The sequence below is a fragment of the Streptomyces sp. NPDC043876 genome (assembly GCF_056435825.1).
In genome coordinates, this window is the sequence record NZ_JBWKDV010000016.1 from 1 (window position 1) to 57,671 (window position 57,671).

General features: G+C 70.6%; 44 protein-coding genes and 3 pseudogenes. 24 read left to right on the forward strand and 23 right to left on the reverse strand.

Annotated features, from left to right (window positions below; translation table 11 throughout):
• On the forward strand, positions 1–3,867 hold a 3,867-nt coding region (locus AC0693_RS34925; RefSeq protein ID WP_478804070.1), incomplete at its 5' end, for a type I polyketide synthase.
• A gap of 77 nt (positions 3,868–3,944) precedes the next feature.
• On the opposite strand, the gene AC0693_RS34930 is transcribed toward AC0693_RS34925, so the two are convergent.
• The 3 genes from AC0693_RS34930 to AC0693_RS34940 all read right to left on the reverse strand — a co-directional run bounded on the left by AC0693_RS34930 (position 3,945) and on the right by AC0693_RS34940 (position 6,884).
• Positions 3,945–4,940: an ACP S-malonyltransferase gene (locus AC0693_RS34930; protein ID WP_469320928.1), complete on the reverse strand. Its 996-nt coding sequence runs from the start codon at positions 4,938–4,940 to the stop codon at positions 3,945–3,947.
• Positions 4,941–5,052: 112 nt separating this feature from the next.
• Positions 5,053–5,907: an ABC transporter permease gene (locus tag AC0693_RS34935; protein WP_478804071.1), complete on the reverse strand. Its 855-nt coding sequence runs from the start codon at positions 5,905–5,907 to the stop codon at positions 5,053–5,055.
• Positions 5,904–6,884: an ABC transporter ATP-binding protein gene (locus AC0693_RS34940; RefSeq protein WP_356416575.1), complete on the reverse strand. Its 981-nt coding sequence runs from the start codon at positions 6,882–6,884 to the stop codon at positions 5,904–5,906. Before AC0693_RS34940 ends, AC0693_RS34935 begins: the two co-directional genes overlap by 4 nt.
• A 249-nt stretch (positions 6,885–7,133) precedes the next feature.
• On the opposite strand from AC0693_RS34940, the gene AC0693_RS34945 reads away from it, so the two are divergent.
• From AC0693_RS34945 to AC0693_RS34955, 3 genes are all read left to right on the forward strand, one after another.
• The gene (locus AC0693_RS34945; RefSeq protein WP_469320931.1) at positions 7,134–7,658 is read left to right on the forward strand and encodes a sugar phosphate nucleotidyltransferase; all 525 of its coding nucleotides are present in this window, start codon (positions 7,134–7,136) and stop codon (positions 7,656–7,658) included.
• Between the two features lie 80 nt (positions 7,659–7,738).
• The gene (locus AC0693_RS34950) at positions 7,739–8,383 is read left to right on the forward strand and encodes a thioesterase II family protein (RefSeq protein ID WP_468472334.1); all 645 of its coding nucleotides are present in this window, start codon (positions 7,739–7,741) and stop codon (positions 8,381–8,383) included.
• Between the two features lie 280 nt (positions 8,384–8,663).
• Positions 8,664–10,076: a class I adenylate-forming enzyme family protein gene (locus tag AC0693_RS34955; RefSeq protein ID WP_478804072.1), complete on the forward strand. Its 1,413-nt coding sequence runs from the start codon at positions 8,664–8,666 to the stop codon at positions 10,074–10,076.
• 105 nt (positions 10,077–10,181) lie between these two features.
• Here AC0693_RS34955 and AC0693_RS34960 read toward each other — a convergent pair whose 3' ends face one another.
• From AC0693_RS34960 to AC0693_RS34975, 4 genes are all read right to left on the reverse strand, one after another.
• The gene (locus AC0693_RS34960; protein ID WP_478804073.1) at positions 10,182–11,843 is read right to left on the reverse strand and encodes a flavin monoamine oxidase family protein; all 1,662 of its coding nucleotides are present in this window, start codon (positions 11,841–11,843) and stop codon (positions 10,182–10,184) included.
• A 181-nt stretch (positions 11,844–12,024) separates the two neighbouring features.
• Positions 12,025–12,723, reverse strand: coding sequence for a 4'-phosphopantetheinyl transferase family protein (locus tag AC0693_RS34965; RefSeq protein ID WP_478804074.1), 699 nt, complete (start codon positions 12,721–12,723; stop codon positions 12,025–12,027).
• Positions 12,720–13,616: a metallophosphoesterase family protein gene (locus AC0693_RS34970; RefSeq protein ID WP_478804075.1), complete on the reverse strand. Its 897-nt coding sequence runs from the start codon at positions 13,614–13,616 to the stop codon at positions 12,720–12,722. The genes AC0693_RS34965 and AC0693_RS34970 overlap by 4 nt, the downstream gene beginning before the upstream one ends.
• Entirely contained in the window at positions 13,597–16,473 is a 2,877-nt protein-coding gene (locus AC0693_RS34975) for a helix-turn-helix transcriptional regulator (RefSeq protein WP_478804076.1), read from the reverse strand. The genes AC0693_RS34970 and AC0693_RS34975 overlap by 20 nt, the downstream gene beginning before the upstream one ends.
• Before the next feature lie 413 nt (positions 16,474–16,886).
• Between AC0693_RS34975 and AC0693_RS34980 the strand changes: the two genes are divergently transcribed.
• Together AC0693_RS34980 and speB are read left to right on the forward strand one after the other, a co-directional pair.
• A complete protein-coding gene (locus AC0693_RS34980; protein WP_478804077.1) occupies positions 16,887–18,443 on the forward strand; it encodes an acyl-CoA carboxylase subunit beta in 1,557 nt (518 codons plus the stop codon).
• Positions 18,444–18,475: 32 nt separating this feature from the next.
• Positions 18,476–19,510 (forward strand): agmatinase, encoded by a 1,035-nt coding sequence (speB, locus tag AC0693_RS34985; protein WP_469320938.1) that lies wholly within the window; start codon positions 18,476–18,478, stop codon positions 19,508–19,510.
• A gap of 119 nt (positions 19,511–19,629) precedes the next feature.
• Here the strand turns inward: speB and AC0693_RS34990 are convergent, their stop codons facing one another.
• The 5 genes and pseudogenes from AC0693_RS34990 to AC0693_RS35010 all read right to left on the reverse strand — a co-directional run bounded on the left by AC0693_RS34990 (position 19,630) and on the right by AC0693_RS35010 (position 23,106).
• Positions 19,630–19,791 (reverse strand): hypothetical protein, encoded by a 162-nt coding sequence (locus tag AC0693_RS34990; RefSeq protein ID WP_478804078.1) that lies wholly within the window; start codon positions 19,789–19,791, stop codon positions 19,630–19,632.
• A gap of 155 nt (positions 19,792–19,946) precedes the next feature.
• Positions 19,947–20,203 (reverse strand): annotated as a pseudogene (locus AC0693_RS34995) (transposase); the annotation flags it as partial.
• Positions 20,204–20,871: 668 nt separating this feature from the next.
• Positions 20,872–21,831: a MerR family transcriptional regulator gene (locus AC0693_RS35000; RefSeq protein ID WP_478804079.1), complete on the reverse strand. Its 960-nt coding sequence runs from the start codon at positions 21,829–21,831 to the stop codon at positions 20,872–20,874.
• A 127-nt stretch (positions 21,832–21,958) separates the two neighbouring features.
• Positions 21,959–22,210 carry a hypothetical protein gene (locus AC0693_RS35005; RefSeq protein WP_478804080.1) on the reverse strand — a complete coding sequence of 84 codons (252 nt, stop codon included), beginning with the start codon at positions 22,208–22,210 and terminating at the stop codon, positions 21,959–21,961.
• Positions 22,211–22,917: 707 nt separating this feature from the next.
• Positions 22,918–23,106, reverse strand: coding sequence for a hypothetical protein (locus AC0693_RS35010; RefSeq protein ID WP_478804081.1), 189 nt, complete (start codon positions 23,104–23,106; stop codon positions 22,918–22,920).
• 32 nt (positions 23,107–23,138) lie between these two features.
• On the opposite strand from AC0693_RS35010, the gene AC0693_RS35015 reads away from it, so the two are divergent.
• Positions 23,139–23,987: a hypothetical protein gene (locus AC0693_RS35015; protein ID WP_478804082.1), complete on the forward strand. Its 849-nt coding sequence runs from the start codon at positions 23,139–23,141 to the stop codon at positions 23,985–23,987.
• A gap of 237 nt (positions 23,988–24,224) precedes the next feature.
• Here AC0693_RS35015 and AC0693_RS35020 read toward each other — a convergent pair whose 3' ends face one another.
• On the reverse strand, positions 24,225–24,455 hold the full coding sequence (locus AC0693_RS35020; protein WP_356416902.1) for a hypothetical protein: 231 nt from the start codon (positions 24,453–24,455) through the stop codon (positions 24,225–24,227).
• A gap of 629 nt (positions 24,456–25,084) precedes the next feature.
• On the opposite strand from AC0693_RS35020, the gene AC0693_RS35025 reads away from it, so the two are divergent.
• Both AC0693_RS35025 and AC0693_RS35030 read left to right on the forward strand, forming a co-directional pair.
• Positions 25,085–25,300: a hypothetical protein gene (locus AC0693_RS35025; RefSeq protein ID WP_478804083.1), complete on the forward strand. Its 216-nt coding sequence runs from the start codon at positions 25,085–25,087 to the stop codon at positions 25,298–25,300.
• Positions 25,301–25,500: 200 nt separating this feature from the next.
• On the forward strand, positions 25,501–25,710 hold the full coding sequence (locus AC0693_RS35030; RefSeq protein WP_478804084.1) for a hypothetical protein: 210 nt from the start codon (positions 25,501–25,503) through the stop codon (positions 25,708–25,710).
• Between the two features lie 21 nt (positions 25,711–25,731).
• Here AC0693_RS35030 and AC0693_RS35035 read toward each other — a convergent pair whose 3' ends face one another.
• From AC0693_RS35035 to AC0693_RS35055, 5 genes and pseudogenes are all read right to left on the reverse strand, one after another.
• Positions 25,732–26,874 (reverse strand): methyltransferase domain-containing protein, encoded by a 1,143-nt coding sequence (locus tag AC0693_RS35035; RefSeq protein WP_478804085.1) that lies wholly within the window; start codon positions 26,872–26,874, stop codon positions 25,732–25,734.
• A gap of 573 nt (positions 26,875–27,447) precedes the next feature.
• Positions 27,448–28,122: a response regulator transcription factor gene (locus AC0693_RS35040; RefSeq protein WP_356413555.1), complete on the reverse strand. Its 675-nt coding sequence runs from the start codon at positions 28,120–28,122 to the stop codon at positions 27,448–27,450.
• Positions 28,119–29,315 (reverse strand): sensor histidine kinase, encoded by a 1,197-nt coding sequence (locus tag AC0693_RS35045; RefSeq protein WP_478804086.1) that lies wholly within the window; start codon positions 29,313–29,315, stop codon positions 28,119–28,121. The genes AC0693_RS35040 and AC0693_RS35045 overlap by 4 nt, the downstream gene beginning before the upstream one ends.
• 20 nt (positions 29,316–29,335) lie before the next feature.
• The gene (locus tag AC0693_RS35050; protein WP_478804087.1) at positions 29,336–29,857 is read right to left on the reverse strand and encodes a hypothetical protein; all 522 of its coding nucleotides are present in this window, start codon (positions 29,855–29,857) and stop codon (positions 29,336–29,338) included.
• 121 nt (positions 29,858–29,978) lie between these two features.
• Positions 29,979–30,251, reverse strand: a pseudogene (locus AC0693_RS35055) (cytidine deaminase); the annotation flags it as partial.
• A gap of 26 nt (positions 30,252–30,277) precedes the next feature.
• Between AC0693_RS35055 and AC0693_RS35060 the strand changes: the two are divergent.
• The 8 genes and pseudogenes from AC0693_RS35060 to AC0693_RS35095 form a co-directional block, all read left to right on the forward strand.
• Positions 30,278–30,445: pseudogene (locus AC0693_RS35060) on the forward strand (NucA/NucB deoxyribonuclease domain-containing protein); the annotation flags it as partial.
• 17 nt (positions 30,446–30,462) lie between these two features.
• Positions 30,463–30,987, forward strand: a complete 525-nt coding sequence (locus AC0693_RS35065) for a hypothetical protein (protein WP_478804088.1) — start codon at positions 30,463–30,465, stop codon at positions 30,985–30,987.
• Positions 30,988–32,528: 1,541 nt separating this feature from the next.
• Positions 32,529–39,209, forward strand: coding sequence for an SDR family NAD(P)-dependent oxidoreductase (locus AC0693_RS35070; RefSeq protein ID WP_478804089.1), 6,681 nt, complete (start codon positions 32,529–32,531; stop codon positions 39,207–39,209).
• Positions 39,206–41,464, forward strand: a complete 2,259-nt coding sequence (locus AC0693_RS35075; RefSeq protein ID WP_478804090.1) for a TIGR03617 family F420-dependent LLM class oxidoreductase — start codon at positions 39,206–39,208, stop codon at positions 41,462–41,464. Before AC0693_RS35070 ends, AC0693_RS35075 begins: the two co-directional genes overlap by 4 nt.
• A gap of 161 nt (positions 41,465–41,625) precedes the next feature.
• Complete coding sequence (locus AC0693_RS35080) at positions 41,626–43,125, forward strand: hypothetical protein (RefSeq protein WP_478804091.1); 1,500 nt, start codon at positions 41,626–41,628, stop codon at positions 43,123–43,125.
• Between the two features lie 878 nt (positions 43,126–44,003).
• The gene (locus tag AC0693_RS35085) at positions 44,004–45,161 is read left to right on the forward strand and encodes a chymotrypsin family serine protease (RefSeq protein WP_478804092.1); all 1,158 of its coding nucleotides are present in this window, start codon (positions 44,004–44,006) and stop codon (positions 45,159–45,161) included.
• A gap of 49 nt (positions 45,162–45,210) precedes the next feature.
• Entirely contained in the window at positions 45,211–45,666 is a 456-nt protein-coding gene (locus tag AC0693_RS35090) for a hypothetical protein (protein WP_478804093.1), read from the forward strand.
• A 99-nt stretch (positions 45,667–45,765) separates the two neighbouring features.
• On the forward strand, positions 45,766–46,200 hold the full coding sequence (locus AC0693_RS35095; RefSeq protein WP_478804094.1) for a hypothetical protein: 435 nt from the start codon (positions 45,766–45,768) through the stop codon (positions 46,198–46,200).
• A 117-nt stretch (positions 46,201–46,317) separates the two neighbouring features.
• Here the strand turns inward: AC0693_RS35095 and AC0693_RS35100 are convergent, their stop codons facing one another.
• Positions 46,318–46,689, reverse strand: a complete 372-nt coding sequence (locus tag AC0693_RS35100) for a helicase associated domain-containing protein (RefSeq protein ID WP_478804095.1) — start codon at positions 46,687–46,689, stop codon at positions 46,318–46,320.
• A gap of 117 nt (positions 46,690–46,806) precedes the next feature.
• Here AC0693_RS35100 and AC0693_RS35105 point away from each other — a divergent pair, with 117 nt between their 5' ends.
• Entirely contained in the window at positions 46,807–46,977 is a 171-nt protein-coding gene (locus AC0693_RS35105) for a hypothetical protein (RefSeq protein WP_478804096.1), read from the forward strand.
• Positions 46,978–47,181: 204 nt separating this feature from the next.
• On the opposite strand, the gene AC0693_RS35110 is transcribed toward AC0693_RS35105, so the two are convergent.
• Entirely contained in the window at positions 47,182–48,756 is a 1,575-nt protein-coding gene (locus tag AC0693_RS35110) for an IPT/TIG domain-containing protein (protein ID WP_478804097.1), read from the reverse strand.
• A gap of 678 nt (positions 48,757–49,434) precedes the next feature.
• Between AC0693_RS35110 and AC0693_RS35115 the strand changes: the two genes are divergently transcribed.
• Positions 49,435–49,932 carry an RICIN domain-containing protein gene (locus AC0693_RS35115; RefSeq protein ID WP_478804098.1) on the forward strand — a complete coding sequence of 166 codons (498 nt, stop codon included), beginning with the start codon at positions 49,435–49,437 and terminating at the stop codon, positions 49,930–49,932.
• A 925-nt stretch (positions 49,933–50,857) separates the two neighbouring features.
• On the opposite strand, the gene AC0693_RS35120 is transcribed toward AC0693_RS35115, so the two are convergent.
• Both AC0693_RS35120 and AC0693_RS35125 read right to left on the reverse strand, forming a co-directional pair.
• Positions 50,858–51,253, reverse strand: coding sequence for a hypothetical protein (locus AC0693_RS35120; protein WP_478804099.1), 396 nt, complete (start codon positions 51,251–51,253; stop codon positions 50,858–50,860).
• A 337-nt stretch (positions 51,254–51,590) separates the two neighbouring features.
• Positions 51,591–51,743: a hypothetical protein gene (locus AC0693_RS35125; RefSeq protein ID WP_478740836.1), complete on the reverse strand. Its 153-nt coding sequence runs from the start codon at positions 51,741–51,743 to the stop codon at positions 51,591–51,593.
• A 739-nt stretch (positions 51,744–52,482) separates the two neighbouring features.
• Here AC0693_RS35125 and AC0693_RS35130 point away from each other — a divergent pair.
• The 4 genes from AC0693_RS35130 to AC0693_RS35145 all read left to right on the forward strand — a co-directional run bounded on the left by AC0693_RS35130 (position 52,483) and on the right by AC0693_RS35145 (position 56,115).
• Positions 52,483–52,668: a hypothetical protein gene (locus tag AC0693_RS35130; RefSeq protein ID WP_478804153.1), complete on the forward strand. Its 186-nt coding sequence runs from the start codon at positions 52,483–52,485 to the stop codon at positions 52,666–52,668.
• Positions 52,669–52,767: 99 nt separating this feature from the next.
• Entirely contained in the window at positions 52,768–54,207 is a 1,440-nt protein-coding gene (locus tag AC0693_RS35135) for a serine/threonine-protein kinase (RefSeq protein ID WP_478804100.1), read from the forward strand.
• Positions 54,208–55,194: 987 nt separating this feature from the next.
• On the forward strand, positions 55,195–55,395 hold the full coding sequence (locus AC0693_RS35140) for a hypothetical protein (protein WP_478804101.1): 201 nt from the start codon (positions 55,195–55,197) through the stop codon (positions 55,393–55,395).
• Between the two features lie 117 nt (positions 55,396–55,512).
• The gene (locus tag AC0693_RS35145; RefSeq protein WP_478804102.1) at positions 55,513–56,115 is read left to right on the forward strand and encodes a DUF932 domain-containing protein; all 603 of its coding nucleotides are present in this window, start codon (positions 55,513–55,515) and stop codon (positions 56,113–56,115) included.
• 139 nt (positions 56,116–56,254) lie between these two features.
• Here the strand turns inward: AC0693_RS35145 and AC0693_RS35150 are convergent, their stop codons facing one another.
• Complete coding sequence (locus AC0693_RS35150; RefSeq protein WP_478804103.1) at positions 56,255–56,437, reverse strand: hypothetical protein; 183 nt, start codon at positions 56,435–56,437, stop codon at positions 56,255–56,257.
• Positions 56,438–56,543: 106 nt separating this feature from the next.
• Between AC0693_RS35150 and AC0693_RS35155 the strand changes: the two genes are divergently transcribed.
• Entirely contained in the window at positions 56,544–56,852 is a 309-nt protein-coding gene (locus tag AC0693_RS35155; RefSeq protein ID WP_478804104.1) for a hypothetical protein, read from the forward strand.
• Positions 56,853–57,671: the final 819 nt, after the last annotated feature.

Sequence of the window (57,671 nt, forward strand, 5' to 3'; positions counted from 1 at the left end):
CGTGAGGCGGCCGTACTCGGGTCGCTGCGCCGTAACGAGGGTGGTCTGGAGCGGTTCTGGCTCTCACTCGGTGAAGCGTATGTGCGTGGTGTCGCGGTGGATTGGGAGGCGGTCTTTGCCGGGACGGGTGCCCGTCGGGTCGACCTGCCCACCTACGCCTTCCAGCGCGACCGCTACTGGATCGACGTACCCGTATCCCGGGTCGGCGACGTCGCCTCCGCCGGGCTCGGCTCCGCCGAGCACCCGCTGCTCGGTGCCGCCGTCGAGCTGCCCGACTCCGACGGATTCCTCTTCACCGGACGCCTCTCCCTCCAGAGCCACCCCTGGTTGGCCGACCACCGTGCCGCGGGTGCCGTGCTCCTGCCCGGCACCGCCTTCGTCGAGCTCGCCCTGCACGCGGGCCGACGGGTCGGTACCGCCTTCGTCGAGGAACTGAACCTGGAGGCCCCGCTGGTGCTGCCCGAGAAGGGCGCCCTCCAGCTCCGGCTCTCCGTGGCCGGGCCCGACGAAGCGGGACGGCGCGTGATCCACTTCCACTCGCGTGCCGAGGCCCCCGCCGGGGACGCCCCGGGCCTCGGGCAGGACCTGCCGTGGACGCGCCACGCCAGTGGTGTCCTCGGCGCACCCGAGGTGGTGACCGCGCCACAGGCCGCGCCCGGCCCGGAGGTCTGGCCGCCCGCCGGGGCCGAACCGCTCGACGTATCCGACCTGTACGAACTGTTCGCGGCCGGCGGGTACGCGTACGGCCCGGCCTTCCGCAACCTGCGGGCGGCCTGGCGCCTCGGCGACGAACTCCTCGCCGAACTCGTCCTGTCGGAGGGCCCTGGGGCCGAAGCCGCCGACTTCGGCGTGCACCCGGCGCTGCTGGACGCGGGCCTGCACGGCCTCGCGCTCGGCTCCTTCCTCGGCGGCGACGAAGCCGAGGACGGCAGCGGCCGGATGCGGCTGCCGTTCTCCTTCACGGGGGTGCACCTGCACGCCGTCGGTCCCGGAGCCCTGCGGGTGCGCCTCACCCCGGCAGGGTCCGGCGCGGTGTCCCTCGCGGCGTTCGACGAGAGCGGCGAGCCGGTCGTGTCGGTGGAGTCGCTGCTGCTGCGCGAGCTCGACCCGGCCCGGCTGAGCGCGTCCGCCCCCGCCTTCCACGAGTCGCTGTTCCGGCTGGAATGGCCCGCGATCGGCGGCAACAAGGCGCCCGCTGAAGGCCGGTGGGCCGTGATCGGCCCGGACCCGCTCGGCCTCGAAGACGCGCTGGCCGCGGCGGGCGCCACCGTCGACAGTTACACCGACCTGGAGGTCCTCGCGGGCGTGGTGCTCGCCGGGAAACCGCTGCCGGACACGGTCCTGGTGTCGTACGCCGACCCGGCCGGGCCCGGTACGGGTGGCGGTACCGCGGACGCCGCCCGCAGCGCCGCCCACGGCGCGCTGGAGCTCGTACAGACCTGGCTGGCCGAGGAGCATCTCTCCGGGGCCCGCCTCGCGGTCGTCACGCGGGGCGCCGTCGAGGTACGGCCCGGCGACGGCGTCCCGGACCCGGCGCACGCGACCGTGTGGGGGCTGCTGCGCTCCGCCCAGTCGGAGAACCCGGGCCGGTTCGTCGTCCTCGACCTCGACCCCGGCGCCGCCAGCGGCGTCGAGGAGGTCACCACGGAGGGTCCCGCCCTCGGCGAGCTGCTCGCGGCCGCCGCGGCGAGCGGGGAGCCCCAGCTCGCGCTCCGTGCCGGATCCCTGCACGCGGCCCGATTGGCCCGGGTTCCCGCGGCCCGCCCGGAGCCGCAGGAGACCGGTGTCGACGCCGACACCCCGGACGGCGCCCCGTCCGAGGCTCCCGCACCAGCCCGCGGGCTCGACCCGGAGGGCACCGTCCTCATCACCGGCGGCACCGGTGTCCTGGGCAGCCTCCTGGCCCGGCACCTGGTGACCGAGCACGGTGTGCGGCATCTGCTGCTGACCAGCCGCCGCGGACCCGCGGCCGTCGGCGCCGCGGAGCTGGTCGCGGACCTCGCGGCGCTGGGCGCCGAGGCGCAGGTCGTCGCCTGCGACGCCGCCGACCGGGAGGACCTGGCCGCACTGCTGGCACGGATCCCGCAGGCGCACCCGTTGACCGCGGTCGTCCACACCGCGGGCCACCTCGACGACGGGCTCCTGCCGTCGCTGACCCCCGAGCGGATCGACGCGGTGCTGCGGCCGAAGGTCTACGGGGCCCTGCACCTGCACGAGCTGACCCGGGAGGCGGACCTGGCGGCCTTCGTGCTGTTCTCCTCCGCGGCCGGCACGCTCGGCACCCCCGGGCAGGCCAACTACGCGGCGGCCAACGCGTTCCTCGACGCCCTGGCCCAGCAGCGGCGCGCGGCGGGCCTGCCCGCGGTGTCGCTGGCCTGGGGTCTGTGGGAGCAGCGCAGCGAGATGACCGGCGACCTCACGGACGCCGACGTCCAGCGGATGGCACGGGCCGGACTCACCGCGCTCTCCTCCGCGGAGGGCCTGGCCCTGTTCGACACGGCCTGCTCCGTGGCCGGGACCGGCTCGGGCGTCGGCGCCGAGGTGCCCGGCAGCGGGGTCTTCGTCGCGATGCGGCTGGACACCGGGCCGCTGAAGGCCCAGGCGGACGCGGGCGGCCTCCCGCCGCTCTTCCGGGGCCTGGTCCGCGGCGGGCTGCGCCGGGCCGCCGCAGGCACCGCCGACGCGGCGGCGTCCGCGTCCGCGCGACGGCTCGCGGGGCTGGCCGGGCTGCCGGAGGAGGAGCAGGAGCGGCTGCTGCTGGACGTCGTGCGCGAGCAGACCGCCGCGGTCCTCGCCTACTCCGGCGCCGACGCGGTGGGGGAGTCCCAGCAGTTCCTGGAGCTGGGCCTGGACTCGCTGACCGCGGTGGAGCTGCGGAACCAGCTGAACGCGGTGACGGGGCTGCGGCTGCCCGCCACGCTGCTGTTCGACCACCCGACGCCGCTCCTCATCGCCGCGCGGCTCCGCGTCGAGCTGGCCGGGGCGCAGGGCGGTGCGGCCGGATCCGGCGGCACCGCGGCGGACGCCGCCGAGGCGGACACCGACGGGGTGTTCGGCGCGATGCTCCAGGCGGCCGGGGCACAGGGCGAGTCCGGTCCGTTCATGGAACTCCTCATGCAGGCGTCGCGGTTCCGTCCGTCGTTCTCCTCGGCGGCGGAGCTGCGCAAGGCGCCGGGCCTGGTGCGGCTCGCCCGCGGCGAGGACGGTCCGGGCCTGATCTGCTTCTCGTCGATCCTGTCGATCTCGGGCCCGCACCAGTACGCCCGCTTCGCCTCCGCCTTCCGCGGACGGCGGGATGTCCACGCGATGCCCGCACCCGGCTTCCTGCGGGGCGAGCAGTTGCCCACGACGACGGAGGCGGTCGTCGAGGCGCAGGCGCAGGCCGTCCTGCGGCATGCGGACGGTGCGCCGTTCGTCCTGCTAGGCCACTCGTCGGGCGGCATGCTGGCGCACGCGGTGGCGGCCCGGCTGGAGAGCGCCGGCCTCGTCCCGGAGGCCGTGGTCCTGGTCGACATCTACTCGCACGACGACGACGCCATCCTCGGCATCCAGCCGGGGCTGTCGCAGGGCGTGGACGAGCGGCAGGGCAGCCACGTCCCGGTCGACGACAGCCGGCTGCTGGCGATGGGCGCCTACTTCCGTCTCTTCGGCGGATGGCAGCCGGAGGCCGTGAAGGCGCCGACGCTGCTGGTCCGGGCGCAGGAGCAGTTCTTCGACTGGACCCGTGCGGAGAACGGTGACTGGCGTTCCTACTGGGACATGGAGCACACCGCGGTGGACGTGCCCGGCAACCACTTCACGATGATGGAGCAGTACGCGGGGAGCACCGCGGCCGCCGTCGAGCAGTGGCTGGGCCGCCGGATCTGAGGGCGGTGACACGAAAGGGGCCGGGCCCCACCCCCCAGGGGGTGGGGCCCGGCCCCTTTCCGCCGTCCGCGTGGTTCTCAGCCGGTGGCGCGCCGGGCGCGGTCCGCCCGGGAGCGCTCCAGGAACTGCTGTCGCTCGCGCTCGCGGGTGCGCTTCCTGGGCAGGCCCACCGGGACGACGTCGAAGCGGTCCTTCGTGACGTCGAGCCGGTGGAAGAGGTTGTCCGGGCCGGTGACGTACAGGGTGCCCACGCCGAGCCCTTGGAGGGACTCCACCATGGCGGGCCAGTGGATCGGCCGGTCGAAGGTGTCCAGCATCATCTCCCGCATCCCGGCGGCGTCCCGGACGACCGTGCCGTCGTGGTCGCAGACCACGGGGAGGGAGGGGTCGGCGATCTCGTAGGAGCCGAAGACCTCCTCCTCCGCCTTGCGGCGCAACGCGGAGAAGGCCGCGGCGTGGACGGGCGGCCGCATCGAGTACATGGAATAGCCGCCGGCCGCGCTGATGGCGGTGTTCAGGGCGTCGAGTTCCTTCTCCCGTACGGACAGCATGTGGAACCCGGCGTCGAGCCGGCCGGAGAGGTCGTACCAGGCGCCGCGGTCGTCGAACGCGGCGAGGATCTCGTCCAGGCGGTCCTGGGGGGTGCGGACGAAGCAGTGGGTGACCACGTCCGCGTAGGCGGTGGAGAAGTACTCGTCCTCGCAGCGGGCGAGTTCCGCGGTCAGGCGGACGACCTCGGAGAAGGGGAGGGAACCCACGAAGGCGGCGGTGGCCTTCTGGCCGAAGCTGGGGCCCGCGCAGACGGTGGGGGAGACGCCGAGCACGTCCACCGCCCGGTCGGCCAAGGCCATCGAGTTCACCAGGAAAGCGATCTGGAAATCGACCGAATAGTCCTCTTCGGAATTGCGGAAACGGTCGAACACCGAATATCCGAGCACCTCGTCGGCCTCTGCCAGACGGCGTCGCGCGTACGGGTCGAGGAGGAGGAATCGGCCGACCTCTGCGAAGGAGGCCGGGCCCATGCCGGGGAACACGATCGCGGATCCGGTCCGGGCATCGGAGGAATGGGTCATGATCGGTGCATACCTTTGCTTCCGGGATGGTGCGGGACGAGAAAGGACCCCGCACCCGGGCGGCGCTGTTGCGCCGGTCCGGGCACGGGGCCGGAGCTGGATACGTGGGGGATCAGTCCTGGGACCTGCGGTGGAAGCCCTTGATGCTGATCGCCCCGAAGATCAGGATCGAGACGGCCAGCGCCGCGAGGTCCACCCACAGCGGGATCGAACGGGGCCCGCCGGGGGGCAGCAGCAGGTCGCGGATGCCCTCGGTGACGTAGGTCAGGGGGTTGAGGGCGCACAGCACCTGGAACCACCGGATGTCGGCCAGGCCGTGCCAGGGGAACTGGGTGCAGCCCGTGAACATGAGCGGCGTCAGCACCACCGCGAAGACGACACCGATGTGCCGCGGCGGGGCCAGCGTACCGATGGTCAGGCCGACCGCGCTGCCGGCCAGGGCGCCCAGCAGCAGCACGCCCAGCGTGGCCGGGAACTGGTCCATGGGCCAGGAGGCGTGGTCGAGTACGAGGAAGCCCATGGGGATCATCAGCAGCGAGGCGACGATGCCGCGCAGCGTGCCGAAGACCAGCTTTTCGACGGCCACCAGCGTGATCGGGATCGGCGCGAGCAGCCGGTCCTCGATCTCCTTGCTGAAGGAGAAGTCGATGATCATGGGCAGTGCGGTGTTCTGCAAGCTGACCAGGAAGGCGTTGAGCGCCACGACACCGGGCAGCAGCACCGACTGGAAGGCGCCGCCGGTGTAACCGAGTTCGCCGAGGACCTTGCCGAAGACGAACAGGATGAAGAACGGCTCCACGAGGATCTGCGCGAGGAACGTGCCCAGTTCGCGGCCGGTGACGAAGAGGTCCCGCCACAGGATGAAGAAGAACGTACGGGTCACGGAGCGGATGCTGGTGGGCGCCGGGCGCAGCTCCTCGGGGAAGCCGGCCGCCGGGTCGGCCGCGGTCGCGGCGGCGGCGCTCACCGGAGCTCCCGACCGGTCAGGGAGATGAAGACGTCCTCCAGGGTCGCGGTGCCCACCTTGATGTCCTTGATGTCGCAGTTCGCCGCCGTCAGGATGCTGACGGCGACCGGAAGCACCGCGCCGGGCGGCGCGTCGCTGTACAGACGCAGGCGTACGGGTGCGTCCGCGGCGTCCTCGGCGGCCTGGTCGGTGCGCTCGACGCGGGTGACCGTGTCGGCCTTCTCCAGCAGGCGGATCACGTCCTGCGGCCCGGAACCGGCGGGCCGGACGGTGAGGGTCAGGGCGGTGCCGCTCAGGCTCTCCATGAGGGCCTGCGGGGTGTCCAGGGCCAGCAGCCGGCCTTGGTCGACGATGCCGACGCGGTCGCACAGCCGGGCGGCCTCGTCCATGTCGTGGGTGGTGAGCACGGTGGTGACGCCGCGCTCGCGCAGCTCGGCCACCCGCTCGTGGATGAAGAGCCGGGCCTGTGGATCGAGGCCGGTGGCCGGCTCGTCGAGGAAGAGCACGTCGGGCCGGTGCATCAGGGCGCGGGCGATCATCACGCGCTGGGCCTGGCCGCCGGAGAGCTTGTCGCCGCGGGAATCGCCGCGGTCGGCGAGGCCGATCCACTCCAGGCACTCGTCGGCGCGCCGGTTGCGTTCGGCGCGGCCCACGCCGTGGTACCCGGCGTGGAAGGTGAGGTTCTGGCGCAGCGTGAGCGACTGGTCGAGGTTGATGCGCTGGGGGACGACGGCGAAGGCGCGGCGTGCCTGGGCCGGGTGGGCGACGACGTCGACCCCCTGCACGAACGCGCGCCCCGCCGTGGGCGCCACCCGGGTCGTGAGGATGCCGATGGTGGTGGTCTTGCCGGCCCCGTTCGGACCGAGGAATCCGAAGACCTCGCCCCGGCGGACCGAGAAGCTCAAGCCGTCCACCGCGGGTTGGTCGCGGTCCTTGTACTTCTTGACCAGATTTTCGACCACGACAGCGGAATTCACGGATTGTTCAGATTTCATTTATGCCTGCGAGTCGATAGGGGATCCGGGCACAGAAGGGGTGCGCGCCATTTTTAGCATGCGGGATCGTGGCATGGTTCGCCGTGGCGAACGCTAGGGGGAAATGCGGAAAGCCTTAGGGGGGCTTAGGGGTGATCGTCCGTTGTGGTCCCGGGAAACATGGTCCTGGCATCCACGGTAATCGCCGCGGGCCGTCCCCGACCGTTCACCGCATTCTCGCGAGGAGACCCCGTGAAAGCACTCGTCCTGTCGGGGGGATCCCCCGAGGCCGACCGGTCCGTCTTCTTCCGGGTCCTGGAGCAGATCGCCGATGTGGGCATCACCGACGTCGGGATCGTCCTCGGGGAAGCCGCCGACGAGGTGCGGACGGCCGTCGGTGACGGCTCCCGCTTCGGCGTCGGAGTCACCTACCTCCCCCGGACCCGCAGACCCGGGCCGGGGGCGGCCGTGCGCACGGCGCGGGACTGGCTCGGCGACGACGACTTCGTCACGCATCCCGAGGACGTCCTGGTCCCGGGCGGGATCGGCGAGCAGGTGGAGGCGTTCCGCAGCCGCCGCCCGGCGGCGCAGGTCGTTCCGGGGACGGCCGGGGTGTACTTCTTCACGGACGCCGTGCACCGCGCCGTCGACGCCCTCCGGGCCGCCGCCCCCGACGGGCCGGAGATCACCGATGTACTGCGCTGGCTGGCCGACCAGGGCCTGGAGGTCGTCTCCGTCGCCCCGGCCGGGTCCGGCCCGGCACCGATCAATCCATGAGGGCCCTCCACCCCGGAGGTGCCCGGCCGCCTGCCCGACCACGTGTCAGAGGCACCACCCGAGGTGGAGTTCCAGGGAGCATGACCCATGCCGACAGCCGGCCCTCCGCGGGGGAGCCACTCCCAGACGAGGTCGGCCTGATCCAGATCCGGCAGCCCGGCATCCCGAGCAGCTACCGCATGATCTGCTTCCCGAGCGCGCGCAACTCCCCGCTCTGCTACCTCGCGATGGCGGAGCTGCTGCTTCCCACCGTGGAACTGGTCGTCGTGCAGTACCCGCCGATGCGCTCCGCGGAGCACCTCGACCCGGCCGGGTGCACCCTGCTCGCCGACCAGATCTTCGAGGCGCTCCGCGGCTGGGCCGACCGCCCCTTGGTGCTGTTCGGGCACCGCCTGGGCGCCGATCTGGCCTATGAGGTGGCCTGCCGGCTGGAGCGGGAGACCTACGGCGCGCTGCTGACCCTCTTCGTGTCCGGACGGACCGCGCCCGGCCATCGCGGCAGCCTCGGCCCGCCCGCCCTGAGCTGCCGGATCGTCGCCCTGACCGCACAGTACGACCCGCGCGCCACGCTCTCGGGGGTACGGGGCTGGCGGCGGTGCACCTGCGGCTGGTTCGACCTCGAGACCTTCCCCGGGGCGCAGGGGTACCTGAAGACCCACCGCCGGGAGGTGGTCAACATCGTCCACGACCAGCTGATCTCGCTCGGCGGAGCGGACCCGGGATGACCGCTCGCCGGACTGAGGGGATCCCAGGGGTCGTTCAGGGGTACCCGGCCCGACACCCCCTGCCTAGCGTGCGTCTGTGGAGACCCGTGTCCGGACCCGACGCGCACGGCCCGGCCGGCGCACGCCACGGCCACGATTCCCTCCCGCGCGGTACCCACGAATCCCGTGGACCCCGCGAATCCGCGATCCACCCCGTGAACGGACCCGACCCGCGGCCGGCCCGGCGCACCGCGCGCCGACCGGCCGTGGCACGGCCCAGAGGAAGGACATAGTGCGACCGATGACCGCGAAGATATTGGCAGCCGACTCGGTACGGACCGTCGAGGACTTCGAACAGGACGCCCTCCGGGTGGCCTCGGTGATCCGCGAACGCGGAGTCGGCCTCGGCGACCGGGTGATGCTCAAGGCCGGCAACTCGGCGGCCTACGTGTGCGTGCTGTACGCGCTCATGCACGTCGGCGCCTCGATCGTCCTCGTCGACCAGCAGGAGCACCCCGAGGAAACCCGGCGCATCGCCGTGCGCACCGGTGTCAAGATCACCTTCGTCGACGACGAGACCCCGATCTACGCCGACGCCGACCCCATCCACCTCTACGAACTCATGGTCGCCGTCACCGACCACGAACCCGCCGGCTCCACCCTGTCCTTCGAGGACTGGGGCGAACTCCCCGACGGCCTCATCATGTGGACCTCCGGCTCCACCGGCTCCCCCAAGGGCGTCGTGAAGTCCGGCGCCTCCTTCCTGCGCAACCTGCGGCGCAACGCCGACCAGGTGGGCCACCGCGCCGACGACGTACTGATGCCGCTCCTGCCCTTCGCCCACCAGTACGGCCTGTCGATGGTCCTCATCGCCCACCTGGTCCGCTGCTCCCTGGTGATCGCCCCTTACCGGCGACTGGACCGCGCCCTGCGCATGGGCCGCGACGCCGGGGTCACCGTCATCGACGCCACCCCCTCCAGCTACCGCAGCATCCTCGGCCTGATGACCCGCAAGCCGGCGCTGCGCACCCACCTGCAGGACGTGCGCATGCTCTGCGTCGGTGCGGCGCCCCTCGACGCGCCGCTGGTGGATAGATACGTCGCCGAGTTCGGGCTGCCGCTGCTCGACAGCTACGGCTCCACCGAGCTCGGCAACATCTCCTTCGCCACCCTCGACAACCCGGTCGCCTGCGGCCGGGCCATGGAGGGCATCCGGCTGCGGATCGTCGACGAGGACGGCCGCGAGCTGGCCGCGGGGGAGACCGGCGAGATCCAGGTCGACACCCCCGACGCCCTGCTGGGCCAGGTGTCCGAGGACGGTACCGTCGTCCCCGCCCATGCAACCGGCTGGCAGCCCACAGGCGACCTCGGCCACCTTGACGCGGACGGCAACCTCTACGTCCTGGGGCGCAAGTTCGCGGTCCACCGCATGGGCTACACCCTGTACCCCGAGTTGATCGAGCGGAAGGTCGCCGGTCACGGCTGCTCCACCCGGATCGTGCCGCTGCCCGACGAAATCCGGGGCTCCCAGCTGGTGTTCTTCGTCGAGGACGAGGAGCAGCGGGACGCCGCCCACTGGCGGGAGCGACTGTGCAGCCTGCTGCCCGCCTTCGAACAGCCCAACACGGTCGTGGTGCTGGAACGGTTCCCGCTCAACCGCAACGGCAAGCCCGACAAGAAGGCCCTCGCCGCACTGGCCGCCCCCCGGGCCTGAGGACCTGACGGCCCCGCCCCGCCGCCCCACCGCGGCGGGGGATCAGGGCCCCGGCACACGTGCCGAAGGGCGCCCCCGCCGACCGTGGGGGCGCCCTTCTCCGGTTCAGCTCTCGTAGGGCAGCTCGACGGGAGCGAGCGCTTCGAAGAGGTCACCGGGGCCGGGGTTGTCCGGGTGGGCCGATCCGCCCAGGTGGTCCACCACACCCCAGACGGCGTTCAGCGCCGTGGTGACGGCGCCCTCGGCGAAGCCGCCCGTCCAGGAGACGTCGTCGCCGCACAGGAAGAACCCGCGCTGCCCCTCGGGCATCCCGCGCTGCATGAACTGGGTGAACAGCCGCCGCTGGTAGCGGTACTGGCCCGGCAGGTTCGCCTTGAACGCGCCCATGAAGTGCGGTTCGGTCTCCCACGTGATGGTCAGCGGCTCACCGATCACGTGCGAGCGGACGTCCACCCCGGGATAGATCTCCGCGAGCTTGTCCAGCAGCACCTTGAGGCGCTCCTGCGGGCTCAGCGTCGCCATCTTCAGCGAGTCGTCGTTCCACGTGTACGACAGGCACAGCACGCCCGGCCGGTCCGGACCGTCGTCGAAGAGGTAGACCCCGCGCGGCATCCGGTCGGTGAGCGTCATGCTCATCACCGGAAGCCCGGTCTCGGGATCCAGGTCCTGCCAGAAGGGCCGGTCGGTCAGGACGAACACCTTCGACGAGCCCATGTAGTGGGTCCGCTCCACCGCCGTCCACACCGGCGTGCTGAGGAGCGCCGGGTCGGCCTCCACCCGGTTCAGCAGCGTCCACACGTGCGGGGTGTACACCACGGCCGGGTAGCGCTCCTCCCGCCCGTCGGCGTCGGTGACCGCGAAACCCGTCCCGGCCTGCCGCACGGCCCGCACGCCCGGCCGCGGCGCCCCGCCGTGCAGCGACGCCAGCGAGGTGCCCGCCGGCCAGTGCGCGCACTGGTCCGGCCGGTGCTCCCACAGCCCCCGCGGCACCTGCTGGGCCCCCCCGGGGATCGCCACCTGGCGCTCGTCGGCCTCGGTGTAGATCACACGGAGGATCTCCAGCAGCGAGTTCGGGAAGTCGGTGTCCCAGCCACCGGTGCCGAACCCGACCTGGCCGAAGACCTCACGATGCCGGAACGACCGGAACGCCGAACTGGTGGCGAGGAAACCGTGGAAGGACTGGTCGTCGAACTCCCGGACCAGCCGGTCCCACACGTGCTTGAGGGTGTGCGTGTCGCGCCGCCGGACCGCGTCGCGCATCGTGGACAGCTCCGCCCGCTCCTGCAGCGCCTTCTCCCAGGCGGCGGCCACCTCCTGGTACAGCTCGGGCAGGTCCTGCGTCCCGCGCGCGGTGTGGCGCACCCCGCCGAGGTCGATGAGCGTGCTCGGGGTGTGCTCGGACAGGGGGTTGGGGAAGGGGACGGTGGCCAGCCCCTGGAGGTCGATGTAGTGGAACAGGGCGCGGGCCGACAGCGGAAAGCGCATCGCGCCCATCTCCGCCACGTGCTCCGGCCGTCCCGGGAACGGGACCGACCGCATCCGGCCGCCGAGCTGTTCCGCTTCGTACACGACCGGGCGCAGACCCAGCCGCATCAGCTCGTAGGCCGCGGTCAGCCCGGCCATCCCGCCGCCGACGACGGCCACCGGGGTCCCGGCGCGCTCGGGCGGGAGGGAGCCCAGGCCCGCCGGATGGCTCAGCCAGGCGTCGTAGGAGAACGGGAAGTCCGGCACGAGCATGCTGGTGGGGTCCGGGGGTGCTGTTGTCATCTGGAGTACCTCTCGGGCCGGTTCGGCAGCGCTTCCAGGGGAGAACCGGAGCGAGCCGGGCGCGGAGCCGGGAACGCGGCGTCGCGGCGGGCCCGGACGGCGGGATGACCGCACGCCGTCCGCCGTGCGCAGTCGGTCCGGTCCTCGCACGCTACGCAGCGCCCCCGGAACCGGACAACCCCTACCGACCCGGGCTTGCGACCCCGACCCGCGCGGGTACCGCTATGGCGGTGACGATCAGTCCCCGGTCCGCGAGCCAGCGGCCCTCGAAACCCGTCACCGGCCGCCCGTCGGGACCGGCGCCCGGCCGCAGGACCTCGGCGCGGAAGGTGCCCCGCCGCGGGTTGTCGGCGTCGGTGCGGAAGGACAGCCGGGCGTCCTCGAAGTCCAGCTCGGTGCCGACCAGCGGGAACCAGGTCTTGTACACGGCCTCTTTGGCGCTGAACAGCAGTCGGTCCCGGCACAGCCGCCCGGCCGCCGGCACCGGGGTGCGCGCCCAGGTCAGTTCGCCGGGCAGGGCGATGAAGTCCAGGACCCCCCTGCGCAGCGGCAGGTCGGGCTCTGCGTCGATGCCGACCGCCACCAGATCGGTGTCCCGGGCCAGGACCACGGCCCGGTAGCCCGTGCAGTGGGTCATGCTGCCCACCACCCCTGCGGGCCACTGCGGAACGTTGCGCCGGCCGGGCAGGACCGGGGCCGGGGGCAGGCCGAGGTCCGCCATCGCCCTCCGGGCACAGCCCCTCACGGTGGTGAACTCCTCGCGCCGTTCCTCCGGCGCCGTGGCCACCAGGGCGGCCTCCTCGGGGTGGAGGACCGCCGAGCCGTCCGGCCCGAAGGCCTCGCGTGCGCGGGCCCCTTCGGGCAGCAGGGTCTCTATCACGTGCCGGCCTCTCCCTCGGGGTGGGGCAGGATCTGCCGCAGCAGGCCCTTGGGGTGGCCGCGGCGGCGCCATTCGCGCGGGTAGCCGATCGACACCTCCTCGAAGCGCACTCCGTCGTACCAGGTGGTCCGGGGTATGTGCAGGTGCCCGTAGACCACGGCGGCCGTGCGGAACCGGCGGTGCCAGTCGGCGGTGAGGACGGTGCCGCACCACTGGGCGAACTCCGGGTGCCACAGCACGTCCGTGGGCTCGCGGACCAGCGGGAAGTGGTTGACCAGCACCAGTGGGACCGCCGGGTCGTGGGCCTCGAGCCGTCTCAGGGTCAGTTCGACACGGGCCCGGCACCAGGCGTCCCGGCTCGGGTGCGGGTCGGGGTGCAGCAGGTACTCGTCCGTGCAGACGACGCCCGCCTCGTGCGCCCGCTCCAGTGACTCCTCCTTCGAGGCGACGCCCGGGACGCGGAAGGTGTAGTCGTACAGGAGGAACAGCGGGGCGACGGCGACCGGGCCGTCGGGCCCCCGCCACACCGGCCACGGGTCCTCGGGGGTGTGGACCCCGAGCCGGCGGCACATCTCCACGATGTGGCGGTAGCGTTCCTCGCCGCGAGCCTGGATCTGGTCCTCGCGCGGCGTCCACAGCTCGTGGTTGCCCGGTGCCCACACCACCGTGGCGAAGCGTCCGGCGAGCAGGCTCAGCGCCCACTCGATGTCCTCGGTCATCTCGCCGACGTCGCCCGCGACGATCAGCCAGTCGTCCGGGTGCTGCGGCCGCAGCGATTCGGTGATCGGCCGGTTGTCGGCCATCCCGATGTGCAGGTCGCTGACCGCGAGCAGCCGGGGTCCGGCCGCCGTGGTGGCGGGCCGGTTTGCGGGATCAGGCAGTGTATGCGACATCGTTGTCCCAACTCACGGGCAGGTCTTGACGGCGTGTTATATGGATCTTCCGGTAGACCCGGGTGAGGTGCTGTTCCACGGTACTGACGGTGATGAAGAGCCTGGCCCCGATCTCCCGGTTCGTGTACCCGTGGGCGGCGAGCGACGCCACCCGCCGCTCGGCGTCTGTCAGTGCGGACGCCGGCTCCGGAGCGGACCGGACGGGGAGCGGCTCCGGGGCGGCGGCCACGGCATGCGGCGGCGCGCTCGGCCGTGCCGCCTCCGCCGGTACGCCCTGGCCGGGTTCCCGGTGACCGCCGGCCTCGGCGATCCGCCAGGCCCGGCGGGTGCAGGCCTTGCCCTGGGCGGCGTCGCCGAGCCGCTCGTAGGCGGTGCCCAACTCGCTCAGGGCCCGGGCCAGCTCGCGCGCATCCCCCTCGTCCTGGAGCAGGGCCACGGCCCGTTCCAGCAGCGCGGGCCGTTCGCGCAGCGGTCGGGCGCCCGCCAGGACGCGCAGGGCCAGAGCCTGCACCCGTGGCCCGGTCTCCTCGGCGAGCTGCTCCCGGGCGAACCGCTCGGCCTGCTCCCGGTTGCCCAGGGCCAGCGAGGCCTCCGCGACCCCCACCCGCCAGGGCGCCAGCCCCGCCCGGTCCATGTCCCACTCCCGCATCAGTTTCCCGCAGGTCATGAAGTCCGTGAGCGCCGCGTGGTGGCGTCCGGTGGCGAGCTGGTGCCTTCCACGCGCGTAGACGTAGTGCAGGCCGTAGCGGGTCCGGAGCATGTGCTCCGGCACGGGGTGGTCCACCAGGGCCGCGGCCGTCTCGTGGTCGGCCATCGCCGTCCGGGCCTCGATGAGCGCGGAGAGGGGCAGGCCGATGCCCACGCCCCAGCCGTGCGGGGGGAGTTCCGTCAGCGCCTGCTCCGCCAGCCGGCAGGCCTGGGCCAGTTCACCTCGGCGCAGCGCCATGTGCGCGCGCATCGCCTGCATCACCGCGACCCAGCCGGGCGCACCACGCCGGGCCGCCTCCTCCAGGTGCCGGTCCGCCCACTGGGCGGCCGCGCCGAGCCGGTCCGCGTACATCAGGGCCAGGAGGCACGCCCGTACGGTGACGTGGCTCTCCTCCGTGAGGCGCGTCCCGGCCAGGATCCGTTCGGCCCGCCCGGCCAGAGCCTCGTCCGCCGCGGCCCGGTCGCGCGGCCCCCGGGTGGCGCCGAGGGCGTTCTGGAGCAGACCCATCGCCGTCATGACGCCGTCGTCCGAGGGGTCCGCGAGCGGCTGCGCGTGGTCCCAGTCCGGGCCGAGGGCGCTGTCCATCCCGCCGAGGAGGGTGGGGTAGGTGGTCACCAGCAGCAGCCGGACACCGCGCAGCTGGGCCGTGAGCGCGGCGTCCGGGCGGCCCTGTACGCCCTCCAGCGCGCGCCGGATGGCCATGGCGCCGTCGTCGATCCAGCCGTGCCACAGCAGGTCGCCCACCAGCCGCAGTGATTCGGTCACCGGAAGGATGCCCCGGTGCAGGGCGGCGTTCAGCGGCTGGAGCGCGCGCGCCCACGCGGACGGCTTGACCCGCCAGATGAACTTCGCCGTGTTCGCCTGGAGTTGCAGCCGCTCCCGCTCGTCCCGGGAGCACTGCTCGGCCAGCCGCAGGCAGCGCACCGCGAAGCCGACGCGCTGCCCGGCCAGCGCCGTGTGCGCGGCGTCGCTCAGCACCCCCGGTACCCACTCCTCGTCCAGGGAGTGCGGCCCGTGGCCCAGCAGGTGCGCGGCGACGGCTACCGGCGCCGCACCCGCCTCGTACAGCAGCTGCGCCGCGCGGCGGCGCAGCCGTGCCGCCGCATCGTCGGCCAGGCTCTCCAGCACCGCCGAGCAGACCGAGCCGTGTCGGAAGCGGGTGCCCTGGAGGATGCCCGCGTCGCGGAGCGCGGCGACCACGTCTTCCACCGTCCGTTCGGTGGTCCTCACCAGCCGGGCCAGCAGTGGCGGCGATCCGGCGTCGCCCAGCAGGGCGATGCCCTGGGCGACGCGCAGGCCGTCCACGCCCGTACGGTGCACGCATATCAGGGCGTTCTGGAGGAACTGCTCACCCGCGGGGAAGGCCCCCTCGGCTCCCTGCCAGGCGGCCTGGTCGTCCAGGAGGCTGTGTACGAGCAGGGGGTTGCCGCCGGTGGCCGCATGCAGGATCGAGAGGGTGCGGGCGTCGGCCGCAGCGGACCCCGCAGGGGTTGCTTCCAGGGCCCGCCGCGCCAGCAGGCCCTCCACGCCCCGAAGGCTGAGCGGGCCCAGTCGCAGCCGGGGGCCGGCGATCCGACGCAGCAGCTCCTCCAGCACGGCCGGGGGAGTCGCGCCCGCGTCGGGGCCCCGCGTCACGATGAGGGAGAGCCCACGGCCGGTGGACCGCGCCCGGCCCAGGGCGTACAGCAGGCAGTGCAGGGACTGCGGGTCGGCGTACTGCACGTCGTCGACGGCGATCAGGACGGGACGGCGCGCCGCGAGCCCCGCGAGCCGCGCGTGGACCGCCATCAGGGTCGGCGCGGGGACGAAGTCCCCGTCGTCGAGCGGCGCGTGGAGCGGAAGCGGTAATGGCGCGTCCGGGGTGTCGCGGAGCAGTTCCTCGACCACGCCGAAGGGGATGTCCTGTTCCGCCGCGGAGGTTGCGGCGCTCAGCAGCCGTACCCCCCAATCGGGGGTCCGCTCCTGCACGCGGTGGAGCAGGGCCGTCTTGCCCGCGGCGACCGGACCTGCGATCACGGCCAGGGGGCCCGATGCGGCGGGGCCGTCGAGTGCGCCGGCACCCTGCGCACCCGCGGATCCGGGGCCGCGGGCGGTGCCGGTCACCCAGGAGGTCAGTTTGGCGATCTGTTCATCCCGCTCCACCAACATGGCTTTGGACGCCTCCCCAATGAGCTGTGAACCGTCGCATGCCGCTTTCACAGCCGACATGGCTATTCATGATGAGTTCCCACGCGCGCAGGAAGGCGGGTGCCCGATGAGCGCATGGAAGTCAGCACTCGCCGCTGGTCAGGCGGCAGGCTTCCTGTCCGTCAGGTTGGATTGCACACTACCAACTCCCGAGAGGGCTTCCTGCTGCCCGCGTTTGGAATTGACGCGGTGCCAACACGCAGGCGGTTTAGTTGTGTCGGGGACGCAACCGGTTCGTCACGATGGGAAACCTCAAGGAAATCTCAAATACATGTGGGGGTCCGGATTCTGTTTCTCAACCTAGGGGTGTCCGGACGGAGGATAGGGGTCGGCGGCAGTGGAGAAGCGCCGACCGCGGCTCGTTCAATGGCAGCGTGACGACGAACCTGACCGGGAAAGTGGCCGAACTGCACTCCCTGCGCGAGCAGGCGCGGCGCGGCCCCAGTGACCGTGCGACCGAGGCGCAGCACGCCAAGGGCAAGCTGACCGCGCGCGAGCGCATCGCGCTGCTGCTCGACGGGGGTTCCTTCAAGGAGGTCGAGCAGCTGCGCCGCCACCGTGCGTCGGGGTTCGGTCTGGAGGCGAAGAAGCCGTACACCGACGGTGTGATCACCGGGTGGGGCACGGTGGAGGGCCGCACGGTCTTCGTCTACGCGCACGACTTCCGCATCTTCGGCGGTGCGCTGGGCGAGGCCCACGCGGCGAAGATCCACAAGATCATGGATATGGCCATCGCGGCCGGGGCCCCGCTGGTGTCGCTGAACGACGGTGCGGGCGCCCGTATCCAGGAGGGCGTCAGCGCGCTCGCCGGCTACGGCGGCATCTTCCAGCGAAACACCAGGGCCTCCGGCGTCATCCCGCAGATCAGCGTGATGCTCGGCCCGTGCGCGGGCGGCGCGGCCTACTCGCCCGCCCTCACCGACTTCGTGTTCATGGTCCGCGAGACCTCGCAGATGTTCATCACCGGCCCGGACGTGGTCCGCGCGGTCACCGGCGAGGAGATCACCCAGAACGGACTCGGCGGCGCGGACGTGCACGCCGAGACCTCCGGCGTCGCGCACTTCGCGTACGACGACGAGGAGACCTGCATCGCCGAGGTCCGCTACCTGATCTCGATGCTGCCCTCCAACAACCGGGAGAACCCTCCGTACTTCCCCGGATCAGACCGGGCCGACCGGCGGTGCGAGGAACTGCTCTCGCTCGTCCCCGTCGACGGCAACCGCCCGTACGACATGCTCAAGGTGATCGAGGAGCTCGTCGACGACGGCGACGTCCTGGAGGTCCACGAACGCTGGGCCCGCAACATCATCTGCGCCCTGGCCCGGCTCGACGGCCGGGTCGTCGGCATCGTCGCGAACCAGCCCGGTCACCTCGCCGGCGTCCTCGACATCGAGGCCTCCGAGAAGGCCGCGCGCTTCGTCCAGATGTGCGACGCCTTCAACATCCCGATCGTCACGCTGCTGGACGTCCCCGGCTTCCTGCCGGGCGTCGACCAGGAGCACGGCGGGATCATCCGCCACGGCGCGAAGCTCCTGTACGCGTACTGCAACGCCACGGTCCCGCGGATCTCGCTCATCCTGCGCAAGGCCTACGGCGGCGCGTACATCGTCATGGACTCCCAGTCGATCGGCGCCGACCTCACCTACGCCTGGCCCACCAACGAGATCGCCGTCATGGGCGCCGAGGGCGCCGCCAACGTCATCTTCCGCAAGCAGATCGCCGACGCCGAGGACCCCGAGGCGATGCGCGCCCGGATGGTCAAGGAGTACAAGGCCGAGCTGATGCACCCGTACTACGCGGCGGAGCGCGGTCTCGTGGACGACGTCATCGACCCCGCCGAGACCCGCGCGACGCTCATCAGCGCGCTGGCGATGCTCCGCAACAAGCACGCCGACCTGCCGTCCCGCAAGCACGGCAACCCCCCGCAGTGACACGAAGCCCCCGAAAGGCCGCTGAACACATCATGACCGCGCAACCGAACGGCGTGACCCCGCCCGTGCCGTCGTCCGTGACCCCGCCTGTGAGCCCGTCCGTGGCCCCGCCCGTGCCGCCGACGGAGACCGACCGGACCCTGCACTTCGCCGGTTTGGCCACCTTCGGCCGCATCCCCCGCCTCGACCAGGTGGACAAGGCGGACATCGCCGTGGTCGGAGTCCCCTTCGACGGGGGCGTCACCTATCGCCCGGGCGCCCGCTTCGGCAGCAACGCCATCCGCGAGGCCTCCCGCACCTTGCGCCCCTACAACCCGGCGCAGGACGTCTACCCCTTCCACTACAGCCAGGTCGCGGACGCGGGAGACATCAGCGCCAACCCCTTCAACGCGGCCGAGGCGGTGGAGACCATCGAGGCCGCCGCCGACGAACTGCTCTCCGGCGGGGCCCGGCTGATGACGCTCGGCGGCGACCACACCATCGCGCTGCCGCTGCTGCGCTCGGTCGCCAAGAAGCACGGCCCGGTCGCGGTCCTGCACTTCGACGCGCACCTGGACACCTGGGACGACTACTTCGGCCAGCAGTACACGCACGGGATGCCCTTCCGCCGGGCCGTGGAGGAGGGTGTCATCGACACCTCGGCCCTCTGCCACGTGGGCACCCGGGGCCCGATCTACGGCAAGAAGGACCTCGACGACGACGCCAAGCTCGGCTTCGGCATCGTCACCTCGGCCGATGTGATGCGGCGCGGGGTCGACGAGATCGCGCAGCAGCTGCGCGAGCGCGTGGGTGACCGGCCGCTCTACATCTCCATCGACATCGACGTGCTGGACCCGGCCCACGCCCCCGGCACCGGCACCCCGGAGGCCGGCGGCATGACCTCCCGGGAACTGCTGGAGATCCTGCGGGGCCTGGCCGACTGCCAGTTGGTCTCCGCCGACATCGTGGAGGTCGCGCCGGCCTACGACCACGCCGGTATCACCTCGGTGGCGGCCTCGCACGCCGCCTATGAGCTGATCACGATCATGTCCAAGCAGATCGCCCCGGTCCGATGGGGCATGGCGTAGTCGGCGCCGCGGTGGTGGGGGCCGGAGCGTGCGGACGCCGCCCACGCGCCCCGCACTGCGGCGGCCGCCCGATCACCCCCCCGGGGCTTCCCCCATGAAGTGGGGCACGCGGTTATTGGTCACGCGGCGAGTGTGAGTTCAGCGGCGTGGTGTCGGCGTTCGTAGGCGTCGGCGCTGAGGTGGCCGTCGGCGACGTGCCGGCGGCGGGTGTTGTAGCGGGTCGGCCAAGCGAAGACCGTTCTTCTGCAGGTGGCGGCGTCACCGTAGTCGTGGGCGCCCATAGGCGCGGTTACCTGTCGGGGCAGCAAGCGAATGAGCTGGCGGGTGCCCGGACCGGGTGTCGCGCGGGCGGTGCCGTGGTTGCTTTCGTCTCCAGGCTGAGCAGATGGATCAGTGCCTGCTTCAGGTCGCGCCCCGGGTGCGCCGGGTCGGCGGCCCGGTTGAAGCACCGTTCCACGACGTTGCGGCGCTTGTAGACATCGCGGGCGAAGGCCGGCGGGCGGCCGCCGAGGCTGCCGCGCCGGGCCCGGTTGCGATCTGGTCCTTCCGTTCCGGGATGGTGTGGCTGATGCCCCGGCACCGCAGCCAGGTCCGGATCGCTTTCGAGCTGTAGCCCTTGTCACCGAGGACGTGATCGGGCCTGGTTCTGGGGCGGCCCGGGCCGATCCGGGGCACGCGTATCGCGTCCATCACGGCGGTGAAGTCGGTGGAACGGCAAGGTTGGGGTGCTCGGTCCCTGAGACCGACGGCCATGTCGTCGAGATCGATCAATACCGTTCCCCGGGGGAGCTCAGCGATCTCCTTGTCGGCCTCGCCAACGCCGTACGATTCGCACCTGAACGTTGGCATCAGCCCGCGGCACGGTGACGATCCGCCCAGCGCTGATGGCTATGGCCAGGCGTTTGCCTGTCCTGCCCTGCGGTGTACAGCAGCCTGCGGGACCGGAATTGGTATGACTACGATCCGCACGGCGGCCGTCTCGTGCGCCACCGTGCACCGCGAACCACTTCAGGCAGCCATCCACGGAACACGGCAGGCGTGGGGGGCCATTCCCTCGGGACACAAAGTCTTGATCACTGTCTTGCGGATCGCACGCCATGTCCGCAGGGAACACACCAAGCGGACGCGCAGTTCAATCAGTTGCCGTGAGCCGCTGCTCCGAGCAGGATGTTCCACGGCCCACTGTTCCGCCAGAGAGTCGTACACGTCATCAGTCGACAGCTCGCTCCCGGGCAAAGTTTGTGCGACGGTCTCACTGATGATCCGGGCGCTCCGAGAGCCCACAGCGTCCTCAACGAGTTTCTTGACCCATGCCAGCCCCTGCTCGTCCGTGTACAAGCCGAACCTCAGGTCGCGCGTCCTCATCGCATCAGTCCTTTGTGATGGTTGTCAGCGCTCTTGGCGAAGACGGCGGTGAACCAGGAGTAGACGGGAGCGAGCGTTGGTGGTGCGGGCCATCCATTGATCGCTGCCAGGAGCTGCCAGTAGCGCTCGGCGTGGGGGTCGGCTGTTGTCTGCAGGCGGGCGAGGAGCCAGCGGCGCAGACTGCCTTCGTCGGCACGCTCGAATGCCTCGGCGTAGAGGCCGCCCAGCGAGTCGGTAAGGGACGCACCGTTGGCGGATGCGGGCAGGAGGCCGGCGGATGCGGCCTCGTCGATTCGTTCACGCATCGCCTGGTTGAGAGCGTCGTGCAGAGTGCTGACGTCCTGCTGGGAAGGCTCTTCCGCCTGGTCCTCAGCTGTGCGGCGTATCGAGACACGGAAGTCTGCGTCCTGGCAGAGTCCGGCGAGTTCAACCCAGGCCTCGACCTGTTCGGGCGTGGGATCGTCGGGGAGTTCGGGCATGGAAGATCGCATCAAGGCCACGAACTCGGGATTGGCGTGAAGGCCTTTGAAGGCGTCGTCGATGAATCCGGATACCAGTCGGCGTCGTTCCGCCTGAGAGAGCGTGGCAAGTCGGTGCATGAGGTCCATCTCCATGGTCGTGGGGCCGCGTCTGGCGACCGCGCGGAGTACTGCCCGGCGCAGGCGGAGAGTCTGGATCTGCACGTCCAAGGCGTTGGCGTGTGCTTCCGTGACTTCCGGTATGGACGCCTCCCGGTCCAGCACCTTGCGCACGGTCGCCAGATCGAGCCCGAGATCGCGCAGCGTGCGGGCCAGGGCCAGGCGCGCGAGTGCATCGAGGCCGTAGAGCCGGTAACCCGCCGGGCTCCGGTCGGTTGGCGGGACGATGCCCTTGTCGGAATAGAACCGGATGGTCTTCACCGTCAGGCCGGTCCGGCGGGATAGCTCTCCGATGGAATAGAGCGTGTCGCTGTCCATGCCCCCAGCTTGATGTCTCCCCCCACGGGAGACGCAACCGGGGCCCAAAAATCCCTGCGGGACTGCGGGCTCTGTGCAGGTGCCCAGAGAGCACGTGCCAAGGACCGACCGACATCGTCACGAGGAGTTACTGAAGCAGGATCATTTTGCGGAGTAGTTCGAAGCCGGCTAGGCCGGGTAGCTGGCTGGCGGCGACTGCGTCGATCCAGGTGGGGAGTGTGGAGCCGAGGCGGTCGGTGAGCATCTTGCCGAAGTCGCGTACGTGTCCGGCGGTCTTGTCCAGTTCGGGGCAGCGGGCCAGGACCTCCTTCAGGCCGGCCCGGTCTTCCTCGTTCAGGGTCGTGGGGTGGCGGGTGAGCCAGCCGGTAACCTGCCGCACCGTCGGCGGCTGGGGCGGGGTTCCGGGCGGAACCCCGCGCAAGGTGGCGATATGCGCGCGGACCATGCCGTAGGTGACGGGGGCTCGCTCGGCAGCCAGCCCGCCGTGCAGTCGGGTGACGCTGGTGCATCCTTCGGTGAATCGCTAGTCAAGGTAGGGCTTTTAGGGGTCCAGCCTGCTGGACCGGGGCCGGTTCTCGCGGAAGGTGTCCTGCCAGCGTGCGGCGTTCGCGTACCGGAACACGGTGTTGAGACCCCAGCCCAGGTACCGGGCAATCGCCCGGCGTGAGTGGCCTTGGACAAGGAGCTCGTGGACCAAGGCGTGCGCCGCCTTCTTCCGTTCGGCCCGCCGGCCGACGGGCGCAGGCACTCGCGGTGGGCGGCGACGCAGGTCTCAACGGCTCGGTCCCGGCAAATGATCTCCACGCCTGGGTGCTGGATCAGCCAGGCGGCCAGCGGCCCGGCCTCGCGGGTCGGGAGCACAACGACCACGCGATGGTCTTCGACGCTGGTCAAGACGGTGGAGTAGGTCCGGCCGCGACGGAGGGCGAAGTCGTCGACGCACAGCACCCGTGGCGTGCTGAACCGTGGATCGGGCAATGCCTACGGCACCGCGCTCAACGTCAGCGAGACCAACCCGGCCCACGTCACCAGCTGCGACCAGTATGGGTTACCGCTCGTCAGCACCATCGCCCCGGGGAACCCCGGCTACGAGGACATGGTCGAGATCCTGAAGGACAACGGCCACGACACCCGCCCCGAGGGATACGGGCTGATCTTCCTGGAGTCCGAGGAGTTCAGCGCGACGTACTTCGGGTCGATTGCACAGATCGAGCAGTACCAGCGCGAGGACGCCGACGGCGGCAGCGCGACCTTCGACGCCTCACAGGGCGTCATGTACGCCCAGTGGTCCCACGGCAAGGGCAGGGATGACTTCCTCCCCCCCCGTCTTCTGGAACGTGAAGGCGCGCGGTGGGATCGCAGGCGGCGTCGGAATCGTCACCGCCGCGGTGCCCCTCGACGTCCGCCCGGCCTACGGCCGTCCCCGCAACGGCAGCCGGGGCCGGGCCGCCGCGTTCCGGGACGCCGCCCACGCTGTTCGCCCCGAGGCGTTCGGCTGGGGCGGCCCCGACCACGACGACGCGTGGGACGTCGACCACAAGAAGCTGCTGGAGATGGCCGACGAGGAGGAGACCGGCGTCGGGGACCTGCGCACCGCCGACCACGTCCGCGCCGCCCTGGCCCGCGTCCGGGCGTGGGCCGACCAGCTCGACGACCACGCCCGCCAGGAAGCCGGGGACCTCGGCGTCACCGACCCGACCGCCGACACGCTGCGCGCGCTCCTCGACGGGCCCCGCCACGGCGAGGACCCGATCTGGATCCGCCCTCGGCCGCCGGGCCCGTGCGGCCGCCCGACGAAGGAGACAACCCCCGTGAGCACCGACGACTTGAGCAAGTGGCCCCGCCTCCTGGTCACCGGCGCCCCGGTGACCCCCGACCAGGCCGACGACATCCTGGTCCGCACCGCCAACCCGTACCTACTCGACGGCAACGACCAGAGCTGGACGCTGGAGGTGTACCGCGTGGTCGGCCTCGCCCCCGGCCGGTACGGCAACGCCAGCGCCCAGAGCATCCGCGACGTCGTCGCCGAACCGGACATGGTGCAGCTGTCGCTGCTCTACACCTCGCGGATCGCCTCCCACTGGATCGGCGGCCCGCACGGCTGGTGCGACTGGGACGGCACGATCGGCTGCTCGACCTACGACATCGGGAAGTGACCCGACGGCGAGACGGTCCTCGCCGAATGGGAACTGATCGCCATCCAGTTCCCCTTCCTCGACCTGACCGCCCAGCTCCTCGCCGACGAAGGCGCCGGGCCGGTCGTCGGCGCCCTCGACATGGCCGGCATTGCGAATAGCTCCCGGCCGGGCCTACGGGCTCCTTGGAACCTGGATCAGGGAACGCCCCTGTGGCAGTTCGGGCGTTCCCTGACCGTTCATTTACTGAACGTGACGTCAGCCGCCGACGTGGTAGCCGTCGTACTTGCCACCCACGCAGGCGAGGAAGATGTAGCGGAAGACGATCTGGCCGCCACCGTCTACACACTTCTGCGGGCTCACGTACTGAATGCCGACCGGGGCGGCAGTGGGGGTGCCGGCGGCGGAGGCAACTCCGGTACCGGCAGCGCCGAGGCCCAGGGTGAGGGCCGATCCCAGCATGGCGAGAGAGACCAGGCGTCGTCGCATCAATTTGCTCCATTGTGAGAGGGGTTGTGAACGAAGAGAACGTAGCGACGGAGGTGGTGCGGTGGATAGGTTTGGGCGGTTTACCGGGGTTGTTCAGGGGGGTGCTGGGGTCGGGTAGGGGGTCCGCGCCGGCCCTCTCTTGGCGCCGCACGCGGTCAAGCGGGGCGTGCCACCGCGCACGCTCATGTGCGCGGTGTTCACGTGGACGTGGACGTTGACGTGCAGGCGCGGGGGCAAGCGCGACCCCGGCCGGCCCGAAGCACGCCTGACGGTGCCGCCAGGGATGGCCATCTCGGCGGCGGTGAGGCCTTCCAGGGCCTGGCGCTGGACGGATCTCGGGAGGAACCGCCCGCGTTTCACCGTGGTGGCGCGTCCAGGGCGGACACGCCGCCGAGGAGCCTCCCATCACCCAACCGGCCGAACTCGAAGAGGAGGACTTCCTGCGGACGGTCCTTCCGCCTGGTGGGGAGCGCGGGGTCACCGTCCAGCGGCTCGAAAGTGCCATCGAACGGGTCCGGGCGGCACGGGCCGCACTGCGCTGAACCCCCTACCATCCCTCGGCACCGCGGGGGGTGCACCCGCTCCCCGCGCGGCGCCCGCGCACATCCCGACCCCGGAAGGCCCCGCAGATGACCCTGACCGACGCCCCCGCAGACCCCGCCGAGACCGACCCGAAGCCGCTGCCCCCGTACTCAGTCCCCGAACCCGTGTGCGCGAAGTGCGCCCCCCCGGAGGCGTACACCTTCTACCGGCCCGCCCGCCACCGTGCTCGCGACGAGTTCAACGGCCGCGCAGCGCAGAGGCCCGCTCCCCGAACGCCTCGAGCCGAGCTGCGGACGCTGTGACTTCCAGTGGGACGAGGCCCTGGCCCCCGCCACGGAGCCCGCGCCGCGGCCCGCCACGACCGGGGACCTCGCCTACGCCATCCAGCAATGCCTGCCCTACCCGGTCCACCCCCAGGCCACCGAGCACGCCGCGCGCAAGCTGGCGGAAGCCCTGCGCGCGAAAGTCCGCACCGACCACCCCATGTGGGCCCAACCGTCAGGTGGAGATCCCCGAAGGCGTCCGCCTCGTGTTGCTGGTCTCCGACGGAGTCTCGGGCCAGGTCGATCAGCACACGGCCGAGGCGCTGTGCCGCCGGCACGGGGTTCACGCGCAGGCCCTGGCCGACGCGCTCGTCACCGTCGCCGACGCTGACGGCGAGGGATATCGCGACGACGCCACCGTTTTCGCACTGTTGCGCTGTACTGGCTGAGGGATCCGGTCCTTCGTCCTCTCAGCCGGCTCGAAGGTGGGATGGTGGGGTCAGGATGGTGTTGGGGTGGTCGAGCCAGAGGTGCTGGCCGTCGCGGTCGACGGTGAGGCCTGCCCGGTCGCGGCTGGGGCTGCCGAGGCGGGACCACCACTGGTGGGCGGTGGCGGCTTCGTCCCACAGCCTGCGTGGCCCGAACTGGTCGACTTCGAACTCCGTGCCGGTGGGTGTGTACTCGACGGTCGCCCAAGAAGCCCGGTCGTCGGCGAGGATCCACAAGGTGGCTTCCCCGCTGCCGTCGTCGGCTTCCGCGAGCAGGTACCAGGCATCCGGCAGGGCCAGCCCCACGAAGAACAGCGCGGCCGCGTTCTCGGTGAACGCCCGCGGGCAGATACGGGTGCGGCCGGGAGTGCCGGCGTCGTTGTGCCGGTAGAAATCGGAGAGGTACCCGCGGTGGGGTCGCCCGGTCCGGGTCCGCATGAACGCCGGCCACCCCGTGAACCGGCCCGCGGCCCGGCCGCCGTCGACGTCCAGGACAGCGTAGGAGTGGGAGAAGAAGCTGCCGCCCCACGGGGCCACGATCCGCCCCTGGGGGATCTGCTCGACCCAGGCGTAAGGGATCTCGGGGACGGTGTAGGTGGCGATCAGGCGGTCGTAGGGCGCACGCCCGGGCCACCCCAGCCCGGCATCCGCGACCGCCAGGTACGGCGCGTATCCCGCCGCCGTCAGATTCTTCCCCGCCTGCGCCACCAGCCCACCGTCGATGTCGACGGACGTGACGTTCTCCGCGCCCAGGCGGTGGGAGAGCCAGGCCGCGTTGTAACCGGTCCCGGTCCCGGCCTCCAGGACCCGCTGGCCGGGGCGGACATCGAGCAAGGCAAGCATCTCCAGCATCACCGTCGGCATCGAACTCGACGACGTCGGCAACCGGTACGCACCCTCGGCCACCGCAAGCCCGTCGTTGACCTGGGTCGTGACCGGCACGTCGTCATAGACGGCCTGCGCCCACCCGGCCGGGTCCTTCGACCGGGAGAGCACCCTGTCGCCGACTTCGATCCGGTCCGGGATGAAGAGCTCCCGCGGCACAGCGCGCACCGCCTCCGCCCACGCCTCGTCGAGAGAGCCTTTGGCCCTGAGGATCCGGACCAGCTCGTCAGGGGAGGACACCGGCTACTTCTTCGGAGGGTTGCTCACCGGCTTGTTCCACTGCCCGTCCGACTCCTTCGGAGACTGCTGCTTGTCACCCTCGCTGCCGCCCTTGCCGTCACCGTGCTTGCCCACCGGACCGCCTCCTTCACCCATGGCTGGAAGCCGTAGTCTCTCGGACACGGAACGTGAAGCAAAGGCGGCAATCAACCGTCCACCTCCGTCAACACCGAATCCGACGGCTCGCTCGGACACTGGCCACGGCCGACGTGCTCATCACCGCTGGTGCCGCTGACGACGAGGCGTGCCGCGACGATGCCACCGTCATCGCACTGCCTAACCGCGGGGTGAGGGCGGCTGGATCTCTGGCCGTAGCTGCCGCGTCGCAGCTGGTGCGTGGATGGTCCTACAGCCGGGCTTGCGTGCTGAAGTGGCTCCGGATCCGGATGCAGAACGCGGTCAGCTGTGGGTCCGGACGCAGGTGGTGGTCCTGTGGTCCTGTGCGAAGACGATCTCCAGCCAGGTGGCCTTGCGGCGGGCGAGGATGCCGGGGACCCAGGACTCGAGTTCGCCGACGGTGTTTCAAAAGTCCCGTCAGGCCAGGCCCGCCTCGATGGCCCGGCGGACGGCGGCCGCCCGGTCGCGGATGTCCGCTTTGGCGAACAGGTTGTTGATGTGGGTCTTGACGGTGGCCTCGCTGATGAAGAGCTTCTCGGCGATGCCCCGGTTGGGCAGGCCCTGACCGATCAGCGCGAGCACCTCGCGCTCGCGGGGCGTGAGGTCCCCGGGCAGGGCGGGTGCCGGCTCGGGGGCCTTCGTCGCCGTGGTCCTCGCGGTGGCGAGCAGCCGGTCCTGCACCTCGCGGTCGAGCACGGACTGCCCGGCGGCGGCGGCCCGGATGGCCCGGGTGATGTCCTGGCGTCCGGCGTTCTTGGTCAGGTACCCGCGGGCTCCCGCGCCCAGCGCGCCCAGGATCGACTCGTCGTCGGCGAAGGTGGTGAGCACGACCACCGCCACCTGCGGGTACTGCTCGGTCAGTCGGCGGGTCGTCTCGATCCCGTCCATGACGGGCATCCTCAGATCCATCAGCACGACGTCCACCGGCCCGGCAGCGAGCGCCGTCAGCACCTCGGTCCCGTCCGCCGCGGCCGCGACGACCTCGATGTCCTCGGCCAGTCCGAGCACCGCGGCGAGCGGCTCCCGGACGGCTGCCTGGTCGTCGGCGACGACCACCCTCAACTTCTGCTGCATCTCGGTCCGTTCGCTCATCCGGGGATCACTGCCTCCACGTGCCAGCCGCCCCGGTCCGGCCCTTCGGTGACCGGACCCGCGGTGACGGCGCCGTCCAGCAGCGCGACGCGTTCGCGCATTCCGATCAGCCCCATTCCACTGCCGAGCCCCGCGTTCACCTCGCGGGTGCCAGGGCGGTTGCGGATGCTCAGTGTCGTCGATGCGGCGCCGAACGTCAGCTCCACCCCGACGGCGCCCCCGGGCGCGTGCCGAGCGGCGTTGGTCAGTGCCTCCTGGGCGATGCGCAGCAGGTTCTGGGTCACCCGGGCCGGGAGTTCGCGGACCGCACCGGTGACGGTGAGGGCGTCGCGGTGGCCCGACGATTCGACCATCGCGGTCAGGCTCTCCACGAGCGGCAGCGCGTCCTCGCGCAGCTCGTGCACGGTCCACTGCGCCTGCCTGAGGCTCTCCTTGACCAGGGCGTGGGCCTTGACGTTGGCCTCCCGGACCTTCTCCAGGTCACCCGTGTCGATCAGCGCGTCGGCCAGTTCCAGCTGCATGTTGATCCCGGCCAGCGAGTGCGCCAGTACGTCGTGCACGTCCCGGGCGATCCGGCCGCGTTCGGTCAGCACGGCCGTCCGAGCCTCGGCCCGGGCGGCGCGTTCGGCCGACTCGGACGCCGCGATCACCGCCAGCACGGCCTGGCGCTGGCTGCGGTTGAGGATGCCGACCAGGACCGGTGTGCCGGCGGCGAGACCCAGTGTCCACGGCAACTGCTGGTGCCCCGGCGCCCCCAGGTCGAGGTACATGACCCCCGCGCAGAGCAGGCTGCAGAACGCCGCAAGGGCCAGGGCCCACCTGGTCTCCAGCCGGTATCCGATGTGACCGGCGAGGAAGAAGGCGAAGAGGTACCCCGTTCCGCTGCCGCTGACGCCGATCAGAGCGGCCGAGGCGATGACACCGGCGGTCAGCCACACGGGGGCGAACCGCTGGGTCGTGGCGTTCTCGGGCAGCCCCCGGGCCAGCAGCGCGGCCGTGCAGAGCGCGAAGAGGGCCGCGACGGCCAGACCCCGGCCGGTGAAGCCCATCGGCCGGATCGTCACCACTGCGACGACGATGACCGCCAGGGTCAGCGCCCACCGCACCCGCGGGTCCTGTCCGGGCACCGGACGTGGGGCCGCCCCCGGGGACGGTGCCTTCCCGGGGGGCGGAGTGCTCGTGGTCGTGGGCATGCTCGGAACGTACTGCACGGTCAGGCCGTGCGGTCGAGGACGCGTACGGGGCTCGCCACCGCGCGGGTCCGGCTCCGGATGAAGATCGTCGCCAGTCGCGTGACCACCTCGGTGAGGGCCATCAGGACGAACGCCGCCACCCATGCCTTGTCGCTGGTGATCTGGTGGGTGACGCTGAACCGGGCGACATCGGCGGCGCCGCCGTGCTGGACCCACAGCTGGAAGCCCATCCGGGCGCCCATGCCCACGACCCACAGCACCGCCGACACCACGCCGGCCTTGATCAGGATGTGCTCACCGACGGTTCGGATCCGGGTGTAGACGCCGCCCGCGATGCCGAGCGCGGCGCCCACGGCCACCAGGGCCGCGATCAGCACCAGGTCGTTGCCCGCGGTGGGAATGGTGTCGAGGTACGAGTACGCCACGAAGGACACGATCCCCAGCGGGATCAGGAAGGACTTCAGGTCGAGCCGTCCCTCCCGGAGCTGCCGGAAGACGATCAGGAGGAGGGCGATGTCGGTGATCCACTCGGTCGTTGTCATGCCCCCAATGCTGCTGCGGAACGGCTCGCGGCACCTGGACCCAAGGGTGGAAACGAGGGTGGAGACGGGGCGGAGACGGAGGGTGGAGACCGAGGTGGAAACGGGGGTTGAGTGCCACCGCTCACTCGGTGGGCTGGTCGCCCCAGACGTAGGCGTGGGGCAGGAGGTCGGTGATCGCGACGCTGCGGACGCCGTCGGCCACCGGGAGGAGGACGCGGATGCCCGGGTGGTAGTCCAGCAGGACCTGGCGGTCCCGGCTGCACGGCGCGAGCACGCCGCGCCCCCTGTCACCGACGGCGACGATCACCGCCAGGTCGCGTGCTCCGGCGGCCCGGGCGTGCCCGAGCGCGACCAGCTCGGCGCACGGTCCGCCGGTGAAGTGATAGAGGTTGATGCCACCGAACGCTCCGGTGCGACGGGTACCCCTTCGCTTCCACCAAAGAAGGCGCTGCCGCCCCGGGAAACAGGTTCTCCGCCCGGCTCATCGACGGAACTGACAATGAGACGGGCGGCCGCAAGCTCAACGAAATGTTCACCCTGAACCGCATCCTCGACGGAGACGCGTTCTACGTGAAGATCACTCCCTGAGCAGCGACGGAGCCCTCGTGTCCCTCATCACCGAGTACAGCACCACCGCCCGACCCGACCGCAGGATCGTGGAGGTCTACGACGCCGACGCCTACCTCGGCGACGACGAGGCGTTGCAGCGGTCAAGGACCCAGGTAGTCGCCGGAAACGGATATCACCTCTACCTGCACAGCCTGCAACCCGACATCGAAGTACGGGTCACCATCAGGGTCTGGGACACCCCCCAGAAGCCCCCGGCAGACGCTGAGGGCACAGTCCCTGTCTCCCTCGAATCAGAGACAGGCCAACTCGTCGTCAACCAGCTCACTTTCGGGCCCGCAGGCATGATGGACCTGCCCCGACCCGGCGTCTACGACGGGCACGCGGCATGGAACGGACGAGACGCCACAGCCTCCTACTACGGCACGTGCCTCCAGCGCGCTGCCGATCAGCAGTGGGGCGCGGAACAGATCGGAGCAGCGTGGAACCAGTGCCCGATGGCTGAGCAGTACACCCTCGACCTCTGGTTCGTAAGGGAATCCGAGCCCGAGGGCGAGGAATAGCCTTCGGGGCGGCTCCCCAGGCATGGGGCCCGTGCCTTCCATCCACCGCAGTGACAGAGTCCTTGTCTCATATCGCCTGCTCTGCCCCGTCGGCCTCGGGGCCGGCTGCTATTTCGGACCAGACCGGCTTGGTGTCTGTATGCGGGTGCCGGTGTGGACGGTCATGCATGTCGGCTCTGTCGGGGATCTTGTGATGCTCTGTAGAGGCAGGGACAGTGGGTCACTTTGCTACCTGTCCTGTCGGTGTAACGGCTCAAGGCGCAGAAGCTCTTCGGCGGAACAGCCAGAGTCGAGGTCCTCTACCAGACACAGATTGAGTCCGTGCTCGTCTCGCCGAACCTGCACTGACAGAAGGCAGGAGTCCTTCGGGTCGTCGATGCGCACAGAGATGGTGTCGCCGCTGGTGAACGTGTCATCGGCGAACATAAAACCGGCTGACCGAGGCCCTGGGTGTCCCGCTGCCGCTGCGCCATTCGAGGGTGACCGCTGCCGCGGTCGGTCACCCTCGTCAGTGCCGGCCTGCTGGTCGGCCTCGGAGGCGACGTTAAGTTCCCCGACGTGCACCCGGACCAAGTGGCCGCGCTGCACCGTCGTCGGGATCTGCCCGATCTCCTGGACCGGCATGTGCCGCTGGGCCCGGATCGGGCGGCGGTGCGGTCGGGGGTGCGGCGAACGGACTTCGACCTGGTGGCGAGGTGGCTGGGGTGGCTGTCGCCAGTGGGCCAGGTGACCGTCGACTAGAAGTCGCACGGCGGCCTGACGTCGGTGGACCTCTACTCCGCCGAGGACATCGCCCTGCTGCCCGTGGCGCACCCCGAGGTGGACTGGCGGGCGCTGCGCACCGTCGCGGCGGGCCGCAGCTCACCCCGCTCGCCGCCCTCACGCCGGTGGCGCCGGATAAGGACACGGTGCTGCTGGCAGAGGTAGCGCGCGGATGGCGGGGGTGAGTCCGCGGGCCGTGGCGGTGTGGCGCCGCCGCCTGCCCGCCTTCCACGCCCCGGTCGGCGCCAGCGTGGACCGCTCCGCCTTCGACCGGCGGGCAGTGGTGGCCTGGCTGCTGGCCCAAAGCAATCCCGAACCCCATCATCCGCCCCCGGAGCACGTCCGCGCGCCGGGCGGCGCTGGCGCGATATGCACATCCTCTCGTGCTACGTGCGCCCCTTCCTTGCGGGTTGACCCGCTGGATCCGGCGGAGTGACTTTGGAGTTGCTCAGAACAGACCACGTCATAGGAGCAAAAACGGTTCACCCCGCCGCTGGCAGTATTTCCCCTTGCCCTCAGTAACGTCGCGTGCGGCCACGTCACGATGTGGCGGCTCATCACCTGGCCCGACGCACGCCGAAACGTCCTCCGTGCCGCACAGTGCACGCCCCACGAACCTTGGCCAGCCCATGCAAGGCCCTGTGCAGGGACAGCCGTGAGCCTCAGCCGATCTTGCGGGACAGACAGCTGGAGGGGGGAGGACACGATCTACGTATCTCTGGTGTCCAAAAGCCGGGCTCAAGTCCCAGCTGGACCTTCACCACTGCAAGGAGCTTCACGTGAGCGCACAGGATGGATCCGTTCCCGCATCGGTGTTCCGGCAGGCGCCCGCCAGTGCGGTGGCGATCGTGGGGATGAGCGGCCGTTTTCCCGGGGCCGCCGACCCTGATGCTTTCTGGGACTTGCTGGTGGAGGGACGCGAGGGTGTCACCGAAGCACCCGCCGACCGCTCCTGGATGCACGAGCTGCATGCCCCCGAGGCCCGCGTACCCGGCCGGGTGCCGACCAGCCGGGGCGGGTTCGTCGACGGCGTTGACCGCTTCGACCCCGCGTTCTTCGGCATGACGCCCCGAGAGGCGCACCGCGCCGACCCGCAGCTGAGACTGCTGCTCGAGTGCGCGTTCGAGGCCGCGCAGGACGGCGGTGTGCCCCTGGCCGAACTGGCCCGCCTGCGCACGGGCACCTACATCGGCGGCGTCTACGGAGATTACTGGCTGCGGCAGATCGGTGACCTCGGTGCGCTGGACTTCTACTCCGAGCTCGGATCTTCGGCCCGCGGGTCCCTCTCCGGCCGTCTGGCCTACGCCTTCGACCTTCGCGGGCCGGCCCTGTCCGTGGACACCGCCTGCTCCTCGTCGCTCACCTCGGTGCACCTGGCCTGCCAGGCACTGCGCGCCGGTGAGTGCGAACTCGCCCTCGCCGGCGGAACCAATCTCATCCTCGCCCCCTACAACACCGTCACCTTCGGCTGGGCGGGTGCACTGAGTGCGGACGGGCGCTGCAAGTTCGCCGACGCCTCGGCCGACGGGTACGTCCGCAGCGAGGCAGTCGGACTGGTCCTGCTGAAACCGCTGGGCCGGGCGCTGGCCGACGGAGACCGGATCAGGGCGGTCATCCTGGGCAGTGCCATCAACAACGACGGTATCTCCACGGGTAGCGGCATGGCCGCCCCCAGCATCGAGGGACAGATCGAGGCGATCTCCGCCGCCTACGCAGTGGCCGGGGTCGACCCCAAGCAGGTGGTCTTCGTGGAGGCGCACGGCACGGGGACCCCGGTCGGAGACAAGACGGAACTGACAGCGCTCTCACGCGTCCTGGGCCCGCGCGGGCGTGGTCGGTCGCGCTGCCTGACGGGGTCGGCCAAGGCCAACGTCGGTCACGCGGAAGGGGCCGCCGGGGTGGTAGGCCTGATCAAGGCCGTGCTGCAGATCGAAAACCGCTTGGTGGTGGGGAACCCGCAGCTCAAGCAGCTGACTTCGGCCGTGGACTGGGACACCTCGCCGCTGCGGGTTCCGGTCGCCAATACCGAGCTGCCCGAGGGCGACGGGCCGGTGCTCGCCGGGCTCAGCGGGTTCGGTGCCACCGGAACCAATGCCCACCTCGTGCTCCGCTCGGGCCCCGTCGGCGCACCCCGGCGTGTCGAGGCTTCGGGCCGTGCACAGGTGCTGACCGTCTCCGCCCGTTCCAGGACCGCGCTGCACCAGCTTCTGCAGAGCTACCACGACCTGCTGCGATCCCCGCAGGCCCCCTCGCTGGACGCCTTGTGTGCTGCCGCGGCGACCCGACGCGACCACTTCGGCCACCGTGCGGCCATCGTCGCCGACTCGCCCGAGACGATGGCGGCGGGTGTGCGAGACGCGCTGGCCGGACGCCAGCGGGCCGGTATCTCGGTGAGCCCCCACACGGCAACGCAGAAGCCCAGGGTGGTGTTCGTGTTCCCCGGCCAGGGCGCGCAGAGCGTCGGCATGGCGCGCGAACTGCTTGCCGCCAGCAGCCCCTTCCGGGAGGCGCTGGAGCGCTGCGACGAGGCCATCACCCGTCAGGCCGGCTGGTCGGTGCTGAAGGTGCTCGGCACGGACGACCCCGGCTGGCTGGAGCGTACGGACCGGGTCCAGCCCCTCTTGTGGGCCGTGGGCGTGGCGCTCGGTGAACTGTGGCGGTCCTGGGGGATCGAACCCGATGCCGTGATCGGCCAGAGCCAGGGCGAGATCGCCGCCGCCCACTGCGCGGGCGCACTGTCCCTGGAGGACGCCGCGCGGATCACCTGCCTGCGCTCCGAGCTGATCGCCCGGGAAGCACCCCGAGGTGCGATGGCCTGGGTCGAACAGAGCCCTGCGGACATCCCCGCCCTGCTGGAGACCATCGGTGCTCCGGCGGCCGGAGCCGGACTCGCCGTCGCGGAAAGCCCGCTGTCCTGCGTTCTCTCCGGTACGGAAGAGGAGATCGCCGCCGTACTCGAAGGATGCGAACTGCTCGGCATCGGCTGCCAGCGGGTGAACGTCGCCTACGCCGCCCACAGCCCCAGGATCGACCCGCTGCGCCGACAGCTCCTTGACGGGCTTGCGGGCCTGACCCCGCGGATGGGCACGATCCCGTTCATCTCCACCGTCACGGGCGCCGAGGTGCCCGGCACCGTCCTGGACGGCGACTACTGGTGGCGCAATCTGCGCGAGCCGGTGCGCCTGGACCACGTGGTGCGCGGCCAGGCGAACGCGGGACCGGTCGTGTTCTTGCAGATGGCCCCGCACCCGGTGCTGGCCGCACCCTTGCGGCACAGCGCGGACGCCGCAGCAGCGGACAAGGAGGATGCGCAGGCCGGCGGAGTGCTGGTCCTGGAATCGCTGCGTCGAGGTCGTCCGGAACTCGCCTCACTGTACGGATCGCTGGCCGCGCTCTACGTCGCGGGTGCCGAAGTCGACTGGGCCACCGTGCACGCCCGGGCCGGCCGCCCGGTCGTCTCCCTGCCGCGCTACCCCTGGCAGCGCGCCAGTTACTGGCACCAGGCCGAAAGTTTCGCCTGGCCCGCGGTCGGATCAGCACCCACGGCAGCAAGCCGCCCGCAGCCGCAGGTCGCCGTGCACCCCCTGCTCGGACAGGAACAGCCGGACAGCGGGGACAACCGCAGGACGTGGGCGGGAACACTGCCACTGGACGGAGACTGCCGGTACCTGCTCGATCACCGGGTTGCAGGCCATTCCGTCCTGCCGGGGACAGCGTTCCTCGAACTGGGGCTGGCGGCAACCGAACGGATCGGCTCCACGGCAACCGAGCTGCTCGACATCCGCTTCGAGGAGATCCTGCTGCTCGACGAGGACGGCGGCAACCGCACCGAACTGCGCGTCGAGGCCCAGCACACGGACGACGGAACACGGCTGCGGATCGACAGCCGCCCCGGTCCGGACAACCAGTGGACCCTCCACGCCCGCGCCACAGTGCCCCGCGCCACAGTGCCCGTCGAGCACAGTGCCGGTGCCCCCGTATCCGCCGACCTCGGAGCCATTCGCCGACGCTGCCCCGAACAGATCTCCGGCACGGACTTCTACCGCGCCCAGGAAGCCCTGGGCAACAGCTGGCGCGGCGCCTTCCAAGGCGTCGAGACCCTGTGGGCGGGCGACGCAGAGACGCTGGCCCACCTTCGCCCCGCCCCCCAGGGCAGCGAGCAGTACGTACTGCACCCGGCCGCCTTGGACGCCTGCCTGCACGTGGTCGCCGCCCTCCTGCCCACCGAAGCCGGGCGCAACGCCCGAGGATTCGTCCTTCAGGGCATCGACCGGGTCAGGGCACACCGCCCCCGCCACGCTGCGGACCGGCTGTGGAGCCACGGCCGGCTCGCCCCGCCAGGACCGGACGGCGCGGTGCGGGCCGACATCGAAGTCCGGGACGGCGAAGGAGCACTGGTCGCCGAACTCACCGGCGTCCAGGCCCGGTTGCTGCAGGCCGACACCCCTGCCCCCGCACCCGGAACGAGCACCCCGGACTCCCACCGCTCCTGGCTGCACACAGTGGAATGGGAGAACGTACCCGTACCCGTACCTGTACCCGTACCCGTACCCGCTCCCGTCAGCGGCGCCGCCCACGGCCACTGGCTCCTGCTGCACGGCGGCACCGACCTGGACTCCACGCTGGAGCGGCACCTCCTCTCCGGCGGAGCCACAGTGACCAGCGTGCGGCACGGCACCCGCTTCACCGCCGAGGCACCGGGACGCTTCCGGGCCGCGCCCGCCTCGCAGCCGGACCTGGTCCGCGCCCTGCGGGAGGCCTGCGCACGCGCACCCCTCAGCGGTGTGATCAGCCTCTGGGCACCCGGCACAGACACGCCTGGCGACGCGACACCGGCCGCCATCCAGTCGGCCGTGGCCCAGGGCTGCGTCCAACTGGCGACTCTGGCCCGTGCACTGCGGGAGTTGCGCCTCCCCGCCCCGCTCCGGCTCTGCGTGGTCACCGCAGGCGCCACGCGCATCACAGGGGACCGGGAGCCGCCACGGCCCGCGCAAGCGGCGCTGGACGCATTCACCCGGGTGCTGGCCCGGGAAGAGGCAGGGCTACAGGTCCTGACGGTGGACCTGGACCCCGGCGGCCACCAAGAACCAGCAGCGCTGGCCGCCGCCCTGCTCGACCCCGGCAACGAGAACCGGCTGGCCCTGCGCTCGGGCCGCCGCTACGCACCCCGGCTGCACCGCGGACCCGTACCAGCACCCGACCGCACCACCTCGGATGCCGTGACCGCACTCAACACGCAGGGAGGCATCGACGGCCTCCAGCTGGTGCCCGCCCAGCGTACTGAACCAGGACCCGGCCAGATCGAAATCGAGGTCTCCTACTCCGGCCTGAACTACCGCGACGTGCTCACCGCGGTCGGCGCCCTGAGCGGCCCACAGCACACACCGCCCCGCCTGGGCCTTGAATGCTCCGGCACCGTCACCCGGCTCGGCCACGGGGTGGAGAGCCTGTCCGTCGGCGACCGGGTACACGCCTACGCACAGCCCGCGATGCGCTCGCACGTGATCACCGACGCGCGCCTGGCCGTGCGCACCCCCCAGTGCCTGAGCCCAGCCGAAGCAGGAGCGCTGCCCCTGGCCCACGGCACCGCGCACCACAGCCTGGTGGACCTCGCCCAGCTCAAGCCCGGCGAGCGCGTCCTGATTCACTCCGCCACCGGCGGCGTCGGCCTGGCCGCACTGCACATCGCCCGCGCACGGGGCGCCACCGTCTGGGCCACCGCGGGCACCGCGGCCAAGCGTGAACTTCTCCTCCAACTGGGCGCCGCCAAGGTCACCGACTCCCGCAGCACAGGATTTGCCGACGAGCTGCGCGAGCCGGGTGAACGCGGTGGCGTCGACGTCATCCTCAACACACTGGTCGGCGAGGCCGTCGACGCCAACTTCTCCCTGCTCAACCCCTTCGGACGCTACATCGACCTGGCATGGAACGACATGGCCGAGGGACGCACCCTGTCCATGTCCGTGTTCACCGGCAGCCGTTCCTACCTGCCCGTCAACCTCCTCGACCTCTACCACCACGCACCCGAACGCCTCGGCGAAGTGCTGCGCGCGGTCACCGGCCAGGTCGCCCGGACCGAGCTGCCCGCACCCACGGTCCGGGTCTTCCCGGCCCAGGAAGCGGCCCACGCCTTCTCCGTCATGGCCAGGTCAGGGCACGCCGGCAAACTCGTGCTCTCCTTCCCCCCGCCGCCTCCCACCCCTCCTACCGCGCGGCAGACCATCCGGCCCGACGCGACCTACCTGATCACCGGTGGCCTGTCCGGCATCGGCGCCCAACTCGCCCAGTGGCTGGCCGACCAGGGCGCCCGGCACCTGCTGCTGACCGGCCGCTCACCCGAACCCACCGACAGCAGCCTGCTGACCCGGCTGCGCCACAGCGGCGCACACGTCCAGTACGCCGCCGTGGACGCTGCTGACGAGGAGGCCATGGCCGCCCTCCTGCACCGGCTTACAGCCGAGGGCAGGCCCCCCGTGCGGGGGGTCGTCCATTCGGCAGGCGTCCTGGACCCCGCGCCGGCCCACAGCCTCAGCCGTGACGAGATCGAGGCCACGCTCCACCCCAAAGTCGCCGGGAGCTGGGCCCTGCACCGCCTCTTCAACGGCGCTCAGGCCGGCGAACTGGACTTCTTCGTCCTGTTCTCCTCAGCCGTCTCCGTCCTGGCAGGACTCACCGCGGGCGCACAACTCGCCGCCTACGCGGCGGGCAACGCCTTCCTCGACGCGCTCACCACCCACCGCCGCATGACCGGGCTGCCCGCGACCGTCGCCAACTGGGGATACTGGACCCAGACCGGCCTGGCCGCCCGCCTCAGCGAGCAAAGCGGCCACGACGTGCGCCCCTCGGGCATGGGCGCGATCCGCACACAGGACGCACCGGCTGTATTCACCCTGATGCTCGACGCGTCCGCGGCCACGCCCGACGGCCAGGTGGTGTGCCTCCCCGCCGACTGGGCCGCCTACGTCCACAGCTACCCGGCAGACGCCGACAGCCCCCTCCTGCGCAACGTCCTCGCCACCCCGCAGCCACAGCCCACGCCGACCGCACCCACTACACCGGCCGCGCCGACCGCACCGGCCGCACCCGCGGCACCGGCAGCAGACGCGCAGCGGCAGGCGCCCATCGAATCTCTCACCTCGCAGCCAGCCGAACCACCCCGCCCGCTAGCCGCGCCGACCGACGCCCCACCCCCCGCCGGCAACGACCACGACACCACCGAACAATTCATGATCACGGCGCTGGCCGCGATCATGGGCCTCATCCCCCAGGACATCGATCCAGCCCTGCCCATGAACCGGATCGGAATGGACTCCCTGATGGCCGCCGAACTGCGGGGCAGGCTGCGCAGGGAGCGCCGGCTCGACGTACCCGTCTCCCAACTGCTCGGCACCGGCAGCCTGCGATCCATCGCCGCCTCCGTCACGGCGACGGAAACCGCCGGGGGAGGAAGCGGCCAATGACCACCACCGTGGACACCGGATGCGCGCGCGGCCCCGCGCCCCGGGCGGTCCTCCTCACCGGCGCCACCGGAAGCCTCGGCGGCCAACTCGCCCTCGAACTCGTGCGCCGCACCCCGGCCACGCTCTACTGCCTGGTCCGAGCCAGCGACCAGAGTCAAGCAGCCATCAGACTTCGCCGGCGGCTCCTGCCGCTCACAGGCCCCGACTACCCGGCGGAGCGACTGATCGCCGTCCACGGTGACCTCGCCGCCCCGAACCTGGGGTTGTCGGAACTGGACCGCAACGCCCTCGCGGCCACGGTGGACACCATCCACCACTGCGGCGCCTCGGTCCACCTGGCCGCCCCTTACGAGGAACTCGCGGCCGAGAACGCCGACGGCACCCGCACCCTGATCGACTTCGCCCAGCACTGCACCACGACCAGAGGCAGGCCCGTACGGTTCATCCACATCTCGACCCTGGCGACCATTTTCCCCGTTCCGCCCCACACACAGGGGCCCAAGCCCCTCGACGAGTCGACTCCGCCGTCGTACGAGATCCTGCCCGGCCTCGGCTACCCGCGCAGCAAGGCCGAGGCGGAAGACGCGGTACGGGCCGCTCACGGCCGAGGCCTGACACTGACCGTCATGCGCCCCGGACTGATCTACGGCCACTCACGCACCGGCCGCACCTCCGCATCCGACATGATGGTGCCACTGCTGCGTGCCGCCGTCGCCCTCGGCGCTCTGCCGACCGGAACGGGAACCGTGCCCGCCGACGCCGTCGACACCGTTGCCCGAGCCATCGTGGCGCTGAGCCTGCGCCAGGACGCCCCGGGACGTACCTTCCACCTGGTCCGCGCCTCCCCGCTTCCCCTCGACGACGTCCTCGCCGCGCTCCCGCGCGCGGGCTACACACTGGAACGTGTCCCTGTCGCACGCTGGTGGCAGCAGGTCGAGGACAGGGCCACCGAACCCGAAATCCATCCACTCGCCTGCCTGGGCGAAGTCGCCGCCCGCATGGTGGAAGCCGACCCCGACTACCGCTCGGCCCCAGTGCGCTCCGACGTGACCCGGGCGGCCCTCGCCCAGTGCGGAGAACCCGAAGAACCCCTTGACGCCGGGACCTTCGACCGCCTGGTCGCGGCACTCATCGCCGACGGCACGCTGCCCAAGCCACCGAAGCACCACCGCGCACCGTCGGCTGGCAGCACCCGGCTGCGCATCGACGCCCTCATGCCCTCGAACGTCTTCGACGACTGCGTCACCTCCGCCCACCAAGCCGCGGCCGTCTGCGAAGCCGCCGGCTACGGCGCCTTCTGGCTGACGGAACAAGGCCACGACCCGCTCCTGCTCCTGGGCCGGGCCGCCGCACAGACCTCCACCATCAGTCTGGGAACAGCGGCCACCGTGGCACTCGCCCGCAGCCCCATGACCCTGGCCACCACCGCCAACGACCTCCAAGCAGCCTCCCAGGGACGTCTCCTCCTGGGGCTCGGCACCCAGATCCCCAGCCACCTCGCCAACCGATTCGCCATGCCCCACGACCATCTGAGGCCGCGGCTGAGGGAGTACGTCGCCGCCCTGCGCGCGATCTGGGCCTGCTGGAACGAAGGCGAGCCGCTCGACTTCCGCGGCACGTACTACACCCACACGCTGATGACGCCCTACTTCTCCCCACCGCCCCACCCCTACGGCCCGCCGCCCATCCTGCTGGCCGGCGTCGGCCCCCGCATCGCCACGATGGCCGGCGAGATCGCAGACGGACTCATCCCCCCGCCCTTCGCCTCCCGCCGCTACATCGCCGACCAACTCATCCCCGCGCTGGAACAGGGACTGACAACCGCGGGCCGCAACCGGACAGACCTCACCATCACGATGTTCCCCGTGGTGGCCACCTGGAACACGCCGTCGGAACAGACCAGGGCGGAGGACGCCGTACGCCGGCAACTCGCCTTCTGGTGCAGCCCCTCCACCTACCGGCCCATGATGGACAGCGAAGGCTTCGGCGACCTCAACGACAAGCTCAACGCCCTCAGCCTTTCCCGTGACCCCGAACGCTGGGAAAGGATGAGCGACCTGATCACCGACGAGGTCCTGCACACCCTCGCCATCGTCGCGCCCGCCCACGAGATCGGCCCGGCCCTGCACCAACGCTTCGCCGGCCTCGTCGACCGCGTCAGCGTCTTGCCTCCGCACGGCCCCATGGCCACCCTGTGGCACCCCGGCAACATCAATCTCGCCGCAGCCGACCCCCACATCCGCACCCCTGACTGAACGGGTTCCGGCACGGGTCCCGTAGCGAGGCCCGTCGCCCGCCGACTGGGCTGTTCGGATGACATCGAGGCTGTGGGGCTTTGGGGAACGTCTGGGATCGGAATTCCAGTAGTTATGCGCGTCCTGTCGAATGGGGTGTGCCTGGGCGACGGGAGTCGTACATGTCGGCGAGTATCAGGCGGGTATCGGCGGCGCGGGTGGTGGCGCGTGCTGTGGCGGCGAGCGTGGTGGGGCTGTCGCCGGTGCTGTGGGCCGGGGTGGCGCATGCGGCGCTGCCGCCGGGTTGCACGGGCACAGTGACGGCCGGCCCGGATGTGATCACGTGTACCGACGGGGTCCCGCAGGGCCAGGTGATCAACAGCCTGGGCGGGAACGACCGGATCACCGTGACCGGGCGGGTGGCCGGAGAGATCAACACCGGTGGCGGCGACGACACCGTCACGATCACCGGCAAGTCCGCAGCCGTGGTTTTGGAGCGGGACGGGGTGTCGGGCGCCGTGTACGGCGGTGCGGGTAAGGACACCATCACCGTCACTGGGGGCGTCGGCACGGGCACCCAGATCTTCGGAGGCCGGGCTGTGGATGACAGCGGCCTTGTCCACGGCGGTGACGGCGACGACACGCTCACCCTGACCGGCGGGAACGGCAGCCCCGAGCCCGGCGCAGGTGCTAAGGCTGGGGAGGGTGTAGCGGGGCAGGTGCGGGGCGGGGCAGGCGCGGACCGCATCACCGTCCGCGGCGGCAACGCCGGCCCCACCGGGAATGGAGGGGACGGTGTGGCCTCGGGGGCCGATGCGATTCCCTCAGGCGCGGTGCACGGCGGGGACCCGGGCCTGGCCTCCCTGCTGGATGCCGGAGACGGCGCAGACATCATCAAGATCACCGGCGGCAACGGCGGAGACGCCGCCACCGGTGGTGAAACCGGCAGCGCCGGCCATGGTGGAGCTGCCTCGGACGGAGTGGTGTCGGGTGGAGCACGCGGGGACACCATCACGCTCACCGGCGGCAACGGCGGCGCCACGTCCGGGACCGGCAAGGCGGGAGCGGCCGGCGCGGGGGCAGGAGGTGTGGTGGCAGGCGGTGATCCCGGGCTGGGACTGCTGACCTTCGAGGGGGATGACACCATCACCATCACCGGCGGCAGCGGCGGCACCAGCTCCAGCCCCCTCTTCCCTGACCAGGGCGGCGGGCTTGGGCTGGGAGGAACGGTGCGCGGGGACGGGGGTGACGACCGCATCACCATTACGGGCGGCAACGGCTCCACCACAAGCGACGCCGGAGTAGGCGTTGACGCTGTGGTTGGCCCGGAGGGACCCGCGGACTCAGTGGAAGGCGGTGCTGGTGCGGACAGGATCATTCTCAACGCAGGTGAGGGCAAGACCGATGACGTCGTCGCGGTAAACGACGCCAGTATCCGCGGTGGTGGGGAGCTGCTGGGCGGGCTGATCGAGGGCAACGACACCATCACTGTCGGAAGCGCCGACCACCCCGACCGCGGCAAGTCCGCTCATTCCCGCTTCGCCGGCGACGCCGGCAGTGACACCATCACCCTCTACGGCCAAGCCGTAGACGTCAGGGTCGACGGCGGCACCGGCAACGACACCTGCGGTAAGGAAAGCACTGGCGCCATCTTCCAGGACTGCAACACCGTCATTCCCTAGCATCCCCCAACGGCCCATCCAGCACCGTGCGAAGGGCCGTGTCCACCTCCTGATCGAGTACGCCGCCGATGCTGACCAGGACTGGATTGCCGCAGCTCGACTGTGATCAATGTGTTCTCCGAGCGCTACACCGATGCAACCGTGCTCGCGGTCCACCATCCTGCGTGCTGCTGCCCGAGGTCGCTGGTGCGGACGCGCTCTGACCGGGTGCATCCGCACCACCGTCCCAGCGCGTCAGCACCCCATTTCGGCCGGAGGGGGTGTGCAATGGCCGTGCAGCGGCTCGGATCGCTTCCAGCCTCCTGGCTTGTTGGCCGCGCGTGGGTTCGGCTACCGTCACACGTCGCCACCCGCCCCGGCCGGCAGCACCCCGGCTACGCGCCCGTCGCTCCGCGACGGCGCATCCGAATCCCGGACAGGCGCACCGGCTGACTGATCACACCGTGGCCATGGGGTGCTTCGTCTGAGGGCCAGAGCGCGCTTTCGCCGTTCGGGGTCAAGGCTGGCAGAGCACCATGAAATGCGTATCTACTGCCGCACGCCTTGACCTGGTGGACGGGTGGCCATAGACCTGTCGTACCGGCCGGGTCAGGGGGAGATCCGCCGGACCGTACATATGACGGGGATGGCGGACGCCGCGATCGTTCAGTGGTCCAGCGGGTCAGCCGCCTCATGGGAGCCGGTGATTCAGTCAGCGGCCCACACCAGTCGGATCCGGCGCCGAGGGGCGCGAACAGCGGACCGACGACATGGCCCCGAGGGCATCACGGTGCGACGGTTCGCGGACGCGCGGACGATGGCACCGGCGCGAAGGCACTGCCACGCGCCGCCCGGGGCCGTACGCGATGCGCGTACGAGCGAGAGAAGAGGTGGTCGGCGTGAGCCGACCCGACATGATGCGAGGACCCACCGGCGGGCAGGTGAGCGACAGCTCACGCCGCCAGGCACTCGCCGACTTCCTGCACCCGCAGGCTCCGATGGCCAACATCGTCGGCTTCGGCCACGGCGTGAAGTGGACCGGCGGACAGCCGACCGGCGAGAGCGCGCTGCTGGTCTTCGTGAACCAGAAGGTTCCCGAGTCGATGCTCCCCGAACGGGACATCGTACCACGCCAGATGGACGACGGCACCCCGACTGACGTGGTCGCGGTCGGCCACGTCTTCGCCCAGCGCGCCCAGCAGCCGCGCCGGACGAGGCCCGAGCAGGCGGACTTCGCCTACCAGGCCGACGGCAGTGCCCGCGAACAGTCGACGCAGCTCGCACAGCCGATGCTCCAAGAGGGCTACGGCATCGGATCGTTCGAGCCGCAGCTGCTCAGGCGCAAGATGCGCCCGTGCCCGTCCGGCTTCTCGGTCGGCAACGTACGTGTGACGGCGGGCACGCTCGGCAGCGTCGTGTACGACTTCCTGCCCGGCGCCTCCACCGACCCGCCCGGCCCCGGACTCGGCACCCCCGCGCGGTTCTACGTCCTCAGCAACAACCACGTCCTCGCGGACTCCAACCAGGCACCCGCAGGAAGCCCCATCGTCCAGCCGGGCACCTTCGACGGCGGCCAGGACCCGGCCGACCGGATCGCGACACTGGACCGGTTCATCACCATCCAGTTCGCCCCGCAGATCCCGCTGGACCGGCACAACAACATCGTGGACGCGGCACTCGGCGCCGTCGAATTCCAGGACGCCACCCGGGACCAGTACTTCAGCGGCGTGCCCAGGGCCTGGCGCCGCAAGGCCAACGTCGCCGTGGGCGACCTCGTCCGCAAGACCGGCAGGACGACGAACATCACCTTCGGCCGGATCATCTCGGTCGATGCGACCATCGACGTGAACTACGGGGCGGCGGGCACCGCGCGCTTCAAGGACCAGATCCTGACGACCAACATCTCCGCCGGAGGCGACTCCGGCTCCCTGGTCACCTCCCAGGACGGCGTCGCCCTCGGGCTGCTCTTCGCAGGTTCCCAGGTCATCACCGTGGCCAACCACATCGAGAACGTCCGGACCCTGCTGCGCGTAGAGATCGCCGAGCAACTCGCCTGACAAGAAGGATCCCCGGCTCACCGCCGGCGATCCGGAGGGGACTTCCCGCATGACCGTTCACGCACAGAAGACGTCGAAGGGCCGGCAGCAGGCCGCCCGCGAACACCGGTTCCTGAATGCGCAAGGGGCCGAGGTCAAGACCCGCGACGAGGCGTTCGCCGCGGTCCAGGAGATCTCGGCGGAGGCAGTCCAGGCCAATGCGAAGCTCCAACTACACAATGGCCAGGTCACGTTCGAGATGGAGCTGACGTACAACCCGAACACCTACCCGTACGTGGTGACGGGTGGCCGGATCACCTCGGGCATCTGCGGCGCTCCGTGGGACATCACCGGCGGCTCCTTCGGGGAACAGCTGAGACTGGAGGCCACACGGTCGGGGCCGGGCTCGTGCGCCGACTCCATCACCGTCGTCGGCGAGTACCAGAACCCGCCGTCCTACCGTGGGACGTACGGGTTCCAGGGAGCCTCGTCCACGTTCAAGCACACGACGCGGTACGAGTGCTGACCCCGCGCGGAGAATGACGCGGAAGAACGTCCGCCCCCTGCCCGTCCGGCCCGGATCCCCGGGCCGGACGGGCAGGGGCCGAACCTATGGTCACTACCCATGCTGACCACCGACGCTCTCAGATGGCTTGCCGCTCCGGAGCGGGATACCAAATTGGTTCGCCAGCTGTACAGCTTCCTGGACGACGCCCGCCTCGCTTACGACCGCCGCCCGACCGTCGTACTACCCCGCGGGGCCAAAGTCCGACCCACCGCACGCGTCAACATGCCCGAACGCCCAATCCTGGTTCAGGCCGTCGGCGGTTCTGAGCAGGGCCTGGAACACGCGCTCTCTCTTGTCCAACGCATCGAGCGCGCAGATTACGCCTTCGATCAGCGCCTGGTGCTCCTCAACGGAAACCCTCAAGCGTGGCCGGCAGACCATCTCGACCTTCTCGCCGACCACACCCCCGTAGGTTTTTCCGAGCGCATGGACCAGGTCAGCAGCTTTCTCAAAACTGGAACTCCGCTTGAGCGTCCGTTGACGCTGGGATGAGACGACCAGACACAGTCTTCCCACCCCACAACCCAGCAGGAGGATCCCGAGACCGGTTCGGGACCCTCCTGCACTTCGTTGACCGTCAATTCAACGACCACGATCGGTGCCTCACGCTCAGGGCACACCGAGTTCCCGCAGTGTGTCCAACTGGTCGGCGGTGAGCTTGTCGCTTCTGGCTCGGCTGTTGGAGATCCATACGCCGAGCCGTACAGCTACCGGCTCGCTCTCGCCTTCGATGGTGGTCGGTTCGGTGTGTCCGCGGAGCACCGGCCGGGCGCCTTCGCGCTCGACCCACTGGGTGAGTGCCGCGAGCCCTCGATGGAATGCCTGCTCCGCCTTGGAGATCCCCGGGCGCATCGCGGTCGGGGCGGGGGACGGTGCCTGGGTTGGTTGGATGCCGAGTCTGGTCAGCCGTTCCTGTTGCTCGGCCGAGAGCTGCGCCAGGTGTGGGCTGCTTCTGTTGCTGGAGCCACCGTCCGAGGTCATCGCCGTCCATCAGCACGCCGGGGGCGATGTCGGGCAGCTGCCCATCGGCGTCGACCAGGTCGGCCAGAGTGCGGCCAGGCGACCGTCGATTACAAGGCGCACGGCGGCCTGACCACGGTGGACCTCTACTCCACCCGCGACGTTGCCCTGCTCCCGGTGGCCCGGCCGTTGGTGGACTGGCGGGCCGTGCGCCGGACCGCGCCCGGCCGCCGCTTGCTGCTGGCCAACCTCACACCGGTGGCGCCGGACCAGGACGTGGTGCTGCTGGCGGGTGGCTGTGTTCGGTGACTACCGACTCCACCTGGAGGGTCGGTTCTGACTCCGCAGGGCCGTGGGCGGCAGGTGTGAGGTGGCTTCCCCTCTCGTGACTGTCCGTTGCGATTTACGGGGGCCTCGGTTGTCTGGGGATGTTCAGGCACGTTCGCTGTGAATCCGGGCAGGGCAGGGCCCGGGGATCGTTTTTCCCCGGGCCCCGTGTGCTGTCGGGCGGTGTCAGGTGCAGGTGATGAGAAGTGAGGTGTTGACGGTGCAGTTGCGGGTGGCGCTGTCGTTGGCGGCGTTGAGGTCGACGGGTGCGCTGTTGGTGCGGACCGCGGTGACGGTGTAGGGGTTGCCGAAGGTGAGCAGGCCGATGGGGGCGGAGAAGTGGCGGGTGGTGCTGGTGCCGCTGGCGAGGGTGGTCAGGGTGCAGGTGACCTTGCCGGAGGTGGGGGTGCAGTCGCTGCTGGTGGCGGTCATGGGGGTGGGCAGGGTGGCGGTGACGGTGGCCGAGGTCAGGGTGGAGGGGCCGTTGTTGGTGAGGGTGAGGGTGTAGTCGATGTGGCCCAGCAGTCCGGGCACGCCCACGGCCGTGAGCGCGACGGAGAGGTCGGCGGCGGCGTAGGTGAAGTGGTCGGCCGCGCTGGTGGCGCTGGTGCCGCCGGGAGTGGTGACCCGCACGTCCACAGTGCCTGCGGTCCCGGGCGGGGCGGTGGCGGCGCAGGAGGTGTCGGTGCAGGTGACGGCGGTGGCCGGGGTGCCGCCGAAGGTGACGGCGGTTGCGCCGGTGAAGTTCGTGCCGGTGACGGTCACCGCGGTGCCGCCGGTGGCCGGGCCGGTGGCCGGGCTGACGGAGGTGACGGTGGGCGCGTCCTGGGTGAAGACGAACACGATGGAGCCGTCGCCCGCGTTGTAGCCGTCGGTCAGCGTCGAAACGGCCCCGGGGAAGGTGCTGGTGATCAGGCTGGAGCCGCCGCCGCCGCTGCCGCCGGAGGCACCGACGACCGCGCCGCCCGAGCCGTAGCCGACGCCGCCAGAGCCGCCTCCGCTGCCCGAGCCGTAGCCTGCTCCGCCGGAGCCGCCGATGCCGGCCTGGGCGTAGGAGGCGCCCCCGTTGCCGCCGCCGGCGTTGGGGAAGGAGCCGGCGCCGCCCGCGCCGCCCGGGCCCAGCCCGCTGCCGCCCGCACCGCCCGCGCCGCCCGCGGTCGCGGTTCCGGCGCCGCCCGCGGCGCCGCCGCCGACCACGCCCGGGATATCGATGCCCGCAGTTCCCGCGCTGCCGCTGTCGCCGCCGGGGACGCTGGGCTGCGAGGGCGGTTCGGGTGAGGGAGCACTGGCGCTGCCGCCGGATCCGGCGGTCAGCAGCGGGGTGCCGGTGTCGGTGGTCACGGCCACCAGGCCGCCGCCGCTCGAGGGGAGGTACCTACTGGGGGGATAGAACTGTCCGTCGTTGCCCTTGGCGCCGACCGTCAGGTTCAGGACCTGGCCGGGGGTGACGGCCAGGGTCGCGTTGACCAGGGCGCCCTTGCCTCCGGGCACCGTGCCCCAGCCTCCTCCGCCGGCACCCTGCAGGGTGACGGCGACGGAGGTGACGTCGGCCGGCACGGTGACGCTTCCCGTACCGGTGGGGCCGCAGGTGATGGTGGTGGTGGCACCGGACACCATCGGGTCAGCACACGATCCCGCAGCACTGGCGGGTGTGGCCATGGCCACCAGTCCCGTCAGTGCCAGAGCGCCAGTGACGGTCAGCGCGGCCAGCCGCCGACGCCTGCTCGGCAACGGGTGGCGTAACTGGGTGGTCGACGACATCGAAGATCAATCCCTCCGTCGTCCGCACCACGACGGCGAGGACCGGAGGTCCCCAGCAGACCGGCAGTGGTGCGGTCGTACGGGACCACCCGCACCACGAACCGCCGCGGTACGGGCATGCCCCTCGCGCACCACCGCGGCCGATCACGACCACGACAGCCCCGGACACGCACTGCGCCCCAACACCCGGACGCCGCCAAGTGATTCCAATGCCACCTTCCCAGCACCGCACCGCCCATCGGGCCATAACAGCGGGATGCGACGGACGCCGGAGGTGCTTTCAGCCAATCCGGCAGCGACAAGCATGTCCTTACCCGGGCCGGCGTCAGCGCCCTCCCGCCCCACTTCTGCGGCGTCGTCCGCTCCTGTGCCGAGTTGGCGGCTGGCCGGGGGAGCGGGGCACGGCCGCGGGTTCCTCGGCGGCGGCTTGCGGTACCTCGGCCGGCTGTGGGCTGTGCGGGGGAGTGGCGAGGCGGTGGGCCGGTGCCCAGGGCGTGACGTTCGGGCATGCGCTCAGTTTCCCCAGCCGGGGTACGACCTGGGAGCGGCCGCAGCCGCAGAACGACCCCCGTTCGAGTGGAGGGCAGCGGCCCCGGAACCTGAGGAAAGACGGTTGGCTCGAAGAGCATGATCAGTTATGATCGGGATAAATTTGTTCAATAACGGGGGATTGAGTTCATGAATAAGCGTTCTGTGGTTCTTTTCAGTTCCCTTGTCGCGGCTATTGCGCTGACAGTAATTCCTGCATCGCCGGCCTCTGCGGCCGGCGGCTTCACTGGCGAAATCAGGAACGGCAACAGCGCCAAATGCCTTGAGATCGCTGACTGGAGCACCGCTAACGGTGCTGTTGCGCGGCAGTGGACTTGTACTGGTGGTGCTAACCAGAAGTGGAATTACGACCTCGGGACTGGATACATTAAAAACCAGTACAGCGGTATGTGCCTTGAGATCGCTGACTGGAGTACTGCTAACGGTGCTGTTGCTCGCCAGTGGAGCTGCTCTGGTGGTGCTAACCAGAAGTGGGACTACGTTTTCAACATGAATAACACTCCGTTCTTTGAGTTTGTCAACCAGTACAGTGGCCGATACCTTGAGGTCGCTGACTGGAGCACCGCTAACGGTGCTGGTGCTCGGCAGTGGGGATCCACCGGTGGAGCCAACCAGAAGTGGTTCTAGTAGAGATGTGATCCGCGCTGTGATTCCGCTAGGGTCCTGGAGGCGAAGCCGGAAGGACCTTGGGTAGGGGAGCGAAGCGGACTCACCCAACGAACCAACGGTCCGGACCTCGTGAAACGGAGTCAACTCCCGCCGCAAGCCGGCGGTTCGGGGCCGAGCGAAGTCGGCCCCGAACCCTGTCCGAGGCGAAGCGCAGGACTCCGGCCCGAAGGGCCGACCCTCAAGATCCGCCCCTGCCCAGGCCCCGCCCCGTACGGGAGTCCTGGCTGCCCTGAGTCGGACATCGTCTTCGTGCCGGATGGCACACCGGTGCATTTGTGGTGCTGGACCGATAGCAGCGCCCCCCCGCTGGCTACCCGCCGTCGGCCAAGCGCTGGTTCTACGTCAACCATGACGGCGTCCGTCGGCCGTCGGCACACGGTCCGGGAATCCGGGTCGTCGGCCGGCTCATGATTATGCTGTATCCGGACAGAATTGTTCGCTCGATCGGCCGTAGAGAGTTAGAGTTAGGAGGGGCTCGGCCAAAACCCGCCCCACCGAGACGGTGTCTCGTGCCGCACCTCCATCCGCCACGGCGATCCGGCTCCCGACACAAGCTCCGTCATCGGCATCAGCTGAGGCGTCCCGACGATCCCGCCGAGTGCTCATTGGGGCAGATGGCGGGTTTCCTTGACGTGACCGGAGCGACTATCGAGGAGCGGGTCGAGGGCACGCTCCTGGCCACAAGCCGGGGGCTTTACGGCCTGGGTGGGCGGGCGCTGTACGGGCTTGCCGAAGCCGATCCGGGCGGGGTGTTTCTCTGGGACGGTGGCACCTTGATCAATGGCGGGACGGGGCTGGCTGGTGTGGGCGGGGGAGGCGGGCGATGCGTGAACGTAAGGAAACCGGCAGAAGGTAGCGAAAGGTAGGGGTGCGTCCGCATGTGTTATCCCTGCAGTTGCGGGCGGGCACTGCCGAGCTCGCTCCTGGCCGCCTCCACGAAAGCAAGGCGGCATTCGCGCTTGGTGGGTGCCTGGCCGCTGGCCGCTACGTCGCGGACGATCTGGTGTAGTGCCTCGGTGTAGCGACGCGCGGCTTGAGCGACTTGATGCAAGCAGACCAGTTCAACGGCCTTTTCTGCGAGCCACAATGCGTGGAGGATCTGGTCTTGGGGTTCATCCGTAGTCGGCAGGCCCAAGCTCCTGCGATCCAGCAACAGCTCAACCTTCTGTGCGGCGGCCAGGAATATCAGGATGACGTCCTTACGCTCTGCCCGCTCGGTCTCCAGTCGGCGGTGCAGGTCGCGCCGTGTCTCCACGCGAGTCGACAGGTGCTGTCCCACGAGTGTGCCCATGGTTCCCAGCAGGACCCCGACCAAGGCCAGTACCGTTCCCCCACTGACTCCGTCCACAGCGTCCAGACTGACTCACTCCGGCGCGCAGGTCCAGGACTTGTAAGAGACTGGCCGCCGTTCGCCGACGCCTGGGTTGCGGTCCTGACCTGACGGCAGTGGCCGGAGTCCGGTTTCCGAGGGGCCACGCATGGTCGTGGTCTGGACCGGCGGCGGGGGCTTGAGCGTGCGGTCGGCATCCGATCAGGCGGCAGGTTGCGCTCGCCGGAGTCACGGCGGTGCCGATGGCCGCCGTGGCCCGGGGGACGGCGGCGCCCCGGTCGGTTCGTCAGGAAGTGGTGTGGTCGGTGTTGGTGTTCGGGTTGCGGAGTTTGGCCTGGATCTTCTTGGCTGTGTACCCGGCCCGGCTGATGAGGGCCGCGGCCAGGGTGTTGCCGAGGAGGTCGTGGCCGAGGAAGGCGTACAGCGTGGACAGCGTCATGGTCTTCTCCCTGTCGCTCCCCGCTACACGAAGCAGTAGCACTGCTCTCTCTCCACCGGTGCAAGTGGAGGACGTCCTGGCCCGATCCACGCTGGCGTACGGCACCCGCCCCGTCCACAAGTCCGCGGGCGTTCACCTGGGATGGGATCCGCGCTGGCCTACCCTGCGCCTCTCGCCCGACAATTCCGACTGCCAGCGCCAACGAGTACCGGAGGCTGTCACGGGTCGTCGGTGCCCAGCCCCGGGCTGCCCTCCGACGGCCCACGGGCGGCCCGGGTGAATCAGCTCGTTCGGCGGCGAGCCTGTACGCTCTTCCGCTTCAATGTCCGCTATGGAACTCCGAGAGAAGTACCCGTGGAAAGCCGAGCATCACAGGGTCGGCACGGCTTCCGCACGGGGTGAGTGCACCTGGGGAGCCCCCTGCTCCCAACCCCCGGTGTGGAGCGTGCGGGTCAGCGACCCGAGCGGTGACAGCTGGTGGGCCGCATGCCAGGATCACACCGCGGCATCCACGGTGCTTTCGCCCGGCGCCACCAGCTAGCCTGTTACGGGGGAGCTCGGCGCCGTTCACTCGCACCGGCCGGGTTCGAGCGGATGCCGCCGCGCTGCTGCGCCAAGTCGTGGTGCCTCGTGATCGCAGGAGCGCCCGCCACTGGGGCCGGTATCGCCATGTACGTCCTTCCCGGACCCGGCTTCCCCTTCCTGGCCACCGGCCGCCGAAGAGGTAATCAGAGGTGACGTGTCGACGGCCCGCAAGACACTGGCCGCAGTGGTGGCCCTTGCCTCGATCGCCCGCTCGATCCAGCAGATCAGGAAACAGGCCCACGGCATGGCCACGAAGACAACTGACTCGATTGCTGGCGACTTCCGGGCCACGTATGACGTCGACGGTTTGATCAGGACCGAGAAACTGCCCGGCGGCTGACGTCTCAACGTCACCGAGGACTCCACCCGCTTCCGCTCCTGGACGACCGAGAACAGCAACGGCTCTCCCAGCACGGGCGGGTCGCATAACGTGATCTGCATGCACAGGGGGATGGCGTTAGCGGGCCGCTACCAGCTCGACAGCCGGTTGGGGCAGGGCGGCATGGGAGAGGTGTGGGCGGCGTCCGATCTGCGGCTGCGTCGTACCGTTGCCATCAAGATGGTGCTGGCTGCGCACCTGCGTGATGACCGGCTCGCCGACCAGGTCCTGGCCCGCTTCCGCCGTGAAGGCGAGGCAGCCGCCCGGCTGAACCACCGCAACATCGCCGTCGTCCACGACCTCGGTGAGCACCGGGAGACGAGAGACGACGGGCAGGTGGACGTCTCTCCGTTCCTCGTCATGGAGTTTCTGGAAGGGCGTGACCTCGCGACGGTCCTGCGCGAGGACCACCCCGGCGGGCTTCCCCTGGAGAAGGTACTGGAGTACGGCGCACAGGTGTGCGACGGGCTGGCCGCCGCCCACGCGCGGAACATCGTCCACCGCGACATCAAACCGTCCAACCTCATGCTGCTCGACGACGGAACCGTCAAGATCTGTGACTTCGGGATCGCCCAGATCCAGGACGGCACGCTCGGCCTGACCACGACCGGAGCGCTCCTCGGCAGCCCTCTCTACATGGCCCCCGAGCAGCTCGGCGGACAGCCACCGACGCACTCAGCCGACCTGTACGCCCTGGGCGCCAGTCTGTACGAACTCCTCACAGGGCGCGCCCTGTTCACAGCGGACTCCGCGTACGCCGTCATCGCCATGCACCTGTCCACCATTCCCGAACCGCCCAGCACCCGCCAGCCCACCATTCCCCCTGGCATCGACGCCCTCGTCACCTCCCTCCTCGCCAAAGATCCCGCCGACCGCCCCTGCACTGCCAAGGACGTCGCCGCACTCCTGCGCTCCGCCCGCCTTGCCCAGGAGGATGCCGATGAACCCCTGCGGCGGGCTCGGGACCGGGCCGGGCAGGTACGCAAAGCCCCCGCGGGAGAGGGCCCGAACATGCCGGGCGCTGGCGGCTCGAGCAGATCGCGGTGGCGGCAGGGCGAGGGCTTGGCTCTACGGCCGGCATTGCGTCCCCTGGTCACGGCGGTCGCGGTGGCCGGGCTGGCGACGATCTTGATCCTGACGGGAGACTCCATCCTCGGCACACCGGGCGATTGCCGGGCCAAAGCTGCCGAGCAGCTCAGCCCCCGAGCAGGACTCGAAGGCCCCGCTGTCATCCAGCAGGCCGCCTTCGCCCTCAAGCCCGAGGCCATCATCCTCTTTCAGCCCGACGCTGTGAGGCCGGCCCGCGGCTGGCCCACCGCCCCCGCCGCAAGCTACACGCCCCAAATCCCGCCCACACCGACCGCCGAGCCGACCCCGAGCCCCACACCCACCCCCAGCCTCTCGCCGACACCGACACCGACACCGACACCGACACCGACACCGACCACATCACCCACTCACGACAAGCACGACCCCTGCGCCCCACAGGTCACCCCCTAAACCATGAGCCGGACGCAACCTGAAAACACGCCAGCCTGTCGCCGACCCACTCCCGCTCGCCTTGCTCGACGAGCTGAGCGTGCAGGTGCTCGGCGCTCGCCTCCGCCCCCGGGGCGGCGTCCGTGCTGGCGCGTGACCCTCTTCCTCCCTGGCCGGGGCGGGTCGGTCCAATGAGCGGCGGTGGTGTAACCGGTGCGGTAGCTGAGGTCAGATTCGGTGCGTGCTGGGCTGGGTGCATGAGCCCGGCGGTCGGTACCGAGGATGATGCGCTGCTCCCGCCCCTGGAGACAGGGGCCGACCGTGTCCGCGGAGCGCCCGGGCGCTACCACGGCCTCCAGCGGTCGCCTCCGCAGTTGGATGATGCCGCGTCGGATCCGGTCACTGACCTGTTCCGGGATCTCCATAGCCAACGATTGGTACTGGAACCGCAGGACCGCTATTGGCCGAAAATCGGTGGGGTGCACGGCTCTCTGCTGTCGCCACCCACCGACCTGTCAGCGCGTGGGCTGCGAGGTGCCAGACCCCAGCCGTGTAGTCGAACCCGGTGCCGTTTGCTCCGTGTGGTGATCCTCTTGAAGTGGAGTTGATGCTCGCGCAGGCCGCGGAGTCGGTGCCGGCCCCAGCTGCGCTGCGTGCGGGGGTGGCTTACGAGCAGAAGCGGGAGGGCCTATATGAACAAACAACCGAAGAGCGGATTTATATTCGACTTTCAATCAATCTCGTCAGAAGTCTGACAATCGTCTAGAAGTGGTGGGAAGCTGCACGGCATGGCGAGGTGCGCGACGGCGCGTAGCTGCCAGGGGAGGTCTCATGCATGGATCATTGTTGCGAAGAGCCCGCGGACTGCTGGCGGGCTCATTGATGGCGGCCGGGATTGTCGGCCTCAGCGCCGCTCCGGCGAGTGCCTGGACGGGGGGAAATGTCTGGGTGAACTTCGGCGACTGGAACTGCCCGGGCGGTGGATCGGTGGTCGGGGTCTATTGGGCGGTGGATGCCTATTCAAGCGGCCCTGCCGGCGGTGACTGGGGTGACAACGTCATCTACCCGCGCGTCCGTGTGGGAGCCGGGGCGTACAACACGCTGAGCTATCAGACCATGTGCAAGAAGTGGGGCTGGTACACCTACCGCGGTGTCGTGAGCCAGCGGACCCTCACGCCGTACCAGTCGGGTCTGAGTTACTGGTACTAGCCTCTCCGTCGGCGGCGGTATCCGGAATGCCGGATCCCGCCGCCGACTTCCGCGTCTGCTCGGCTCCCACCGCCGGTCGGCGGTTGTACGCGCGGGGTGGTCCGGCACGGCCTGACCATGAAGCTGCCCCAGTCGATGACGATCGGCCGCAGCGACGAGGTGGACCTCTACATCGCCGCGTTCAACTCCCACGACGGCTCCAGCGCGTTCCGGATCGTCGTCACCCCCGTGGGGGTGGTGTGCGCCAACACCCTGCGGGCCGGCCTCCGCAACGCGAAGAGCAGCTACACCGTCCGGCACACCTCCGGAGCACGCGGCCGCATCGCCCAGGCCCGCCAGGCCCTCGACCTCACGTTCACCTACGCCGAGGAGTTCGAGAAGGCCGCCCACCGGATGCTGGACATCGAGATGAGCACCGCCACGCTCCGCGCGGTGGTCGAGGACCTGTGGCCGGTCACCACGGCGGACAGCGCCCGCAAGAAGACCAACCAGAACACCCGCTGGGCCACCATCCGCAACCTCTTCGAACACGCCGGCACCCAGGCAGGCATCCGCGGAACCGCCTGGGCGGGCTACAACGCCATCACCGAGTACACCAACCACTGCGCCCCGGCACGCGGCACCAGCCCCGAACTCAAAAACGCCGCCCGCGCCGAACGCGTGATCACCGGCACCACCGACGACATCCTGGAACGCGCCTTCCACCTCATCACCGTCTAACCCACCGCCCCGGGGCGCAGCACCCACGCTGCGCCCCGACCAGCGGCCCGGAGGAGTGGCACCCCCGGGCCCGCCGCAGAACCGCGCAGGCGAGCCCAGCGGCCCGCGTGCGCGCCCTGTTCGGCTGGCCGGGGGCGGGTCAGCGACTGGTGGTGTCGGTTCCGGTGCCGAGGGGGCGTCGGGTGGGGGAGTGGGGTACCGCGGTGTCCTCGGGCGTAGGCGGGGTGGTCTCCGCCAGCTCGGCGGGGAGGCGTCCGCGAAGGGGGGCCGGTGTGGCGGTGGTTGTGGGGCGGGGGCCGGTGCCCAGGGTGCGGCGGTTCATGTCTCCCAGTCTCGCGGGCGGGTGGGATTCGGGTAGCGGGTGCCCGGACGCTGACGCTGTGATGGCTGGTGGCCACGCGGGCTGGATGGGCCCGTACGATCTTGGCGTGGATACCCGGGGAGACGAGTCGCGCTGCGGGCTCTGTGGTCAGGTGATGAATGCCTGGCATGAGCAGCATGACGAGGAGTCGATGGGTGGCGCGGGCAGGCGTGTGGAGTACGTGGTGATCGAAGTGCGCGGCGGTTGCGCCCACTATCAAGCTGCCGATGCCGCTTCTGGAAGACGTAAGACCGGTGCGGCCGGTCTGGCGGAAGCGCTGGGGATCGCCCTGGCGGATCTTCCCGGCCGCCGTTACACGTGCTGGGAGTCGCCTGCGGAGTACGGCGTCATCCGCAGTGGCTTCGAGCTGGCCTGACACGCACCATGCTCCGGGCCATTGCCCGGAGCATGGTTCTGTGACGGGGCCAGGCGGGGGTGCCACCGCGCGGGCAATGATGAAGACAGGGGTGTCCCCATCATTGCGACCCGCGCCCATCAGGATGTCTCTGAGGGGTCATGACGGTGTTTTCCAGGGCGGTGCGCAGGATCTGGCCTGTGGTGATGATGTGGGCTGCGATTCGGTCGCGTTCTTCGAGGGCTTCGGCGGTCGCGGTGCGCTTGGCGGTGGCGCTGGTTCCCCACCGGTCGGGCCACGCCTCCAGGGCGCGTACGTGGGGTTGGTTGGTTGGTCCAGTAGACGCCGTGGTGGAGAGGTGACCAGAGCTGGTTGGGGAGGGTGACACACAGCCGTGCGGTGAGCCCGGCCCCGTTGTGGGGGCCGGTGCCGCCAGGGGTCTGCCCGGCGTGCTGCGCGCCGTCGGGGATGGCCGCCCAGGGGCGGAGGAACCCGAGGTGTTCCAGCTCGGTACGGAGCGCGGTGGCCAGGGCCCGCCAGGGGGTCACCCGGTGGCGGCCGTTCTCGCGGAGCCGGTCCCGCTCAGTCCGGATCTGAGCCCGTGCCTCACGCAGTACTGCGCCCCGCAGTGTGAGGACTCCGGCGGGGGCTTTGCTGGCGGCCCTTGAGGAAGAGCGGTTCGACGCGCGGCAGGCTGCCCGGTACGAGGATCTGGCCGACGACTGTCATCGGGATCGGCTGCCTCATCACACTGGTGGGAGCAGTCGGCTTCTTCTTCTGACCCTCCCCGAGAGCCAGCCCGCCCCGCCTCCCAGAGCCAGACCCGAACGGGTGCTGCAC

Bases quoted from the DNA above. Each gene is read 5' to 3' on its own strand.
- AC0693_RS34960 (WP_478804073.1), bottom strand. From the start codon at position 11,843: ATGACAACAGCACCCCCGGACCCCACCAGCATGCTCGTGCCGGACTTC.
- AC0693_RS35125 (WP_478740836.1), bottom strand. From the start codon at position 51,743: ATGACGCTGTCCACGCTGTACGCCTTCCTCGGCCACGACCTCCTCGGC.
- AC0693_RS35040 (WP_356413555.1), bottom strand. From the start codon at position 28,122: ATGAGCGAACGGACCGAGATGCAGCAGAAGTTGAGGGTGGTCGTCGCC.
- AC0693_RS35015 (WP_478804082.1), top strand. From the start codon at position 23,139: ATGACTTCCTCCCCCCCCGTCTTCTGGAACGTGAAGGCGCGCGGTGGG.
- AC0693_RS35145 (WP_478804102.1), top strand. From the start codon at position 55,513: ATGAAGCTGCCCCAGTCGATGACGATCGGCCGCAGCGACGAGGTGGAC.
- AC0693_RS35095 (WP_478804094.1), top strand. From the start codon at position 45,766: ATGCTGACCACCGACGCTCTCAGATGGCTTGCCGCTCCGGAGCGGGAT.
- AC0693_RS35050 (WP_478804087.1), bottom strand. From the start codon at position 29,857: ATGACAACGACCGAGTGGATCACCGACATCGCCCTCCTCCTGATCGTC.
- speB (WP_469320938.1), top strand. From the start codon at position 18,476: ATGACCGCGCAACCGAACGGCGTGACCCCGCCCGTGCCGTCGTCCGTG.
- AC0693_RS34975 (WP_478804076.1), bottom strand. From the start codon at position 16,473: ATGTTGGTGGAGCGGGATGAACAGATCGCCAAACTGACCTCCTGGGTG.
- AC0693_RS34990 (WP_478804078.1), bottom strand. From the start codon at position 19,791: ATGGGCGCCCACGACTACGGTGACGCCGCCACCTGCAGAAGAACGGTC.
- AC0693_RS35045 (WP_478804086.1), bottom strand. From the start codon at position 29,315: ATGCCCACGACCACGAGCACTCCGCCCCCCGGGAAGGCACCGTCCCCG.
- AC0693_RS35150 (WP_478804103.1), bottom strand. From the start codon at position 56,437: ATGAACCGCCGCACCCTGGGCACCGGCCCCCGCCCCACAACCACCGCC.
- AC0693_RS35115 (WP_478804098.1), top strand. From the start codon at position 49,435: ATGAATAAGCGTTCTGTGGTTCTTTTCAGTTCCCTTGTCGCGGCTATT.
- AC0693_RS35000 (WP_478804079.1), bottom strand. From the start codon at position 21,831: ATGGACAGCGACACGCTCTATTCCATCGGAGAGCTATCCCGCCGGACC.
- AC0693_RS34950 (WP_468472334.1), top strand. From the start codon at position 7,739: ATGACCCATGCCGACAGCCGGCCCTCCGCGGGGGAGCCACTCCCAGAC.
- AC0693_RS35110 (WP_478804097.1), bottom strand. From the start codon at position 48,756: ATGTCGTCGACCACCCAGTTACGCCACCCGTTGCCGAGCAGGCGTCGG.
- AC0693_RS35135 (WP_478804100.1), top strand. From the start codon at position 52,768: ATGCACAGGGGGATGGCGTTAGCGGGCCGCTACCAGCTCGACAGCCGG.
- AC0693_RS34930 (WP_469320928.1), bottom strand. From the start codon at position 4,940: ATGACCCATTCCTCCGATGCCCGGACCGGATCCGCGATCGTGTTCCCC.
- AC0693_RS35090 (WP_478804093.1), top strand. From the start codon at position 45,211: ATGACCGTTCACGCACAGAAGACGTCGAAGGGCCGGCAGCAGGCCGCC.
- AC0693_RS35025 (WP_478804083.1), top strand. From the start codon at position 25,085: ATGACCCTGACCGACGCCCCCGCAGACCCCGCCGAGACCGACCCGAAG.
- AC0693_RS35010 (WP_478804081.1), bottom strand. From the start codon at position 23,106: ATGACGCCCTGTGAGGCGTCGAAGGTCGCGCTGCCGCCGTCGGCGTCC.
- AC0693_RS35080 (WP_478804091.1), top strand. From the start codon at position 41,626: ATGTCGGCGAGTATCAGGCGGGTATCGGCGGCGCGGGTGGTGGCGCGT.
- AC0693_RS34955 (WP_478804072.1), top strand. From the start codon at position 8,664: ATGACCGCGAAGATATTGGCAGCCGACTCGGTACGGACCGTCGAGGAC.
- AC0693_RS35100 (WP_478804095.1), bottom strand. From the start codon at position 46,689: ATGACCTCGGACGGTGGCTCCAGCAACAGAAGCAGCCCACACCTGGCG.
- AC0693_RS35020 (WP_356416902.1), bottom strand. From the start codon at position 24,455: ATGCGACGACGCCTGGTCTCTCTCGCCATGCTGGGATCGGCCCTCACC.
- AC0693_RS34970 (WP_478804075.1), bottom strand. From the start codon at position 13,616: ATGTCGCATACACTGCCTGATCCCGCAAACCGGCCCGCCACCACGGCG.
- AC0693_RS35075 (WP_478804090.1), top strand. From the start codon at position 39,206: ATGACCACCACCGTGGACACCGGATGCGCGCGCGGCCCCGCGCCCCGG.